Genomic DNA, 57,671 nt, shown 5'->3' with positions numbered 1-57,671 from the left:
CCTCCAGGACCACGATGGCCTGCTTCACCGAGGCGCGGCTGACGCCGAGGCGGGCCGCCAGGTCGCGCTCGGGCGGGAGGCGGTCGCCTGCGCCCAGGCCGCCCTCGGCCGCGTAACTGCGCAACCGGTCGAGGACCTGCTCGTACAGGCGCGGCTTGGCAGTCATCGGGCGCAGTGCGTCGGTCATGCCCGTCCCCCTTGTCCCCTGTTGCGGGTGGTTCGTCCCCCTGTGGGCGCAGCGTAACACCGGGGGTGACCGGCTCAGCGACCCTGTGGGCAAGTGGCCCAGTGGATGAGTGGCTGAGCCAATTTACGTCACTTCTCTTGACGCTCTCCACGAGCACCACCCAATGTGGTTCAGCCACTTGGCCAATCAGCCGCCCCGCTCACCATCCGCTCACCATCCGCTCGCCACCCGCTCGTCATCCGCTCGACAAGGGACCCAAAGACGGGAGCCCGTATGTCCGCCGAACTGATCTCGATCCTTGTGCTCGTCGTGGTGTTCGTGATCGCCACGACCCGCTCCATCAACATGGGCGCCCTCGCCTTCGCCGCCGCCTTCGGAGTCGGCGAACTGGTCGCGGACCTCGACACCGACAAGATCTTCGCCGGTTTCCCCGGCGACCTCTTCGTCGTACTCGTCGGCGTGACCTATCTGTTCGCGATCGCCCGTGCCAACGGCACCACCGACTGGCTGGTGCACGCCTCGATCCGGCTCGTGCGCGGACGGGTCGTACTGATCCCGTGGGTGATGTTCGTGCTGACGGGCGCGCTCACCGCGATCGGCGCGGTCAGCCCGGCCGCCGTCGCCATCGTGGCGCCGATCGCGCTGAGCTTCGCCGCGCGTTACCACATCAGCCCGCTGCTGATGGGCGCGATGGTGGTGCACGGCGCGCAGGGCGGCGGATTCTCCCCGATCAGCATCTACGGGACGATCGTCAACGGCATCGTCGAGCGCGAGAAGCTGCCCGGCAACGAGATCGCCCTGTTCCTCGCCTCGCTCGTCGTCAACCTCGTGATCGCGGGCGTGGTGTTCGTCCTGTTCGGCGGGCTGAAGCTGCGCAACGACGGCGCGGTCGCGGAGACTGCCCCGGTCTCGGCGTCGGCCTCGTCGTCGGTCTCGGCATCGGCGGTCCCGGCCGGCGCGGGCGCAGACGCGAAGGGCACGCCCGAGGCTCGCGAGGTCGACCTTGAAAAGGACCGTGAAGAGGACCGTTCGGAGGAGCGCGAGGACGACACCACGCGGCTCAACCCCGCCCGTATGGCCACCCTCGCCGCTCTCGTCGCCCTGGTCGTCGCCGTGCTCGCCTTCGACCTGGACGCCGGCCTGACCTCCATCACCCTCGCCGTCCTGCTCAGCACCTGCTGGCCGGAGGACAGCCGCAACGCCGTCGGCCAGATCGCCTGGCCGACGGTCCTGCTGATCTGCGGTGTGCTGACGTACGTCGGCGTCCTGGACGAGATGGGCACGATCGACTGGGCCGGCGAGGGCGTCAGCGACATCGGCGTCCCGCTGCTGTCCGCCGTGCTCCTCTGCTACATCGGCGCGCTGGTCTCCGCGTTCGCCTCGTCCGTCGGCATCATGGGGGCGCTGATCCCGCTGGCGGTGCCGTTCCTGGCGCAGGGCGAGATCGGGGCGGTCGGCATGGTGGCGGCGCTCGCGGTGTCGGCGACGGTGGTGGACGTGAGCCCGTTCTCGACGAACGGCGCGCTGGTGCTCGCGGCGGCACCCGGCGTCGACCGGGAGCGTTTCTTCCGGCAGTTGATGATGTACGGAGGGATCGTGGTGGCCGTGGTCCCCGCCGTGGTGTGGCTCGCGCTGGTGGTCCCCGACTGGGGATGACACCGGCCGGGCCGTGCGTTCCGACGGGCGGCTTCCGACGGGCCGCTGCCGACGGGCGGCCTTCGACGAACGACTTAAGGAGTACGACGCGTGTCCCCTCTCTCCCCGGCTCATTCCCCGGATCTCTTCCCGGCCCTGACCGAGGCCCAGGCGGACCCGGACGGCCCCGGCGCGCACCGGCCCGCCCTGCGCTTCGGCGACCGCACCCTGACCTACGGCGAGCTCGCGGCCACCGCCTCCCCCCTGGCGGCCCGTGTCACGGAGGCGGGCCGGATCGCCGTCTGGGCCACCCCCACCCTGGAGACCGCGGTCGCCGTGGTCGCCGCGCTGCTGGCCGGCGTCCCCGCCGTACCGCTCAACCCGAGGTCGGGCGAGAGCGAGCTGGGGCACATCGTGTCGGACAGCGCCCCGACACTGGTGCTCGCGGCACCGGGCACGCAACTCCCGGCCACACTCGACGCGTTGGAGCGCGTCGACGTGGACGTCGACACCGACGTACGCGGCACGGGGACGGCGTCTTCCGCCACCGGCGCCCCCGGCACCGGTGCCCCCGCCGCCATCGGACACCCCGGCCTCACCCCCGGAGCCCCCGCCCTCATCGTCTACACCTCCGGCACCACCGGCCCCCCGAAGGGTGCCGTCATCCCCCGCCGGGCCGTCGCCACCACCCTCGACGCCCTCGCGGACGCCTGGCAGTGGACCGGTGACGACGTCCTCGTGCACGGTCTCCCCCTCTTCCACGTGCACGGCCTGATCCTGGGCATCCTCGGCCCGCTGCGCCGCGGCGGATCCGTACGGCATCTGGGTCGCTTCGAAACGGCGGGCGTGACAAGGGAGTTGAGCGAGGGCGCCACCATGCTGTTCGGCGTGCCGACGATGTACCACCGGATCGCGGAAACCCTCCCCGACGACCCCGCGCTCGCGAAGGCCCTGGCCCGGGCGCGGCTGCTCGTGTCGGGGTCGGCGGCCCTGCCCGTGCACGACCACGAGCGGATCGCGCTGGCGACCGGGCGCCGGGTCATCGAGCGGTACGGCATGACGGAGACCCTCATGAACACCAGCGTCCGGGCCGACGGGGAGCCGCGCGCGGGAACGGTCGGCGTCCCGCTGCCTGGCGTCGAACTGCGGCTGACGGAGGAGGACGGGACGACGGCCGTGGAGGCGTACGACGGGGAGACCGTCGGCGAGATCCAGGTCCGCGGGCCGAACCTCTTCACCGAGTATCTGAACCGGCCCGAGGCGACCGCGGCGGCCTTCACCGAGGACGGCTGGTTCCGCACCGGCGACATGGCGGTGCGCGACACCGACGGCTACGTACGCATCGTCGGCCGGAAGGCCACCGACCTGATCAAGAGCGGCGGTTACAAGATCGGGGCGGGCGAGATCGAGAACGCGCTGCTGGAGCACCCGGGCGTGCGGGAGGCCGCGGTCACCGGCGAACCGGACGCCGACCTGGGTGAGCGGATCGTGGCGTGGATCGTGCCCGCGGATCCCCAGTCACCGCCTTCCGTCGACGAGTTGGCGGACCATGTGGCCCGCCGCCTCGCGCCCCACAAACGGCCCCGCGTCGTCCACCACCTCGACGCCCTGCCCCGCAACGACATGGGCAAGATCATGAAGCGTGCGCTGACCCATGGCTGAGGCCGTGCCGCGGTACACGGCCCGCGAGGCGATCGACCTGATCACCTCCGGGTTCACCGAACTGACCGAGCCCGCGGACCCCACAAGCCCTGCAAGCTCCGCAGACCCCGCAAGCCCCGCAGGCCCCGCAACGAAATACGGTCCGGACGGGCCCCTGTCTTGGCAGGGTTACGACGCTTCGCGCGCCCGCGCCGCCGCCAGCACCGGTGAGGAGGAGTCGGTCGTCTGTGGTACGGCGACCGTCGGCGGGACGGCGACCGTGCTCATCTCCTTCGAGTTCGGCTTCCTCGGCGGATCGCTGGGCGAGCGTACGGGTGACCGGCTTGAGGCGGCCCACGCGTACGCGCGCGAGCACCGGCTCCCGGTCGTCTCCCTCGTCGCCACGGGCGGCAGCCGTATGCAGGAGGGCATGCGCGCACTGGTCCAACTCCAGCGCGTGGCACGGCAGTCGACGCTCACCCGCGAGGCCGGCCTGCCGCAGATCGCGGTCCTGCGCGACCCCACGACCGGCGGCGGCTGGGCCACCCTGGGTGCGGGCGCCGATGTCGTCCTCGCGCTCCCGGGCGCCCAGGTGGGCTTCGCGGGCTCACGCGTACGTCCGCCCGAGGCCGACCCGGCGGCGTACACGGCGGAGGCGCAGCTGGCGGCGGGAGCGGTCGACGCGGTGGTGCCACCGGCGGAGTTGCCCGAGCTGCTGGGGCTGTGGCTGCACCTGCTGAGCCACCCGTCGGCGGAGCCGGTGCCACCCCCGCCCGCCCTGGCCGACACCGATCCGCCGGCCACGGGCTGGGAGGCGGTGGACAAGGCCCGTTCCTCGGAACGCCCCCGCGCCACCGCCTACTTGGACGCGTACCTCGCCCGTCGTGCGGCGATCAGCGGTGACCGCTGCGGCGGCACGGACGACGGGATGCTCTGCGGGTTCGGCGTACTGAAGGACGGCGGCCGTGCCGTGGCCTACGCGGCCCAGACCGGCACCGCCACCCGCCCCGCCGGCTACCGCACCGCCGCCCGGCTGATCCGGCTCGCGGACCGACTCCGCATCCCCGTACTGACGTTGGTGGACACCCCGGGTGCCGCCAACGACGCGGAGGCGGAACGGCAGGGCGCGGGCGCGGCGATCGCGGACGTGTTCGGAGCCGTGGCCGCCGCCGGAACACCCCTCACCACCCTGCTGATCGGCGAGGGCGGCTCGGGCGGCGCGCTGGCCCTCGCCGCACCGGACAACACCTGGGCCACGCCGGACAGTTACTTCTCCGTCATCGCCCCCGAGCTGGCGGCCGCCATCCTCAAGCGACCACCGGAGGAGGTACGCGCCACGGCCGGCCAACTCCACATCCGACCGCAGGACTTGGTGGACCTCGGTGTCGTACGCGGCATCGTGCGGCCACTGAAGTCGCCCTCCTAGCAGGCCCGTTCCAAGAACGAGGGCTGGCCGCCTCCCGGCCCCAGGGGGAGGCGGCGCCGTCCGCGCCCGTACGGTTCCGTGCCGGTGCCTACCGCACGCCCACCGCCCGGATGATCTCCTGCGTCACCGAACCACCCCGGTCGTCGCTCGCCGAGGCCCGCAGCGACACGTACTCCGCGCCACGCGGCACGGTGACCGTCCCCTTCCAGGCGGCCTCACCCGAGCCCGAACCGGAGTCGGAGCCGGGGTCGGAGCCGGAAAGCCGTACCGTCCGCCACGTCTTCCCGTCGTCGTAGGAGACTTCGAGCTTCCCGCCGCCGATGGTCCCTGTGGCGCCGGTGTCCGTCGCGCCCGCCACGTACGAGGAGTGGATCCCCACCGGCAGCCGGCTACCGCCCCGCACGTTCCCCGCGAGGTCGGTGTCGACGTCGAAGCCGAGGTTGAGCAGCGGCAGTACGGTCCAGCGGTCCTCGGGGGTGGCAGCCGACCGGAACGTCCACTCGGAGTGGCCCCTCGTGGAGAGCTTCCAGCGGTCCGCGTCCAGCGTCGTGTCCGTGACGACCTTGTACGTGTGCTCGTCCGCGGGGGCGTCCGAGACATAGGCGCCGGAGCTCATCCGCCGGTCGACCAGTTCCCCGTCGAGGTACACCTCGGTGAACTGGGTCATGCCGGTCTCGTCGCTCCACACGTTGCCGAAGCCGGTGTGGTCGGGCCCGGAGTCGCCCCAGCCCGGGGTGTTGAACTGCAGCTGGCCGCCCGCCCGTTGTTGCCCCCAGCCGAGCCCGGTGCCGAGCCACGGATGCCAGACGGGCCGGAACCAGTCGAGGTCCGGATGCGTGCCCCCGCGGTAGCGGACGAGCCCGCTGCGCTCCTCCAGGTCCCCGGCCCCGACGTTGACGGACTCGTGCCACAGCTGGCCGGGTCCGGTGGAGACGTACTCCGTGCGCTCGGCCGGGAAGTCGATCCGCTCCTGGAAGCCGATGCCGATGGGGAAGGAGTCGTCGGTGAGCGAGTACCGGAACTCGCTGCCGGACACGGGCTTCACGGCGTGGAACCTGGTGTCCAGCACGGCGAGTTGGCCGCGCGAGGGCTCGTACGTCAGGTCGCGTGACGGGATGCTCCCGCGATGCCCTTCCGAAAGGTCGTATGTGTAGGGCGTGTTGCGCGTCCCGTTCGTCTCGACCTTCCGGGCCGCGCGCAGACGTACCGCGTCCGCCGCGTCGACCGTGGCGATCTGGATCGGCCGGTCGGCGTTGTCGTCGGTGCCGAACCAGGCGTTGAGCCGTCCGGGCACGTCGTCCGTGACGAACAGGGCCTCGGCGCCCGCGTCCTGGGCGGCCTGCGCGATCTCGGCGGGCTCCGCACCCTCCCGCATCCGGACGAGAACTGCCTTGCCACGTACGTCCTTTCCGTCGTACTCCCCGGTGCCGACATCGACGAGCGGCAGCTTGCGGCGCCCCTCGACGAGCGTGCTCCCGGGCTGGACGACGGCCTCCCCGACCCCCTTGACCTCCAGCATCGGCTTCCCGAGCCGCCACACGGTCCGGTACTCGAAACTGCCCTTCGTCACCTTCGCCGTGGGTGCCGCGAAGACGCTGTCGTACTTGACCGGCACCTGGACGGCCCCGAACAGGTCCGAGCCGTTGGCCGCGCGGTCGTACTCCATCAGCAGCTGCCGGGTCTCGGTGCGCCGGTCGACACGGGCCGCGACCTCCCTCAACTTCCGCCCGTCCAGGGTGATTTCGCGGTCCCGGTCGAGGTCGATCTCGGGTGCGGCGAGGAAGCCGAGCCCGAGCGAGTCGGCGCCACGGCTGCCGCGTACGTCGAGGAAGGTGTTCAGGCTGTACGTGCCGGGCTTCAGCCTCAGTTCCACCGTGCCGGAGTCACCGACCGGGGCCGGGAACGGGTCGACGCCCTCGGCGAGTCGCTGCACGACGAGGTCGGCTGCGGTCGCCTCCCCGGCGCGGTCCTTCACGTGGACGGTGAGCGTGTACCGCTCCTCCTCCTTGACCAGGCCGAAGGCCGTGTGCGCGACGGTTGTGCCGTCCGCCGTCGAGGCCACGATCTGCCCGCTGGTGTTGCCCACCGGGGCCTTGTCCCCGTCCCCGGTCACGGTCGTGGAGGCCGTCCCGTGCGCGGGCACGGTCAGCGTGGAGTCGGCGAGCGTCGCGACCCCGTCGGGCGCTCCTCGCACGGCGAGGCTCAACTCGACTGCCGTGTCGGAGGAGTTGGTGTAGGTGACGGTCCTGGTGACCGGCTCGTTCGACTCGTAGGGCCAGCGGTGGAAGCCCAGATCGGCGCTTCCCGTGGCGGTGACGTCGGCCTTCACGGCCTCCGGCACGCTCACTCGCCCGGCGCCCAACACATACGCAGAGGCGTCGAGTTGCTTCGACGTCGACATCAGCGCGTTCTTGAGCTGCGCGCCGGTCCAGTCGGGGTGCCGCTCGGCGAGGAGTGCGGCGACGCCCGCGACATGGGGTGTCGCCATCGACGTACCGCTCATGGCGGTGTAGTCGCCGCTGCCGGGCGCGAGACGGGAGCGGGCGGCGAGGATGTCGACGCCCGGGGCGGACAGGTCGGGCTTCAGGGCGTTGTCGCCGTACCGCGGGCCCGCGCTGGTGAAGTACGCGGCCTGGTCGGCGGAGTCGACCGCGCCGACGGTCAGCGCGGAGTCGGCGGCGCCGGGCGAGCCGATGGAGGACGGGGCACCGGTGTTGCCCGCGGCGACGACGAAGAGGGCGCCGGTCTCCTTCGAGAGGGTCTCGACGGCCTGGGCCATGGGGTCGGTGCCGTCGCTGGGCTCGGTCGAGCCGAGGCTCATCGAGACGACCTCGGCGCCGACGTCCCGCGCGGCCCACTCCATGCCCGCGATGATCTGCGACTCGCTGCCCGAGCCCTGGTCGCTGAGGACCTTTCCGACGGCGAGCGTGGCGCCGGGCGCGACGCCCTTCTCCTTGCCGTCGGAGGCGGAGCCGCTGCCGCCGACGGTCGAAGTGACGTGCGTGCCATGGCCGTTGCGGTCGGCGACCTCTTCGCCCTCGATGAAACTCCTGGTGGCGGAGACCCGTCCGTCGAGATCGGGATGGCCGACGTCCACCCCCGTGTCCAGCACGGCGACCGTGACGCCCTTGCCGGTCAGCCCCGCCTCCCACGCCTCCGGCGTACCGATCTGGGCATTGCTTTCGGCCATGTCGGCGCGGACCCGCCCGTCGAGCCAGACCTTGTCGATCCCGTCCTGCCGGGTCAGCGCCCGCCAGAACGTCCGCCCCTTGTCGGCGTCGACAGCCGCTCCATGGACGCTGGGCAGCCCGCGCGTCCTCTCGGCGCCGCGCGGCGTCGCGACACGCGCGCCCTTCTCGTACGTGACGATCAGCGGCAGCTCGCCGGTCTTCCGGTCCGTGAGGCCCTGCCGTATCAACTCGCTGACGTCGAACAGCCGTTGGTCGAGGGTGCCGGCCCGCAGATAGGGCAGCGCCTCGTCCGGTACGACGGTGACGGAGCCGTTCGCCGTCTGCGTATGGACGGCTCCGGGGGCGCCCCGCGGCCGTTCGACGGTGACCGTCCTCCTGCCGCCGCCGAGGTCGGTGACGGTCACCTTGTCGCCGGTGACGAGGGTGACGGTGCGGGCGGCGGAGGCGTCGCGGGTACGGGCCCGGGTTCCGGTGTCCTGTGCCTCGGCGTCCTGTGCCTCCGCCCCGCCCGTGGGCAGCAGCGCGAGCACGAGCCCGGCCGAGGCGAGCGCCGCCCCACGTCTCGCGGATCCTCTGGTCATCCGTACCTCTTCTTCTCGGATCTCTTCTCGGATTCTTCGCGGGTTCTTCTCGGACCGTGGTGGTGCCCGGGTGCTGCGAAGAGTCTCGGGGGGCCGGTGTTGCGGCGGTGCCGACCGGACTTGGCGGAAAGCTGCCCTGGCGGTTTTCCGCCAGAGAGCCGGTGAACGACCTGTGGAAACCGCGACAGCGCCAAGTACCGTCCGTGACAATGGGTAGGTCAGCAGTCACGGACGACGGGGGTTCTGCCACACCATGGACGGTTTAGTGGAGTTCAAGACCGACGACGGTGCCGTGATCGTCGTCGAAGGCGTCGAGGACGAGTCCGGCTCCCGGCTGGTCGCACGCGCGGACGGCACGGTCCAGGCGGCCCGTACGTTCGAGGGCTCACTCGAAGGGGTGCGGGCGGCCGCCGAGTCGGCGCTCCGCGTCTTCCGGGACGGCTCGCTGAAGCCCGACAACGTGGAGATCGAGTTCGGCGTCAAACTGACCGCGGAGGCGGGCGCGTTGATCGCCAAGAGCGCGGTCGAGGGCCATCTCGTCGTCAAGCTCTCCTGGTCGCCCGCTTGGTCCGGTGGGTCCGGCGGGTCCGGCGGGTCGGACGGCTCGCCCGCGGTCACCCCTGGCTCCCCGGGCTCCCCGGAGGCCACCCCGGTCTCATGAGCAGCGCTTCCTGGCACGCGAGAATCAACTGCGGACGCGCCACCGGTGCCGGCTTCCTGGTCACCGAGCGGCACGTCCTGACCTGCGCCCATGTCGTCGCACACAGCGACACGGATCCGGTCGCCGTGTCCTTCGCACACGGCGGCGAGGGTGAGGTGCCCGCCCGGGTGATCGCGCACGGCGGCTGGGACGGCCGTGACACAGACCCGGGCGACCTTGCCGTACTCGAACTGGACCGCCCGGTGTCGTTGAAGCCGGCGGAGTTCGCGACACCCTCCGACGCGTACGGGGACCCCCCGCGCAGGCTCCTCGCCTACGGCTTCCCGAAGCGGTACGACGAGGGCACGCTCGCCGAATACCGGGCCACCGCCGACCAGTTGATCGCCGGCGAGTGGGTCCAGCTGGAGGCGTGGGCCGCGCACGGCCAGCCGCTGGCCCCCGGCTTCAGCGGCGCCGCGGTGACCCTCGCCGACACCGGCCGCGTCGTGGGCATGGTCTCCGCCGCCGCCCGCAGCCCCGAGATCCGCAACGGCCGCATGCTCCCCGCCCAGATCATGGCCCGCTACTGGCCCCGGCTCGGCGACCTGATCCCGACACCGGAGTACGACCAGCCCCAGAAGGAGCGCCTGCGCCACCTGGTGGAGGCAGCGGAGAAACATCAGGAGGCAACCGCGCCGAGACCCAGCGCCCCTTCAGCGGCGCGGGGAACTGCGCGACCGGCCGCCATCCACCCGCAGCCGAGCCACAACAAGACCCCCCGCACTCCGGAATGCAGCCCCGAACGGCTGTACCTGGACGCGGTCGGCCCGCTCGGCCCCCCGCTCCCCCCACACGGCTTCGGCTCCCTCTGGTCCGCGGCCTGGTACCTCCTCTCCGAGGTACCTGACCCGGCCGCCACCCCCCGCTTCGCAGCCCGCCTGGCCGACTTCGTGGACGACGCCCGGCTCCGGTCCGCACTGCGAAGCTGGCCGCTCCCACACGCCAACCGCGGCCCGGCCCCCGCACACGCACCCGCAACCCGTGCGAGCTCCACGGCACACACCTGGTCGCCGATCCTCGTGGAGATCGCCCCCAGCGGCACCGGCAACCGGGACTTCCTGGTCGAGGTGTCCGCGTACAACGACCGGCACCGCCGAGTGGTCGGCTCCCGGCGCCTCCCGGTGGACCGTGTGCGCCCGTACGCGCTGCAACGCATCGACGAGGCGTACCACGAACTGGAGCCGGGAGCCCGGGAGTTGATCGCCTTCGTGCTGCCGCGTCGCTGGCTCAACGCGGACGTGGCGCGCTGGAAGCGCAGCGCCGACGACGACAGTCCGCTCGGCTCCTTCGCACCGCTCGTCGTGATGGACCTGGAGCGGCGGCGCAGCGGCGGTCTGCAGCACAAGCTGAGACAGAAGTGGCGGTCCCTGGACTCGGGGTCGGCGGCCCGGCTGCACCGCATCGACTGCTGGTCCGTCGGACAGGACCAGGTGAAACTGACCATCGACCTGCGCCGGGACGCCGACGTGGTGGGCTTCGGTACGCCGCCCCGCGCCGACGGGGTCAGAAGGCTGTTCCAGGCGAGCCTGAACGCCGCCGTACCGGTGATGCTGTGGCCGCGCTCCGGCTGCCGCGGCGAGCACCGGTGCGGGCGGCCCGCGGACTGCGCGGGCTCGGAGTTCCTGGACCGCCTCGCCGAACATCTCGCGGACCTGCCGCCCCACGAACTCCCGCAGTACGTCCATGAGCTGCGCGAGACGGCGTACGCGTCCGGAACCGCGGAACCGCACTGGGCACACGACCTGGCACTCCTCTGGGAGGACCCCGAATGCCTCCCCGACCCCGTCGGCTACGCGCACAACCCGGTTGGCTGAGCAGGCCGTTGAAGGGATCGTTGAGGAGGCCGCAGGAAATCGGTTGATGAACGGCGGCCCGAAGCCGTCGACTGAAGCACGGAACGCACAACGGAACACGGAACACGTTCGGAGAGACCATGTCCCTGTGGCCCGTCTACACGGGTACGAGCGAACCGCACGACGGCATCGCCGAGCTGCCCGCGCCACCACCCTGGCGCGCCTTCGACGGCGGCCCGGAGCTGGAAACCCCCGCCGAGAACGACGACGCCTCGGCGACCTCCCCGGACCGTCGGCACCGCGCCCGTACCTACCGCGCCACGGACCGGGCGGTCCAACTCGTCAACGCCGCCCTGTACTTGCGCCGCCCGCTCCTCGTGACGGGCCCACCGGGCAGCGGCAAGTCGAGCCTCGCGTACGCGGTGGCGAGGGAGCTGCGCCTCGGCCCTGTACTGCGCTGGAACATCACCAGCCGCGCCACGCTCCACGACGGCCTCTACCAGTACGATCCGCTCTCCCGCCTGTACGCGGCAGGACGCGCCGCCGCACGCGAGGTACCGCCGGACGATGAACTCCCCACCGACGGCGGGCTCCAGGACCATCTGCGCCTGGGCCCGCTCGGCACGGCGCTCCTCCCGTACGGCCGTCCGCGCGCCCTGCTGATCGACGAGATCGACAAGTGCGACCTGGACCTGCCGAACGACCTCCTCAACATCCTGGAGGAGGGCCAGTACGAGATCCCGGAGCTGGTCCGCGCCGCCCGGCACACCCCCTCCGCCGAGGTCATGGTCGACGGCACGGACGAACGGGTGAAGGTCTCGCGCGGCCGTGTCCGCTGCCGCGCCTTCCCCTTCGTGGTCCTCACCAGCAACGGCGAACGCGAGTTCCCGCCCGCGTTCCTCCGCCGCTGTGTCCGCCTCGAACTGCACCAGCCCCGCGCCGCCCACCTGGAGAGCATCGTCCGCGCCCACCTCGGCGAACCCGACGCGCACGCACGGGAATTGATCGACCGCTTCCTGTCCCGGGGGACGGACGGCGAACTCGCCACGGACCAACTCCTCAACGCCATCTACCTCACGGGCACGGCGGGCATCGACGCGGCGTCGCGCGACGACCTGGCGGAGCAGCTGATGCCGTATCTGAGCCACACGGGGGACGAATCGGATGTCTTCTGAGGCCGACGCCGGTACCGGTGCCAACGCCACTGCCGGTACGGACACCGGTCCAGGCGCCGACACCGGCGCCGCCCGCCTCGCCGACGTCCTCACGGAGGCCGGCCACGGCCAGGCCCCCACCTCCGTCGAACTGGCCGAACTGCTGTGGCTGGCCGGCCACATGCGGGCTCCCGAGACCAACGCTCCGGCCACACCCTCGGCCGACACGACCACCCCGCCCCCGGACTCCCCCGACTCGGGCGCGGGCGCGGATTCGGGCGCGGCGCCCCCTGATCCTGGGGGCGCGGGGAACTGCGCACCCAGCCCCCACCCGCCCGCACCGAGGACACAACCGCACCCCAGCCACCCCCAGATCCCCGAGCACCCCGACAACAGGGTCCCCCTGCGCCTACCCGGCACATCCACACAGGCAGACGCATCTCAGGCAGACAACCCGAACCCCACCACCCCGTACACCTCGCTCCTGGCCCCCGCCCCACCGATGCTCCCCCACCCCCTGAAACTCCAACGCGCCCTCCGCCCCCTCAAGCGGAGCGTCCCCGCCCCTTTCGGACAGGAACTGGACGAGGCGGCCACCGCGCACCGGATCGCCCGGCTCGGAGCCGCCCCCCAGTGGTGGCTGCCCGTCCTGCGCCCCGCGACCGAGCGCTGGCTGACGCTCCACCTCGTGCACGACACCGGCCCGACGATGCCCATCTGGCGCCCGCTCGTCCGTGAACTGCACTCGGCGCTCGCCCAGTCGGGCATCTTCCGCACGGTGGAGCTGCACCGGCTGGAGACCGACGGCACGGTACGCCGCCCGGGCTCGCAGGAGGCGTACGCGGACGGGCGTACGGTCACCCTGCTGATCAGCGACTGCATGGGCCCGCAGTGGCGGGAAGGACCGGCGGGCAGCCGCTGGTACGCGACGCTGCGCCGCTGGTCCGCCAGGATGCCGGTCGCCGTGGTCCAGCCGCTCCCGGAACGCCTGTGGCGCACCACCGCACTGCCCGCCACGACGGCCCGGATCGCCGCGCCGGGTCCGGCCGCGCCCAACTCCGCGTACGACGTGGACTCGTACGCCATGGAGCACGTCCCGCGGGACGTGCTCCCCCTCCCCGTCCTGGAGGCATCGGCGCCCTGGCTGGCGAACTGGGCGGCGCTGGTGGCGGGCGGAGGCCGGCTGCCGGGTGCGGTCGGCCTGTTGGGCGGGGCCCCGCCACCCGCTCCGGTCGACGAGTGGGGCCGCAGCGACGTCGAACGGCTCTCCCCCGAGGAGCTGTTGCTCCGCTTCCGTTCTCTCGCCTCCCCCGAGGCCTTCCGGCTCGCCGGTCATCTCGCCGTCGGGCGCCCCGAGTTGCCCGTCATGCGCCTGGTCCAGGCGGCGATCGAGAGGAACCCCCAGCCGCAGCACCTCGCCGAGGTGATCCTCAGCGGCGCCCTGATCGCGGTCCCGGGCAGGGCGGGTTCGTACGCCTTCCGGCCCGGCGTGGGCGAACTGCTGAGGCGGACACTGCCCCGCACGGCACTCGGCCGCACCTCCGAACTCGTCAAGCGGGTGGGCGCGTTGATCGACGCGCGGGCCGGAGTGGCGGCCGGCGACTTCCCCGTCGCCGTGCCGGGCCCCGGGGACATCACGGCCGACGGCGAGCCGTTCACGTCGGTTCAGGAGGAGAGCGTACGGAGGATGGGCGGGGCCCCGCCCAAGTCGCCCGCCGGGTTGGTACTCGGCAGGTACCGGCTTCTGCGGCGGTTGGGGCGGGGCAAGCACGTGATGGAGGCCGAGGACATCGAGTCCGGCAGGACGGTCGCCGTGTACCCGCGCCCGATCGGGCCGGAGCGGCACGAGCGCTTCCTGAACACCGCGCGCGTTCTCGCCGGTGTCCGGCATGCCAACGTGATGGACGTCCACGACTTCGGTGTCGAGGACGACACGGCGTACCTGGTCACGGAGTTCGTGGAGGGAGCCACGCTCGCCGAGAGCTCACGACTGCCCTTCACCGCCTTCGTGTCCGTGGTGCGGCAGATCGCGCTGGGGCTCACGGCCCTGCATGAACAGGGTGTCGCTCACGGCCGCCTCACACCCCAGAGCCTGTTGATGTCTCCGGACGGCACCGTCAGGATCACGCACTTCGAGCTGGTGCAGGACCGGGAGAACGGCGAGTCGAGGGACCTGGAGGACTTCGGACATCTGCTGGAGAGCCTGGTCACGGAGGAGGCGCCTGAGGAACTCCGGGAGTTCGAGGGGGCGTTCAGGTCACGGCTCGCAGCGGCTGTCCGTCTTCTGCTCTCTCCGGACACCGACAGACAGCGTCGCGCCGTCAAGTTCCTCATGACCCCTTCCTTCGGCAGGACCACGACCGCCTTCGCCGCGGACCGATACCGCTACCACCTGCTCGGCCCGGTGCGGATCGAGCGGGACGACGACGTCCTCCACAACCATTCCCCCGAGGAGCAGGCCGTGCTGTGCATGCTGCTCCTGCGACACGGCAGTCCGGTGTCACACATCGAGCTGACCGAGGGGCTGTGGGGGCGGCACTCCCCGGGACGCGCCGGAGGACTGTCCACGTACTCCTCGGGGCTGCGGAAGATCCTGGGTCCCGGCATTCTCACCACCACCACGGACGGCTACGCCCTGTCCGCACCGCACCACAGCGTCGACGTGAACCGCTGCGAGGAGCTCGTCGCCGAAGCGAAGTCCCTTCGCGAGGACGGTGACCCGACGACGGCCCGCGACGCCGTCCAACGCGCCCTCGACCTCTGGTACGGCGAACCCCTCGACGGCGTCCCCGGCCCCGCCGCCGAGGCGACCCGCTCCCGCCTGCGCGCCCTGCGCCTCTCGCTCCACGTCACCCGCGCCGAACTCGACCTGGAACTGGGCCACTTCGAACAGGCGGCCACCGACCTGGGCGAACTGCTCCGCACACACCCCGAGCACGAGGACCTCCGCCGGCTGCACCTCCTCGCCCTCGGCAACCTGGGCCGCGTCGCGGACGCCGCTCGGCCGACCATCACGATGGAGTGCGCGGACGCGGACGACCGCCGGAGGGCTCACAACCGGCTCGCCCACTCCCTGGTCTGGCTGCTCTCGCTCAGCGGCCTGGCTCCCGACGACTACGACCTGCGCTCCGACGACAACGGCCACGTCGTGTCCACCGCAGCCGAGTCGCCCGTACAGTCCGTACGATCCGTGCTGTCCGTGCTGAACGCGGCGCTGCGCGACCTGCCGGGCATACTCCTGGAGGCGGACGAGCCGCCCAGGGTCCGGTTGACGTTCTGGCACGCCGCGCAGCCCCCCACGCCGGATTCTCTGCCGACGCCGGAGCAGTCGGACATCGCGGTCTTCCTCTCGCCGGTCCTGTACGAGGAACTCACGAACAGCGACCTCCCCGTCGACCTCACCCTTTTCCGACCGTTGCGCCCGGAGCCGCGCGACGGTCCGCCCGGTCCGATCCTCGCCTGGTTCTGCCCCCTGGACCTTCCGGAGCTCGCCCCGGATCCCGAGATCGAGCAGGGCGACCTCGTGCGCGGCCCGTTCACCACCCGACCCCCCAGGTGGATCCCCCTTCCGGAGCCCGGCCGCACCGCCATCGTCATCAAGCCCTCCGGCGGCGCACTGACGCTCCTCGACCCCGGCCGGCTCCACGAGGCACCCGCTTCGGGGCGCCCGATCACGTACTACGAGGTCGATCTCACCCCCCGGCAGTCCGGCCACCGGCTGTCCCTCCCCAGTTCCCGCGGCGGAACCTTCGCCGCGTCCGTGGAACTGGCCTGGCACGTGAACGACCCGGTGGCGTTCGTGGGCGGTGACACCGGCAACGTGACCGAACGCCTCCTGGGCCACGTCATCAAGGAGGCCGGACGCGTCACCCGTCGTCACCCGGTCCACCGTGTGCCCACGCGGGGCGCGCTCCACAACGAGCTGCACAGCTGGCCGGTTCCCGGGCTCTCGGTGACGTGCTCGGTGCGGCTGAAGCCGAAGGAAGAGCCGCCGTTCCTCCCGCCGGCGACCGAGTCGTTCGTCCCGCCCCCGGACGCCGCCGCCCCCTTCCTGGTCGACGTCCCCCACGTACTCATCGGCTTCGACGGCCCCCTCGTACGCCTCTACACCCGGGCCAAGGAGGACCAGGCCACCCAGGAACTCACCGCGCTCCTCGCCGAACCGCGCCACCCCGACGCCGTACCGAGCGACGAGCCGGGCGGCGGGTCTCTGTCGCCGGGGGGCACGCCCACGTCACCCCTGGAGGGGCGTTGGAACCCGCTCGACCTGTTGCGGGAGTTCGCCGAGCACCCCCTGGGAGCCGATCTGCGCCGTCGGCTCAACCGCATCGAGGAGCGGGCCGTCTCCACCGCCACGGCCACCCCGTTCTCCGACTCCCTGATCACCACGCTCAACGCCCTCGGCCGACGCGTCGCCGTCGTCGCGGACAACGCGCCGAGCGCCGTCTGGATGTATCTGCAGGCCCACGGGCGGCTGACCGGCCTGGTGGGCGGCGGAGTGCACGGCCGCTCGGAGGACCTGACCCGGCTGATGCCGAACCCCGACTGCCTCCTGCGGGCCCTGGACCAGCTCGGCGCGTCGCCGTCGGACGCCGTGCTGGTCGGCTCGTCGGTCGCCGAGCTGACCGCCGCGAACGCCATCGGCCTCCGCTTCCTCGGCTACACCCGCTCCGAGCCGCACAAACAGCGCCTGCTCCGCGCGGGCTGCGAGCTGACCACGGCCTCATGGGCGCCCCTGATCCAGGCGCTCCCCAACACCTGAGCCTCCGCCCACCACCGGGACCCACGCCCTCGCCCAAGACCACCCATCCAGCGGCACCCCACCCGGCCCACCTCAAAAGGCGACACCCCGTCAGGTCCCCCACGATGCGAAGGAGGACCGCCGCCCGGCCGAGTCCCACCGTCCGTGCTCTCGGGAGGACCCGCCATGACCGCCAGCCTGGAGCAGTTGCGCCGCTGCCATTTCGCCGTCGACATGGGCGCGGCGAGGACACGCGTCTTTGTGAAGGGCGCCGGGCTCGTCGTGGACCAGCCGAGTGTCGCCGCCGTGAACACGAAGACCGGCGCCCTGATCGCCGTCGGCGAGTTCGCGGAGAAGATGACGGGCCGTACGCCCGACTACATCCGCGTCGTACGGCCCGTCTCCGGCGGCACGGTCGTCGACATCGAGATGGCCCAGCGCATGCTCCGCCAGCTGCTCGGCGACAAGGTCCGCCGCGCCCTGCGCCGCAAGCCCCGGCTGCGGGCCGCGATCTGCACCCCGCACGACGCCGACCCGCTCGCGGAGCGCGCCGCCGTAGAGACGCTCGTCGGACTCGGGGCGCGGCGCGTCGAGCTCGTCGACACGCTCATCGCCGCCGGAGTCGGCTGCGGACTGCCCGTCGAGCGGCCCGAGGCCACCATGATCATGGTGTGCGGGGCCGCCGCCACCCAGGTCGCGGTGCTGTCACTCGGATCGATCGTGACCGCCGCACGCATCCCCGTCGGCGGCGAGGCCATCGACCACGCGATCGTCCAACACCTGCGCCACCAGCACGAGTTGATGCTCCCGTCCCAGTCCGTACGGCCGCTGCAGCTCGCCCTCTCCGGGAACGGGCTCACCCCGCACGGCCCCGCCTCCACCGAGATCCACGGCAGGGACGTGGCCACCGGCCTCGCCCGTTCCGTACAGGTCGACACGGCCGCCGTGCGCGACGCGATCCAGACCCCGCTGACCGCCGTCCTCGACGGCATCGGCAAGGTGCTCCGCGTCTGCCCGCCGGACCTGGTGGCCGACCTCGCCGACCGCGGGATCATGATGGTCGGCGGCAGCGCCCTGCTGCCTGGCCTCGACCAGATGCTGCGGCACGCGACGGGCATGCCGGTGCACATCGCCGAACGCCCCGACGTGTGCGCGGTCCTCGGCCTGGGCGCGATGCTGGAGGGCCGGATCGAGCCCCTGGCCCTCGACCCGCTGGCCACCTGAGCGGCCGCCCCCGAACGCAGACCGTACGCAGACCACACGCAGCTCGTACGCAGAGAGCCGGACCCTCCGCCGCCCGCATGAGCGAAGCCTCCGAACCCCCCGAGCCCGTCGAGCCCCCCGAGCCCGTCGAACCCCCTGAGCCCGTCGAACCCAGCGAGCCGTCCGCTCCCCGTGGCCCGCTCCCCCGCCTGCTCGAAGCCGTCCTGGGAGTCGGCGTCGACCCGGAGCTGCATGCCACGCTCCAGCACATCGTGGACACCGCGGCCGAGCTGACCGACGCCTGGCACGCGACCCTGGAGGCCACCGGCCCCGGGCGCGGTGGCGATTGCCGTGACAGTGGCGGTGGCCCGACGGAGTTCCACACGGCCGAACCACCGGCTGCCGGGCAGCCCGCGGACAGCCGCCTCGACGTGCCGGTGCGCGTACTGGACGAGGCGTACGGGAATCTCCGCCTCACCGGGAAGCGCGACGGCGGCGATTTCACGGACGAGGACGAGCAGCTGGTCCGGGTGCTGGCCACCCAGGCGGGCATCGCGATCGGCAACGCCCGCCTGTACGAGACGGTCCGTCAGCGGGAGCGCTGGATCGAGGGCGCGGCAGCCGTGACCACGGCACTGCTCACCGGCGAGACGGCGGCCGACGCGCTGATGACGGTCGCCGAGCGGGCCCGGATGCTCGCCGACGCCTCGGCCGGGGTGATCCTCCAGCCCACCGACGAGGGCGGCATGGAGATCGTGACGGCGTCGACGCCCGACGACCCGGGCGGTCTCGTCGGTACGACCATCGCGCCGGGCAGTGCGGTCCTTGAGCAACTCCTGGGCGGGGAGCCGGTGTTCGTCGACGACTCGGCGACGGACCCGCGTATGACGACGGAGGTACGGCACCGGTTCGGCCCGAGCATGCTGCTGCCGCTCCAGGCCGGCGGCCGGCTCATCGGCACCCTCGCCCTCCCGCGTCGGCGCGGCGACCGTCCGTACACGTCCGTGGAGCAGCTACTGGCCACGCAGTTCGCCTCGCAGGCCGCGCTCGCGCTCGTCCTCGCGGACGCCCAGCAGCGCAGGGAGCGGCTCGCGGTCTTCGAGGACCGTGACCGGATCGCCCGTGACCTGCACGATCTGGTCGTACAGCGGCTCTTCGCGACCGGCATGATGCTGGAGTCCACCCAGCGCCGCACCGCCGACGAGGAGCAGGACGCCGAGGTCCACGCGATGCTGGGCCGGGCCGTCGAGGAACTCCGGTCGACCGTCCAGGAGGTCCGTACGGCGATCTTCGCGCTGCAGCAGCCGCCCGCCGACGCCCCCACCACGTTCCGGGGCAAGGTCCTCCGCGAGACGGCAGGCGCCGCGGCGGCCCTCGGCTTCCAGCCCTCCGTACAGTTCACGGGGCCCGTCGACGCCCGGATCCCGAACCCGGTGGCCACCCGCCTCCTCACGGCCCTCCGCAGCGCCCTCGCGGCCGCGTCCCGCCGCACCGGCACCACCCGCGTCACCGTCTCGGTCGACGCGACGACGACCCTCCCGGACGGCCGCCCCGGCGTACGGCTGACGGTGTTCGACGACGGCGACGCGGAGGCGGAGAGGGACGCGGAGGTGGAGGTGGAGAGGGAGAGGGAGAGGGACGCGAAGGCGGAGGCAGGGGCGGAGAGGGGCGACGAACCCGGAACCGGGACGACGGTGACATGGCAGTCCCCCCTGCGAACACGCCCGTGAGCCGAACAGCACCGACGCAACCCAACCCGCCCCACAACCCAACGGCTGTTACACGTAGGAAACCTTGACGATCGCTACGCCGGGTGCCACGATTCCGGCGCCACGATGTTTACGTAAACATCACCCCAGGTCGAGCCCCGGGCCGCGAGGTCGGGCTCAACGCTTCGTTCCGATGTTTACGTAAACACCGTCCGTCCGACCCGGCACACCACCGACGGCCGCTCAGCCGCGCGCACGCCGGGCCATGCGCCGAGCCGCCATCTCCTGAAAGGGCAAGCTGATGCGCAGAACCCCCGCCGGCACCCGATTCACCCCCCGGCTGCGGGCCGCCTTCGTGGCGCTCCTGATCGCCGGGACCAGCGGCACGACCATCGCCGCCAGCCCGGCCGGCGCCACGTCGAGTGGAGACACGAGCGGACACACGAGCGGGCTCAGCAAGGACACGACCCAGTTCAAGGGCGTGAACTGGGCCGACCCGCGTGACAACTTCGCCGACGACCCGGTCGTGCTGTCCGGCCTGTCGACGTCCGACACCTACGCCCAGACGTACACCAAGGCCGGCCGGGTGATCTCGGCCTTCCGCGCGAACCTCGGCGCCAACACGGTCCGGCTGCCCATCAACCCGTACACGGTCAACGGCCGCTACTGGCAGTCGTATCGCGGAGTCATCGACGCCGCCTCGGACAAGGGCTTCAAGGTCATCCTCTCGTACTGGGAGGGAACAGGCCCGCGCAAGGACGGCTTCATCGACGACACGGCCACGTACTGGCCCATGTGGAACACCGTGGTCAAGGCCTACAAGAGCGACAAGCGGGTCTACTTCGAGCCGATGAACGAGCCGCACGGCTACACCGACACGGAGTGGGCGGACATAGCCGCGAAGTGGCTGGACACGTACCGGCAGGTCCCCCGCAACCGGGTCTTCGTCAGTGGCGCCGGCTACAACGACCACGTCACGACCGTCTGCGCCGACCCGCGCCTGAAGGGCACCTATCTGTCGCTGCACCACTACGGGTTCTGGAAGGACTACGCCACCTACGACCAGTGGGTGGCCGACCTCAAGGTGCGCATCGGTGACTGCGCGAACCGGACCGTCGCGGACGAGTTCGGCTCCCCGATGACCACCGGCCTCGACTACAACAAGCCGACACCCGACAACAACTTCGTCAACTACCTCCAGGCCGTCACCGACACGTTCCGCGAGCTCAGGATGGGCTCGGTGTACTGGCCCGGTCTGCGTACGGACGACACCTACTCGCTGCAGACCCTGACCGGCGATCCGGCCCGCCCCTGGTTGACCACCACCAACCAGTCCGGCGCCGACCGCCTCGCCTGGTCCTGGGGCCGCGGCAAGCCCGTGCAGCCCTAGTCCGACTCCGGCCGCGGGCGCCACGTACCGTCGAGTGGAACGCCCGCGGCCGCCGCGATGCGGTTTCGGGATTCGAGGAGTCGGGTCCTCAGTGCGGGCAGGTCCACGCCGACCAGTACGCCGTCGCGCTTGACCACGCGGCCGGCGACGAGGACGGTGTCCGTGCGCAGGAGGATGATGTCGGCGTCCCTGTCGGGCCTACGGGTGTTCGCGGGGGTCCGGCTGGTGCGGCACACCCGCGCGGACGTGGTCGCGTTCGAGCGGGGCGTCACGCGGCTGCCCGAGGTGGTCGCCTGCCACCACATCACCGGAAACTTCGACTATCTGCTCCAGGTCGAGGTGGCCGACCTGCCCGCCTACGAGGACTTCCACGCCAACCAGTTGGCCACCCTGCCCGCCGTGGCCACGGTGACCAGCTACGTCACCATGAAGACGCTGACGGCCGATCCCGACTCAGGCACCACATGACGGTCAGAGGGTGATGGTGCCTCGGACGCAGACGACGGTGGCGCCGCTGACCCAGGCCGTGCCGTCCGTGTCGGCGGTGACCTCGATGCTCGCGGCCCTTCCCAGCCTCGCGCCCTGGGAGACCCGGTAGGAGGAGGGTGCGGTTCCGGTGGCGCTGAGCCACTGCCCGACGCCGGCGTTCATGCTGCCGCACGCGGGGTCCTCGGGTACGCCGACGTCGCGGTCGGCCTGCCGCTCGGTGTGGATCCCGGGCCGTACGCGAGAGCCGGGGCGAGGTGGTGGCTGCCGGAGTTCGAACCAGGTGCACCGCTCGACACCGTGCGCGGCGTACTCCGCGACGGCCCGGCGGGGTAGGAACGCGGTCGCGGGGGGCCTCAGGGCCGAACCGAAGTGGGCAGTGACCGGTCGTCCGCTCCCGGCCCAACAGCCTCAGGGGACCTGACCACCCCTCAAGGGCGCTACCCCACCAGCTAAACACCTGGTCGGATCGATTCTTCACGCGTAGCGCCTGGTGGGGCGGGTGGGACTCGAACCCACGGCCGACGGATTATGAGTCCGCTGCTCTAACCGGCTGAGCTACCGCCCCATTACGGCGCGTCGCGCACATTTGTGCGCGCCGTCTGCCGCAGCATAGCCGCTCATACGATCTCCTGCTTCGGATGGTCGACTTCGCCTGCCCTGGAGGACCCCACCTGGGGCGGAGCGGTTCCCGAGGACATGAAAAAGGACCCCAACGGGGTCCTCGTTCCCTTGCTCTCCCGACTGGACTCGAACCAGTAACCTGCCGGTTAACAGCCGGCTGCTCTGCCAATTGAGCTACGGAAGACCGAAGCTCCCCCGACTGGACTCGAACCAGTAACCTGCCGGTTAACAGCCGGCTGCTCTGCCAATTGAGCTACAGGGGATTGCCTCGTTGCATCGAACGTACCTCCCTGGGTATTCGCCAGGGGGCGTGCGCTCGCTGCGACACATACATTAGCGCAAGCAGGGGGGTGCTCCGCCAATCGGTAATCCCCGCCTGCGACCGACGCCGCCGCAAGGTACCGACTCACAAGAGAAGGGTGGCCGCCATGCGCTACCGGCTCACGTTCGTCGCCGGACTGGCCCTGGGATACGTGCTCGGCACGCGTGCCGGGCGCGAGCGCTACGAGCAGCTGAGGAAGACCGCACAGCAGGTCGCTCAGAACCCGGCAGTGCGCAACACCGCCGAGTCCGCGGCCCAGCAGGGACGCGAGTTCGCCGGGAAGGCGTATCACGTGGTGAGCGAGAAGGTCGGTGACCGGGTCCCCGACTCGGTGGCCGACAGGGTCCGCCACCTGCGCGAGCGCAACACGAACGGCACGCGAACCGATGACGACTGGGGCACCAGCAACACGTAACCGGTACGGCCGCCTCCGCCGGACCGGTACGGCCTGCTCCGGTCGTACGGCAGAATTTCCGCCATGGGGATAGTCGCCGGGCTGGACAGTTCGCCCGATTTCACTCGCATCGTCGTCTGCGACGCGGACAGCGGAGCCGTGCTCAGGCAGGGGTATGCCCCGCATCCGATGGACGGCATGTCCGAGGGCGGCCGGCCTTCGGACGTCGACCCGCAGGCCTGGCTGCTGTCCCTGGGCGAGGCCGCGGGCGGCGGGCTCCTCGAAGGCGTCCAGGCCATCGGAGTGTCCGCGCAGCAGAACGGGCTCGTGCCGGTGGACACCCAGGGCAACACGGTGCGTCCGGCGATGGTCGGCGGTGACAAGCGGGCGCAGGTCGCGGCCGCCGACCTGGTCGACGCCCTCGGCGGACGCGAGGCCTGGGCACAGGCCGTGGGCTGCGTGCCACAGGCGGCTCAGCCGGTGACCAAGCTGCGCTGGCTCGCGAAGAACGAACCCGAGGCGGCGCTGCGCACCAGCGTGCTGCTCCAGGCGCACGACTGGCTGGTGTGGCAGCTGCTCGGCCGCCCGGCCCGCCGGACCACCGACCGGGGCGGGGCCTCCGGGACCGGGTACTGGTCGGCGGCGACCGGTGCGTACCGGCCCGATCTCGTGGAGCTGGCGCTCGGGCACCAGGCGCTGCTGCCCGATGTGCTCGGGCCGTGGGAGGCCGCGGGGACGACGCCCGAGGGGCTGCTGATCTCGGCGGGGACGGGCGAGACGATGGCCGCGGCGTTCGGTCTGGGCATCGGGCTCGGGGACGCGGTGGTGTCGCTCGGCGCCTCCGGTTCCGTGATGGCCGTGCACCACGAGGCGCTCGTCGACTCCTCCGGAATGATCACCTCGCTGGCGGACGCGACCGGCATGCACCTGCCGGTCGTCACCACGCTCAATGCCGTACGGGCCCTGCGCGGGGCCGCCGAACTGCTCGGCGTGCCGGACCTGGAGGCCCTTTCGGACCTGGCGATGAAGTCCACCCCGGGCTCCCACGGGCTCGTCATGCTGCCCTATCTGGAGGGCGAGCGGACGCCCAACCTGCCCCACACGGCGGGGACGCTGGCCGGGCTGCGGCGGGAGTCGATGAAGCCCGAGCACCTGGCGCGGGCCGCCTTCGAGGGCATGCTGTGCGGGCTCGCGGACGCGCTGGACGTGCTGCGCAAGCGGGGCGTGGAGGTGCGGCGGATCTTCCTGCTTGGCCAGGCCGCCGAGCTGAGCGCGGTGCAGGCCTGCGCGCCCGCGCTGCTCGGTACGCAGATCGTGGTGCCGCAGCCCGCGGACTACGCGGCGATCGGCGCGGCCCGGCAGGCGGCCTGGGCGCTCGGTACCTCGCAGGGCACGATCCAGCCGGGCCTGCCGCCCGTCTGGCAGGGCGCGGCCGCGCAGATCCTGGAGCCCGGCGAGGAGCTGGCGGTGGGCCAGGCAGTGCGGCAGCAGTACGTGTCGGTACGGGACCAGACCCACCCGGGCGCCTTCCGGTCGTGAGGCCTTCCGGAGCCCGGATCACTCGAACGGCGTACGGCTTCGGACCGAGGCCCGGTCGGCTCTTGGACCTCTCTTGGCTTAATCAGTTGAGGTAACACGGGTGGAGTGTTCGACGATAGGGGCCAAGGGCAACCAACCGCCCCGCCGCCGACCCCGAGAGACCCAGCGTGCTCATACGACTCCTGCGTACTTATCTCACGCCCTACAAGAAACCCATCGCCCTGCTCGTACTGCTGCAGTTCCTGCAGACCTGCGCCACGCTCTACCTGCCCACGCTGAACGCGGACATCATCGACAACGGTGTCGTCGAGGGCGACACGGGCTACATCCTGGCCTTCGGCGCCCTGATGATCGGCATCTCGCTGGCCCAGGTCGTCTGCAACATCGGGGCCGTCTACTACGGCGCCCGTACGGCCTCCGCGGTAGGGCGGGACATCCGGGCCGGCATCTTCGACCGGGTGCAGTCGTTCTCCGCGCGTGAGGTCGGTCACTTCGGGGCGCCGTCGCTGATCACCCGCACGACGAACGACGTGCAGCAGGTGCAGATGCTCACCCTGATGACGTTCACCCTGCTGGTGTCGGCGCCGATCATGTGCGTGGGCGGCATCGTCCTCGCGCTCGGTCTCGACGTACCGCTGTCCGGCGTGCTGCTCGCCGTGGTGCCGGTGCTCGGAATCTCGGTGAGCCTCATCGTGCGCCGGCTGCGGCCGCTGTTCCGCACGATGCAGGTGCGGCTCGACACGGTGAACCGGGTCCTGCGCGAGCAGATCACCGGCAACCGCGTCATCCGGGCCTTCGTGCGTGACGCGTACGAGGAGGAGCGCTTCCGGAAGGCGAACGCCGACCTCACCGAGGTGTCGCTGGGCACCGGGCGGATGCTGGCGCTGATGTTCCCCATCGTCATGACGGTGGTGAACGTGTCGTCGATCGCGGTGGTGTGGTTCGGCGCCCACCGGATCGACAGCGGCGGGATGCAGATCGGCGCGCTGACCGCGTTCCTCGCCTACCTGATGCAGATCGTCATGTCCGTGATGATGGCCACCTTCATGTTCATGATGGTGCCGCGCGCGGAGGTGTGCGCCGAGCGCATCCAGGAGGTCCTGGACACCTCCAGCAGTGTGGTCCCGCCGAAGGCGCCGGTCCTGGAGCTGCGGCGGCACGGCCATCTGGAGCTCCGGGGTGCCGGGTTCCGCTACCCGGGTGCCGAGGAGCCGGTGCTGAGGACCATCGACCTGGTGGCCCTGCCGGGTGAGACCACCGCCGTGATCGGCTCGACCGGCAGCGGCAAGTCCACGCTCCTCGGCCTGGTCCCCCGGCTGTTCGACGCCACGGACGGCGAGGTGCTGGTGGACGGCGTCGACGTACGGACGGTCGAGCCGCGGCTGCTCGCGCGCACGGTGGGCCTCGTACCGCAGAAGCCGTACCTCTTCGCGGGCACGGTGGCGACCAATCTCCGGTACGGGAATCCGGACGCGACCGACGAGGAGCTGTGGCACGCGCTGGACGTGGCGCAGGCCAAGGGGTTCGTGGAGGGCCTTGAGAACGGTCTCGACGCGACGATCGCGCAGGGCGGGACGAACGTGTCGGGCGGTCAACGGCAGCGGCTCGCCATCGCCCGGACCCTTGTGCAGCGCCCCGAGATCTACCTCTTCGACGACTCCTTCTCGGCGCTCGACTACGCGACGGACGCGGCGTTGCGGAGGGCGCTCGCGCAGGAGACGGCCGAGGCGACCGTCGTGATCGTCGCCCAGCGGGTGTCGACCATCCGGGACGCCGACCGGATCGTGGTCCTCGACGAGGGCCGGGTCGTCGGTGCGGGCCGCCACCACGAGCTGATGGCGGAGAACGAGACATACCGGGAGATCGTGCTCTCCCAGCTGACCGAAGCGGAGGCAGCCTGATGGCCGGGCCCATGGGGCGGATGATGGCCGGGACGGGCCCCGACCATCACTCGATGGACTTCAAGAAGTCCGGAAAGCGGCTTCTGGCGCATTTCAAGCCGGAACGCGCCACCCTGTACGTGATGCTCGTCGCCGTGGTGCTCAGCGTCGGCCTCTCGGTCCTCGGGCCGAAGATCCTGGGCCGGGCCACCGACCTCGTCTTCGCCGGGGTCGTCGGGCGGGAGATGCCCGCAGGCCAGACGAAGACCGAGGCCCTCGCGGCGATGCGGGAGCGCGGCGACGGCGGCATGGCCGACATGCTCTCCGGGACGGACTTCACCCCGGGCAAGGGGATCGACTTCGGCGCGGTCGGCGAGGTGCTGTTGCTCGCGCTCGTGGCGTTCCTGGTGGCCGGTCTGCTGATGACCGTGGCGACGCGGCTGGTGAACCGGGCCGTCAACAAGACGATGTACAACATGCGCGAGGACGTGCAGACGAAGCTGTCGCGGCTGCCGCTGTCGTACTTCGACAAGCGACAGCGCGGTGAGGTGCTCAGCCGCGCCACGAACGACATCGACAACATCGGGCAGACCCTTCAGCAGTCGATGGGCCAGCTGGTCAACTCGCTGCTGACGATCGTCGGTGTGCTGGCGATGATGTTCTGGGTGTCGTGGCTGCTCGCGCTCGTCGCGCTGGTCACCGTGCCGCTGTCGTTCTTCGTCGCCACCCGGGTGGGCAAGCGGTCGCAGCCGCACTTCGTGCAGCAGTGGCGGACCACCGGCAAGCTCAACGCGCACATCGAGGAGATGTACACCGGCCACAACCTCGTCAAGGTCTTCGGTCGGCAGGACGAGTCGGCGGCGCAGTTCGCCGAGGAGAACGAGAAGCTGTACGAGGCCGGGTTCCGGGCGCAGTTCAACAGCGGGGTCATGCAGCCGCTGATGATGTTCGTGTCGAACCTGAACTATGTGCTGGTGGCCGTGGTCGGCGGTCTGCGCGTCGCGTCGGGCGCCCTCTCGATCGGTGACGTGCAGGCCTTCATCCAGTACTCCCGGCAGTTCTCCATGCCGCTCACCCAGGTCGCGTCCATGGCGAACCTCGTGCAGTCCGGCGTCGCCTCGGCGGAGCGGATCTTCGAACTGCTGGACGCGGAGGAGCAGGAGGCGGACCCGGTGACGGGGGCGCGTCCCGAGGAACTGCGGGGGCGGGTGGCGCTGGAGGGGGTCTCCTTCCGGTACGACCCGGAGAAGCCGCTCATCGAGGATCTGTCGCTGAAGGTGGAGCCGGGGCACACGGTCGCGATCGTGGGGCCGACGGGCGCCGGCAAGACCACACTCGTGAACCTGCTCATGCGGTTCTACGAGGTCACGGGCGGGCGGATCACCCTCGACGGGGTCGACATCGCGAAGATGTCCCGGGACGAACTGCGGGCCGGGATCGGCATGGTGCTGCAGGACACCTGGCTGTTCGGCGGGACGATCGCGGAGAACATCGCGTACGGGGCGTCGCGTGAGGTCACGCGCGGGGAGATCGAGGAGGCGGCTCGGGCCGCCCATGCCGACCGGTTCGTCCGGACGTTGCCCGACGGGTACGACACCGTCATCGACGACGAGGGGTCGGGGGTGAGTGCGGGTGAGAAGCAGCTGATCACGATCGCTCGGGCGTTCCTGTCCGATCCGGTGATCCTTGTGCTGGACGAGGCGACGAGTTCGGTGGACACCCGTACCGAGGTGTTGATCCAGAAGGCGATGGCGAAGCTCGCGCACGGGCGGACGTCGTTCGTCATCGCGCATCGTCTGTCGACGATCCGGGATGCCGACACCATCCTCGTGATGGAGAACGGTTCGATCGTGGAACAGGGCGCGCACGCGGACCTACTGGCGTCGAACGGCGCGTACGCCCGCCTGTACAAGGCCCAGTTCGCGGAGGCCGTGGTGGAGGTGGACTGAGGCCCTCGGGGGCCGGCGGACTTTTTTCGCCCCCGCCGCCCCTACCCGTCCCGTCCCCTGGGGGCTGCCGCCCCCAGACCCCCGCCATCGGCCTGAACGGCCTCGTCCTCAAACGCCGGACGGGCTGAAAATCAGCCCCTCCGGCGTTTGAGGAGCGGGGGTTCGGGGGCGGAGCCCCCGAAAGGGACGGGAATGGGTAGGGGCGGCGGGGGCGAGGAAACCCCAGGTCAGTCCAAGTAGCCCCGCAGTTGGTCTGCGAAGGCGTGGTCTCGGAGTTTGTTCAAGGTCTTGGACTCGATCTGGCGGATGCGCTCGCGGGTGACGCCGAAGATGCGGCCTATCTCCTCCAGCGTGCGGGGACGGCCGTCGGCCAGCCCGTACCGGAGTTGGACGACCTTGCGCTCACGCTCGCCGAGCGTGGAGAGGACCGCCTCCAGGTGCTCACGGAGGAGCAGGAACGCCGCCGACTCCACAGGACTCGTCGCGTCCCCGTCCTCGATGAGGTCCCCGAGAGCCACATCGTCCTCCTCGCCCACAGGAGCGTGGAGGGACACCGGCTCCTGGGCCAGCCGCAGGACCTCGCTGACCCGTTCGCTGGGCAGGTCCAGGTGCGCCGCGACCTCCTCCGGCGTCGGCTCGTACCCCCGTTCCTGCAGCATCCGCCGCTGCACCCGCACCACCCGGTTGATCAACTCGACCACGTGGACGGGCACCCGGATCGTCCGGGCCTGGTCGGCGAGGGCCCGGGACATGGCCTGGCGGATCCACCAGGTCGCGTATGTCGAGAACTTGTACCCACGGGCGTAGTCGAACTTCTCGACCGCCCTGATCAGCCCCAGGTTTCCCTCCTGGACCAGATCGAGCATGGTCAGCCCGCGCCCCACGTACCGCTTGGCGACGGAGACGACCAGCCGGAGGTTCGCCTCGATGAGCCGGCGCTTGGCCATCCGGCCCATGACGACCAACTTGTCGAGGTCCAGGGCGAGTTGGCTGTCCAGGTCGGGAGCCAGCCGCAGCCGCTCCTCCGCGAAGAGGCCGGCCTCGACCCGGCGCGCCAGCTCCACCTCCTCCGCCGCGGTGAGCAGCGGGATCCTGCCGATCTCCCGCAGGTACTGGCGGAACAGGTCGGACGAGGGCCCACCGGTGTCCGTACGCCCGCGGGGCACTTCCACCGGCTCCGGCGTCTCGGTCTCCACGAGGGTGACGGGCGGCTCGTCGGGCTCGGCCTGCGAGCCCTCCGGTTCCGCCGCCGTCTCGGGGTGGTGCGCGGCACGGCTCTGCGCGGGTACGGCCCCGATGACGTCGGAATCCGTGTCCGTGTCGCCGGTGTTGTCGGTCTGGGTGAGGGTCTGGGTCTGCACGGGGGCGACCTCCAGGAATGTCGCTGCTGAGGCGTGCGGCAGCGGTACGTCAGGGATGGGGCCGACGGCCTTGCCGCTGTCCCTCCCGAAGTCATTGAGCGGAACCGCGGGGACAATGGACCCGTCGCGTTCGGGTCGGCCGCGCTCCGAGGACTCAGGCACCGGAACCCAGTGTGGAGTACGACACATCGTCGCCACGAGGGGCGTGCGGTGACTTTTTGAGTCCGGTCCGTGACCGGGTGGTTACCCTCGCGGAAAACCCGCGTGCCCGTTCGTACCCTGATCTGGCACGATCCCCGAGTGTGCGGTTCCCATTACGAAACTCACGTGACGGTCCGCTGCGACAGCGCCGCCGAATCGGAACGGCTGCGGTGCTGGGCGGCCAGGGCCGGTCTCAAGCTGACGCACATCGTGCTGGCACGCGGCCGGATGCCTTCGCAGCCGATGGTCACCTTGGCGGGTTCCCCGTCGTACGCCGCCGAATCGGCCCGGGCCCGGGAAGTCGCCGCACGTCTGCGGGCCGACGGATTCGTGCCCGTACGCGTCAAGATCGAGTCGTCCCCGTGGGCCCCCGAGGTACCGCGCGAGCCCTGTCGAACCGGCGGCGACGAGCGGTACTTCGAGCATCACGTGAAGCTGCTGCTCGACGCGGACACCGACCTCGACGCCCTGGCCACGAGGGTCGTCCCGCACGGCGCCCATCTCTCGTGGAACGCCCGGCGGGTGCGCGGCGGCGAGAGCGGCAGCGAGATCGACGGCACCGGTGGGCGGCACGAGCGGTTCGTGACGCAGCGGTGCCGGGGCGTGGACGCGGAGGGGGCCGGGCGGCTGCTGGAGCTGCTGCTGGCGGAGCTGTACGGGTTCGAAGTGGCCGATGTGGAGCGGGAGTTCGTCCTCCACGACAGTGATCTCTCGGTCGACGACGGATGGATCGAGGAAGCCGGGGCGCGCAGGTCGCACGCGGCGCCCGTGGAGCAGATGCCGAGATCGACCGAGGAGGTGCTGGGATGAGCGGGACATGGCAGGAATTCGGCTGGCGGAGCGTCGAGATACCCCGGGAGCCGCTGGACGAGGCCACCCGCCGGGCGCAGGACCTGCCGCGGACCCTGCACTGGGTGGAGGCGGACGACGCGGTGCAGCGGCCGGTCTTCGACCCGGCCATGAAGCACCACCAGAACGCCTACCGAGCCACCGACCCCGGCTTCTCCGACCCGGCCAGGGGCGAGGCCTGGCGGTCGGCGCGGCGCCGGGCGCTGGATCTCGTGCTCGCCGCGATCGCCGGCTCGGAGTGGGTCGAGTCGCTGGTGCTGCGCGGCAGTGTGCTGATGTCGGCGTGGTTCGGGGACGCCGCCCGCGAGCCCGGTGACCTGGACTTCGTCGTCGTACCGAGCACCTGGCGGGTCGACGAGGGGCGTACCGCCCGGATGCTCGACGGGATCGCGGAGGCCGCCGAGGCGCTGGCCGACGAGCGCGGGCGGGAGGTCGGCATCTCGGCGCGGGGCGCTGTGGTCGAGGACATCTGGACGTACGACCGGGTGCCGGGGCGCCGCATGGTGCTGCCCTGGGGTGCGCCCGGTCTGCCCGGCGGGCATGTCCAGCTCGACTTCGTCTTCAACGAGCGGCTGCCCGAGGAGCCGGAGCCGGTGGAGCTGCCGGGCGGCACGGTCGTGTGGGGCGCGACTCCCGGGCTGTCGCTGGCCTGGAAGCTGATGTGGCTGGTCAACGACATGCACGCGCAGGGCAAGGACCTGTACGACGCCGTGCTGCTCGCCGAACGGCACCCGCTGCGCCACGAGCTGCTGCACGAGGTGTTCCGGCTGTCGGGCGAGTGGCCGCGCCAGTACCGCGAAGGGGTCTTCCTGGAGGACCTGGTGGAGGCGCTCGGATATGTGGAGTGGGAGCACTTCGTCACGGAGTATCCGCGGTTCGCGGACGCCGAGCGGGAGTTCACCGACCGGCTGGTGCGGGCCGTGACGCCGACGTTCGACGGGCAGCCGCCGGGTCCGCCGTACTCCCCGGCCGGGGACTGACCCACCTCGGAGCGCGGGCCTCACTCGTCCCGGAGCGCGGGCCCGACCCGTCCCGGAGCGCGGGCCCGACGCTCTCAGAGCGCGCCCGCGCCCTTCTCCCGCAAAGCCTGGTCGTACTGCTGGAGCACCCACAACTCGTTCTGTACGGCGGCCAGCTGGGCCGGGTCGCCCTGGGCGCTGGCGCGGGCGAGGGCGCCCTGGACGTCCCGGACGCGGCGCTCGACGGCGCGGCGGCGGACGGTGACCAGCTGCTCGCCCGCGTAGTGCTCGTCGACGGTCTTGCGCATGATGGCCTCGACGGCCAGCTCGGTGACCATGGCGCGAACGGCGTCGTCGGAGGCGGCCTCGCGGACACGGACCAGGTACTCCTGCGGGTCCTGGACGCCGTACTCCGCGCCGCCCGCCTCGATGATCGTCTCGCGGACGGCCGCGTACGGCGGGGCGGTGAACTCGTCCACGCCGTACGCGTCGAAGGCCGGGGAGACCAGGTCGGGGCGCTGGAGGGCGAGCTTGAGGAGCTCGCGCTCGGTGGCGAACACGGGGTTGCGGAGGGTCAGGGCCGGGCCCGAGGACTGCCTGGGTCCGCTGTTCTCGTACTGCTGCCGGGGGCGGCCGGTGCTCGTCGGCGCGGGGCCCATGCCGCCGCGGTCGCGGGCCCAGCGGGCCAGCTGGGCGACACGCTTGACGACGAACTGTGTGTCGAGGATGCCGAGCATGCCCGCGAGCTGGACGGCGACCTCGTGCTGGGCGCCGCTGTTCTTGATGCGGGCGACGATCGGGGCCGCCTCGTCGAGCGCTGCGGCGCGGCCCGCGGGGGTCTCCAGGTCGTAGCGCAGGATGATCTGGCGGAGCGCGAACTCGAAGAGCGGGGTGCGCGGTTCGACCAGGTCGGCGACCGCCGCGTCGCCCTTGGCGAGGCGCAGTTCGCAGGGGTCCATGCCGTCCGGGGCGATCGCGATGTACGTCTCGGCGGCGAACTTCTGGTCGTCCTCGAAGGCGCGCAGGGCGGCCTTCTGGCCGGCCGAGTCGCCGTCGAAGGTGAAGATCACGCGCGCCGAGCCGTTGTCCATCAACAGCCGTCGGAGGATCTTGATGTGGTCGCCGCCGAAGGCCGTGCCGCAGGTCGCGATGGCCGTGGTGATGCCGGCGAGGTGGCAGGCCATCACGTCCGTGTAGCCCTCGACCACGACCGCCCGGCTGCTCTTGGCGATGTCCTTCTTGGCGAGGTCGATGCCGTAGAGGACCTGGGACTTGCGGTAGATCGGTGTGTCGGGCGTGTTCAGGTACTTCGGGCCGTTGTCCGACTCGTACAGCTTTCGGGCGCCGAAACCGACGACCTCGCCGCCGATGTCGCGGATCGGCCACATCAGGCGGCCGCGGAAGCGGTCGATGGGGCCGCGACGGCCCTCCTGGGAGAGGCCGGAGAGGAGGATCTCCTTGTCGCTGAAGCCCTTGCCGCGGAGGTAGCGCGTGAGGTGGTCCCAGCCCTGGGGGCTGTAGCCGACACCGAAGTGGGCGGCGGCCGACTGGTCGAAGCCGCGTTCCGCGAGGAATTTGCGGCCCGTGTCGGCCTCGGAACTGGTGTCGAGCTGCTCGATGTAGAACTGGGCGGCGATCTTGTGGGCCTCCACCAGGCGGATGCGCTCGCCGCGCTGGTGGGAGGGGTTGTAGCCGCCCTCCTCGTAGCGCAGGGTGATGCCCGCCTGGGCGGCGAGGCGCTCGACCGACTCCGAGAAGGTGAGGTGGTCGACCTTCATCACGAACGTGATGGTGTCGCCGCCCTCCTGGCAGCCGAAGCAGTGGAAGAGCCCCTTGCTCGGGCTGACCTGGAAGGAGGGCGACTTCTCGTCGTGGAAGGGGCAGAGACCCTTGAGGTTTCCGCCGCCCGCGTTGCGCAGCTGGAGGTACTCCGAGACCACGGCGTCGATCGGGACCGCGTCCCGAACAGCCTTCACGTCCTCGTCGTTGATCCTTCCAGCCACGCATGGATTCTACGGGGACGGTGTGACAGTCGAGCGCCGCCGTCGGTCATGAGACCAGACTGTCCAGCGGAACGTGCGGGTCCGCGAGTGCCTCGGAGTCCACCTGGGTCCGGGTCCGGATCAGTTGTTGGATCGGGTCCGTGACGTCCCACACATTCACGTTCATCCCGGCCAGCACCCGTCCCTCCTTCACCCAGAAGGCGATGAACTCGCGCTTGCCCGCGTCTCCCCGGATCACCACTTGGTCGTACGTGCCCGGGGGCGCCCAGCCCGAGTACTCGAGCCCTACGTCGTACTGGTCGGAGAAGAAATAGGGCACCCTGTCGTACGTCAGCTCGCGGCCCAGCATCGCGCGGGCCGCCGCCGGGCCGCCGTTCAGGGCGTTCGCCCAGTGCTCGACGCGCAGGCGGGTGTCGAACAGCGCGTGGTGGAAGGCGGCCACGTCACCGGCCGCGTAGATGTCGGGGTCGGAGGTGCGCAGCTGCTCGTCGACCGCGATGCCGCCACCCTGCGCGCGGTCGACCATCGTGAGGCCCGCGGCCTCGGCGAGGCCGGTGCGCGGGGCGGCTCCGATGGCGGCCAGGACGTCGTGCGCGGGGTGCTCCTCGCCGTCGTCCGTGCGGGCCGCCAGGACCATGCCGTCCTGGCCGGTGATCTCGGTGAGCCGGGCGCCGAAGTGGAAGCGGACGCCGTGCTCGCGGTGCAGCTCGGCGAAGAGCTGGCCGAGCTCCGGACCGAGGACCGAGTGCAGCGGGGTCGGCCCGGGCTCGACGACGGTGACCTCGGCGCCGTACTCGCGGGCGGCCGCGGCGACTTCCAGGCCGATCCAGCCCGCGCCCGCGATGACGAGGTGGCCGTTGTCCCGGCCGAGGGCGGTCAGTACGTGCTTGAGGCGCTCCGCGTGGGCGAGGCGCCGCAGGTGGTGGACGCCCGCGAGGTCGGTGCCCGGGATGTCCAGGCGGCGCGGTTCGGAGCCGGTCACGAGCAGCAGCTTGTCGTAGTGGACGAGCGTGCCGTCGTCACCGAAGCGGACGGTCTTCGCGGTCCGGTCGATGGCGTCGACGGTCTGGCCGAGGTGCAGCTCGACGTCGTTGCGCGCGTACCAGGCGGGCTCGTGGACGAAGACGCTGTCGCGCTCCTCCTTGCCGAGCAGATAGCCCTTGGACAGCGGCGGGCGTTCGTACGGGTGGTCGCGCTCGTCGCAGATCAGTATCACGCGGCCCGTGAAGCCCTCCGCCCGGAGCGTCTCGGCCGCCTTCGCGCCGGCCAGCCCGCCTCCGACGATGACGAATGTCTGATCTGCGTCGACCACTTGATGCCTCCTCGTAAGGATGTCGCCACATGCGAGCGTCCCGCACGGAGCGTGATGGGGGAAGAGGGAGTGGCCCGATCAGGCCACGCAGGGTCACGCCCTCCCCGTCCGGACGCCACAGCTACCCCGTGAGCCTCGCATGCAGTGATCGCGCGGAGGCGTCCGTCAGGGACGCGATCTGGTCGACGATCACCCGCTTGCGGGCACGGTCGTCCGACGCCTGGTCGAACAGGGCTCGAAACTGCGGGTCCAGACCGTCCGGCGCGCGGGCGGTGAGCGCCTCCGCCAGCTCGGCGACGACGATCCGCTGGTCGGCGCGGAGCCGCTCCTGCTCGGCGCGCTGCATGACGTACCGGTCGGCGACCGCCTTGAGGACCGCGCACTCCAGTCGGACCGCGCGCGGGACCACCAGCTCGGCCGCGTACCGAGTGAGCCGGCCCGTCCCGTACGCCGCGCGCGTGGCGCCCTCCGCGGCGAGGCAGAACCGGCCGATGAGCTGGCTGGTGGCGTCCTTCAGCCGGGCCTGCGCGACCGCGGAACCGTCGTAGCCGTGCGGCCACCACTCCTGGTCCAGGAGGCGGTCGAGGGCTTCGCCGAGCTCGGCGGGGTCGGTGTCCACCGGGACGTACCGCCCGACGGCGACCGCGAAGATCTCCTGCCGCTCGGGCTCCGCGTGCAGGCAGTTGGGGTCGATGTGGCCCGCGTGGAGGCCGTCCTCGACGTCGTGCACGGAGTACGCCACGTCGTCGGCCCAGTCCATGACCTGGGCCTCGAAGGTGGTGCGGGTGCCGGGGGCGCCCTCGCGGACCCAGTCGAAGACGGGGCGGTCGTCGTCGTAGACCCCGAACTTCGGGGACTTCGGGTCGGTCGGGTGGGCGCCGCGCGGCCAGGGGTACTTGGTGGCGGCGTCCAGGGCGGCCCGGGTGAGGTTGAGCCCGACGCTGACGAGGTCGCCGCCGCCCGCCGTGCTGGGGGTGCCCCCTCGCGAGCCGCGTTCGAGCGCGGGGGAGGCCGATGTCACGGTCTCGCTTCTCACGAAGCGCTTCGGCTCGATGCGGGTGAGCAGTCGTAGCGACTGCGCGTTGCCCTCGAAGCCGCCGCAGTCCTCCGCGAACTCGTTCAGTGCCTGTTCTCCGTTGTGCCCGAAGGGCGGGTGGCCCAGGTCGTGGGAGAGACAGGCCGCCTCGACGAGGTCGGGGTCGCAGCCGAGGGCGGCGCCCAGCTCGCGGCCGACCTGGGCGCACTCCAGGGAGTGGGTCAGGCGGGTGCGGGGGCTCGCGTCCCAGACCTGGCTCCTGGTGCCGGGCGTGACGACCTGCGTCTTGCCGGCGAGGCGGCGCAGGGCCGAGGAGTGCAGTACGCGGGCGCGGTCGCGCTGGAAGGCGGTGCGGCCGGGGCGTTTGTCCGGCTCAGTGGCCCAGCGGGCCACCGACGTGGGGTCGTAGCCGGGGGGTGCGATGTGGTGCTCGTACGGGGGTTGGGTGGTGTCGGTGCTGGTGCCTTCCATGTCTTGAACAGTAAGCGGAGCTGCCGACAATCGGGGCGTGAGCCTTTTGTGCCTGCGCGTCTGCCGGGTTCTGTTCGTTTGCGGGTGCGGGTTCGTCGTGGCTTGTCGCGCAGTTCCCCGCGCCCCTTGGAAGAAGCCCCTCCGCCCTTGGCCGGAGTTCTAGGCCGAGGCCAGTGCTCGTTCCGGTGTGGCCGGGGTTGCCAGGGTCTGGTCGTAGCGGTGCAGGATCAGGCGGGCCATTGACGGGTGGGCTCCCAGGGGGGCCGACGCGATCCAGGGGGCGGCCGCCGCGCACTCGGTGGAGAAGCGGCCGGGGGCCGTGAAGTAGGAGGCGACGGCGACGCGGTGGCGGCCTCGGGCGGCGAGGGCGCGTACGGCCGCGGGGACGGTGGGGGCCGCGGCGGAGGCGTACGCGGGGACGACGGGGACGCCGAGCCGCTCGGCCAGGAGGCCCGCGGTGCGGCGGGTGTCGACGGCCGCGTCGGGGTCGCGGGAACCGGCGGCGGCGAGCACGACCCCGCTCGCCCTGCGCTCGGCCTCGTCCCGGGGCGCCCGCCATCCGGCCTCGGTCAGGCGCTCGTACAGCGTCTCCACGAGGAGCGGGTGCGGGCCGAGCGGCCCGGCGATGCGGGTGTTCGCCCGTGCGGCGGCCGCGGCCTCGGGGATGTCCTGCTTGACGTGGTAGCCGCGGCTGAGCAGCAGCGGTACGAGGACGGCGTCACCGGTGCCGAGGCCCGCGAGGGTGTCGGGCAGCAGGGGCTCGTTCAGCTCGATGTGTCCCAGGTGCACGGGCAGGCCGGGGCGCAGGGCGCGGATCCGGTCCAGGAGGATCCGGACGGTGCTCAGGGCGCGCGGGTCGCGGCTGCCGTGGCCCACGAGGACGAGCGCGGGCGGGGCGGGACGCCGGGTGCCGTCGAGGGACACGAGGCCGAGCTGACTGCCGAGCTGACTGCTGATCCGGTTCATGAGTTGCGCCGTACTGTCGAGGTGGACGCCACGCTGCGGCTGGCCGCCGGGGCGGGGCTTGGACTCGTCACGAGGAGGGTTCGACGCCGTCATGCACCGATGGTGCGGGTCGGAGGTTGCCTCCCCGTTGCGTGGGAATGACGGGTGTTTTCCGGGGGTTCACGGTGGGGTGTACGGGGCCTGTGAGGCGCGGTGACCTGCGGTTTCGGCTCCCCGGGTGAAGCTGGTCACTGCGTGCCGGGCGAACCGGATCACCGTATTGGGCGTCCTCAGGGTCGAGGCCACCTGGGGAGGGACCGTCCGATGCGTCGTCCGAAGCTGCCGAAGCTGCCGAGACCGCGCCTGCCACGACCGCGCCTGCCGCGCACCCGGGCAGGGCAGCGCCGGGCCGTGCAGGCCGTGATGGCCGGGTGCGTCCTCGCGCTGCTTCCGTCGACGTGGATGTACGTGGTCACGGGCGACCGGCTGCGGACGACGGCGGACGTGCCGCGTACCGAGGTGGCGGTCGTCTTCGGGGCGGGGCTGTGGCGCGGCGAGCCGTCGCCGTATCTCGCGCACCGGCTGGACGCGGCGGCCGAGCTGTACCGGGACGGACGCGTGGAGGTGCTTCTGGTCACCGGCGACAACAGCCGCGAGGACTACGACGAGCCGGACGCCATGCGCACGTACCTCACGGAGCGCGGCGTGCCCGACGCGCGGATCGTCAGCGACTACGCGGGCTTCGACACCTGGGACTCCTGCGTTCGCGCCAAGAAGATCTTCGGCGTCGACAGGGCCGTGCTGATCAGCCAGGGCTTTCACATCCGGCGGGCGGTCGCGCTCTGCCAGGAGGCGGGCGTCACGTCGTACGGGGTCGGGGTGGACGCCGTGCACGACGTGACCTGGTACTACGGGGGCGCCCGGGAGGTCCTCGCGGCGGGGAAGGCGCTCCTGGACGCGGCCTTCGAGCCGGATCCCCACTTCCTCGGGCCCCAAGAGCCGGGCGTGGAACGGGCGTTGGCGGCGGGTGGCCGATAGTCGACGAGACGCAGATCACGCGTGCCGCCGGGTTTGACGCGCACCGCTCACCCTGCCGCGTGAAACCGATTACGCAGCGCTCTGTAGTCAACTGATTACGGATAGTGTCTTTTTCGGGAGCCCGGATCCGAACCGGGCTCAGGAGAAAGGACACATGATGACTGGTCTGCGTACCGCCTTCGTCGCCGCCATGGCGGCCGCGCTGTTCTCGGCTCCGGCTGCCATGACGACCGCCGTGGCGGACGACGACGACCCCACGAAGGAGCCGGGATGCGCCAAGCTCGGTGCCTACGGCGACGGTTGGGCCGACATCCACAACGTGTGCAACTACACGATCTCCGCCAGTGTCGAAGTCGACGGCTTCGACCCGAGCTGTATCCAGATCGGCCCCGGCGGGGTCGGACGCATCGGTCTGGACCCGGGCGACGTCCCGTACTACGCGTACGTGTGCTGAACCGGCGGCCGAGTGGGCGCTGCTCCTGAGCGGGCGCTGCTCCTGAGCGGGCCGGCGGGACGTCCTCACGTCCCGCCGGTCCCGGCGGGGAGGTCCCCGTGCCTGCCGTGTAACGGGGAGCGTCCCGCCGCGTAACACGTCCGACGCACGCTGACCGGTATGCAGACCACCGCCACGCCCACCCACTGCCCGTACTGCGCATTGCAGTGCGGCATGAATCTGACGCCCACGCCGGACGGCGCCGGCAGTCCGGTCGAGGTGACGGAGCGCCCGGACTTCCCGGTGAACCGGGGCGCCTTGTGCGGCAAGGGCCGTACGGCACCCGCGCTGCTCTCCCCCGGGGTACGGCTGACCTCGCCCCTGATCCGCAGGGCGGGAGTGCTGGAGCCGGCCGGCTGGGACGAGGCGCTCGACCGGATCGCCGAGGAGCTGTCCCGCACACGTACGGAGCACGGCCCGGACGCGTGCGGGGTGTTCGGCGGAGGCGGGCTGACCAACGAGAAGGCGTACACGCTCGGGAAGTTCGCCCGGGTCGTGCTCGGCACCTCGCAGATCGACTACAACGGCCGCTTCTGCATGTCGTCGGCGGCGGCCGGCGGTATCAAGGCCTTCGGCCTGGACCGGGGACTGCCCTTCCCCCTGGAGGACATCCCGAAGACGGGGTGCGTCATCCTGGTCGGTTCCAACCTCGCCGAGACCATGCCGCCGGCGCTCCGCTATCTCACCGAACTCAAGGAGAACGGCGGCACGTTGGTCGTCATCGACCCGCGCCGCACCCGGACCGCCGAGCAGGCCGACCTGCACCTGGCGCCCCGCCCCGGCACGGATCTCGCCCTGGCCCTCGGGCTGTTGCACCTGGTGGTGGCGGAAGGGCGTACGGACGAGGCGTACATCCAGGAGCGCACCAGCGGCTGGGAGGAGGCGCGGGCCGCCGCGATGGCGCACTGGCCGGAGTACGTGGAGCGGATCACGGGCGTCTCCGTCCCCGAACTCCGGGAGACAGTACGGATGTTCTGCGAGCCGGAGTCCGCGATGGTGCTCACCGCGCGCGGGCCCGAGCAGCACTCCAAGGGCACGGACACCGTCGGCGCGTGGATCAACCTCTGTCTGGCGACCGGGCGTCCGGGGCGGCCCTTCTCCGGATACGGCTGTCTCACCGGGCAGGGCAACGGCCAGGGCGGGCGTGAACACGGCCAGAAGGCAGACCAGTTGCCCGGTTACCGCAAGCTCGACGATCCCGCGGCCCGCCGTCATGTGGCCGGGGTCTGGGGCGTCGACCCCGACTCGCTGCCGGGGCCCGGCCGCAGCGCGTACGAGCTGCTGGACGCCATGGGTACGGACATCCGCGCGCTGCTGCTGATGGCGTCGAACCCGGTGGTGTCCGCGCCTCGGGCCGCCCACATCGAGGAGCGGCTGAAGTCCCTCGACTTCCTCGCGGTCGCCGACGTGGTGCTGTCCGAGACGGCCGAGCTCGCGGACGTCGTCCTGCCCGTCACCCAGTGGGCCGAGGAGAGCGGCACGACGACCAACCTGGAGGGGCGGGTCCTGCTGCGCAGGCAGGCGATCACCCCTCCGGAGGGCGTCCACAGCGATCTGTACGTGATGCACGAACTGGCCGACCGGCTGGGCGTGGAGAAGGGCTTCCCCACGGACCCGGAGGAGGTATTCGAGGAACTGCGCCGGGCCAGCGCGGGCGGGCCCGCCGACTACTCGGGCATCACGTATCGGCGTCTGGCGGAGGAGAACGGGGTGTTCTGGCCGTGTCCGGCGGACGGCTCGGCGGGTGGTTCCGGGAGCGGCTCCGCGGGTCGCTCCGCTGGTGGCTCCGCGGAGGATCGGGAGGGTGGGGTCCAGGAACCGGGTGCTCATCCTGGTACCCCGCGACTCTTTCTCGATCGGTTCGCCACCCCCGACGGGCGTGCGCGGTTCGTCGCCGTGAACCATCGACCGTTGGCGGAGGAACCGGACGAGGAGTATCCGGTGCTGCTGACCACCGGGCGGGTGGTCTCGCAGTACCAGTCCGGTGCGCAGACCCGTCGGGTGGATGAGCTGAACGCTGCCGCGCCCGGGTCGTTCGTGGAGTTGCATCCTCGGCTGGCCGAGCGGGTCGGGGCCGTGGAGGGGGAGCCGCTGGCCGTGGTGTCCCGGCGTGGACGCGCCGTCGCGCCCGCGCGGATCACCACTTCCATTCGGCCCGACACCGTGTTCATGCCCTTCCACTGGCCGGGCGAGGGGCGGGCCAACACGCTGACCAATCCGGCCCTCGACCCGACCTCGCGCATGCCGGAGTTCAAAGCCTGTGCGGTGCGGGTGGAGCGGGTGGGCTGAGCCGCAGGAGGGTATGCCGCCCCGGGGTATCTCCGACATGCGCGGGTCCGTGGCTCGGTCCAGGATGGGATCATGGACCGCCTGGGTGACGGACTGTTGCTGGGGGTGCTGGACGCGACCCCCGCCTGTGTCGGCATCCTCGATCCCGAACTCCGTTATCTGTACGTCAACCCGGCGCTGGCCCGGCTCAGCGGGAAGCCTGCCGACGAGCATCTGGGCCGGGCCGTCGAGGAGGTACTGCCGTTCACCGGTCGCGGCAAGGGCGTACTGCGTGAGGTGCTGGCCGACGGACGTTCCCGCGAGGGCATCAACGACGGCGTGACGCTCTCCGGGGCGGGCCTGGAACACCACAGCTGGCGCGGCGCGTACCACCGGCTTGAGGCCGACGGGGACGTCGTGGGCGTGGCCGTGGTCATCATGGTGATCAACGGCGTACGGCATCAGCACCGGGAGCTGGAGCGGGTGCGGAAACGGCTTGCCCTGCTGGACCGCGCCGCCACCCGCATCGGCACCACGCTCCGCGTCGACGACACCTGCGCCGAGCTGGCCGACTTCCTGTCCTCGGAGCTCGCCGACATGGCCGCGGTGATGATGTACCCGGCCCCGCACGGCTCGGAGCACCTCCCCGAACACCGTCCGCCGCCCGAGCGGCACGGTCCGGTCCTGCTGCGTATGGCGGGGGTCGCGGCCGTGCCCCATCTCCAGGACTATCTGGTGGAGATCAGCGCGACCGTGGACGAGCAGTTGCGCTACCGGCACGGGTCGAGCGTCCAGCGCTGTCTGGAGAGCGGCCGTCCCGTGGTGGAGAACCAGCTCAGCGCCGAGGAACTGAGCCGTTCCATACCGGACATGGAGCATTTCCCCGCCCATCGTGCGGTGGGTGTCCACTCCGATCTGGTCGTGCCGCTGACCGCCCGCGGCAATCTGATGGGAGTGGTCGTGCTCGTCAGGGTCGGGGACTCACCGCCCTTCGAGGACCAGGACGTCGTGATGGCCCAGGACCTGGTGGGGCGCGCCGCGATCGGCCTCGACAACGCCCGCCGCTACGCCCGTGAGCACGGCATCGCGGTGGAGCTCCAGCGCGCGCTGCTCGCCGAAGGGCCCTGTCCCCACCCCGGGATCGAGGTGGCCTCGCGCTATCTGCCCGCCGGGGACAGCGCGTTGGTGGGTGGTGACTGGTACGACATCATGCCGCTGTCCCGCGGACGCACGCTGCTGGTCATGGGCGATGTGATGGGCCACGGCATCGAGGCCGCGGTGGCCATGAGCCACTACCGGGCGATGCTCCGGGTCGTGGCCGCCGAGGACCTGCCGCCGCACGCCGTGCTGGAACGCCTGGACGCGCTGATCACCTGCTCCGGCACCGACCGTCCCGCCACCTGTCTGCTGGCTCTGGCCGATCCGCGGAACGGCGAGTGCCTCTACACCAGCGCCGGCCATCTGCCGCCCGCGATCCTGGACGCCGACGGCAGGGTCGGCCTGTTCCCCGTGCCGGTGGGCCCGCCCCTGGGCACCGGGTTCGGCGGCTACGAGATGGTCACCGGCTGCTGCGCTCCCGACCGGACCCTGCTCCTCTACACCGACGGCCTGGTGGAGCGCCGGGAACAGGACGTCGACGAGTGGCTGGGCCGCCTCACCCGCCAGCGCCTCCCCAGCAGCGGCTCGCTCGAAGACCAGCTGGCCGTCCTCCTGGCCGGTCTCGTCCCGGGCGGCACGGCGGAGGACGATGTGGCGGTACTGGCGGCGCGGCTTCGTCCCTAGAGTCGGGCGCCCGGATCCGCCCCTAGAGTCCGGCGCCTGGATCCGCCCCTAGAGTCCGGCGCCTGGATCCGCCCCTGGAGTCCGGCGCCCAGTTCCGCCCCTAGAGTCCGGCGCCCGGATCCGTCGCTGGAGTCCGGCGCCCGGCCGGCAGGGCCTCGGAGCTGGGGGCTGAGGGCTCGGGGCTGGGGGCTGGGGGCTCAGGCTGAGGGCACAGGGCCGGGCCTCTCCGCGTCGCGTGATCCCGCGTCTCAGCGCGTCCGCCAGTCGCCCCCGTCGATGCGCCTGCCCCGCACCCGCAGCGCCGCCGCGACCGTGGGGGCTGCCACGTACACCCAGGCCCGTACGTCCGTGCCGTCGTCGCGGGTCACCTCTCTGGCCACGCGCTCGTAGAGGTTGCCGGGGTCGCCCGGGGCGTACTCCTCCAACCGGTCGAGGGTGCCGAGGAGTTGGCCGTACTGGTCGGGGTCGGCCGTGACCAGTTCCCCGCACACCACGCCGCCGGGTTCCTCGACGGCGTACGGATAGCCCGGCCCCTCGTAGAGCACCGCGCCGGTGAGCCGCCCCGGCACCTCCGAGCGCGTACGGCCGCGCAGGAAGAGGTCGTGGTTGTGCTCGCCGGGGCGCAGGGTCCCGTAGACGAAGAAGGGCAGTCGGCCGCTCACCCGGTGGTCTCCTCTCGCCGGCTTTCCGGGCTTGCTCCCACCGGCCGCTCCCGGCGTGCCCGGACCTTTGCAGAAACGATTCTCACCCCTCACACATCCCCCGGCAGTCCGCTATGGACATGCCAGGTCCGGGCCACCTAGAACTGTGCGGACACCCCCCACCAGCCACTCCCCACTCCCCCCACCACCACGCGTTTCGCGTGCCTTCCCGAGGAGTTCGATGAGTCGGACACGGCACATCCGAGGCTCGCGCCTCGCCACCGTCGGTATATCGGCGGCGGCCACCACTCTGCTGGCGGGGGCTCTGGCTCCGAGCGCCGTGACGGCCGACGGACCGACCCGGGACACCGTCCTCGGCAACGCGGCGGCGGTGCTCACCGACCAGGCCGCCCGGCTGGGCCTCACCTCCGCACAGGGCACCGAGGCCCGTGACGTGGTCGTCGACGCGGACGGCACACAGCATGTGCGCTACGACCGGACGTACCGCCAACTCCCCGTGCTGGGCGGCGACTTCGTGGTCCACCTGACGGCGGCCGGCGACTACCGGGGTGCCGACCGGGCCACCACGCGTCCGCTCTCCCTCGCGAGCATCACACCGTCGGTGTCCGCCCCGAAGGCCGCCGACCTGGCCGTCACGGCACTGCGCCTCGCGAACGTCGGTGAGACGCTCCGCAAGACAACCGCCAAGCCGCAATTGGTCGTTGACGCCCTGCACGGCGCTCCGAAGCTGGCCTGGCGCACCGAGGCCGGGGGCAAGGACTCTCTCGGCAACCCGGTCGCCCGCGTGGTCCTCACCGACGCGGTGACCGGCAAGCAGATCGACGCCTGGGACAGCATCGAGACGGCGACCGGCGACGGCCGTTCCCTCTACAGCGGCAAGGTCCCGCTGGAGACGACGCGGTCCGGTTCGACGTACCAACTCTCCGACCCCACACGGGGAAACACGTACACGGGCGACACGAAGAACAAGACGGACTCCTGCATCCTCATCATCTGCTACCAGCGTGCGCCCGCACCCGTCCTCACCGACGCCGACAACCACTGGGGAACCGGCACGACTTCGAGCCGGGCCTCGGCGGCGGTGGACGCGCAGTACGGCACCGACACCACCTGGGACTACTACGAGAACGTCCACGGGCGTACCGGCATCGCGGGCGACGGCAAGGGCTCGTACAACCGGGTGCACTACGGCAGCGCGTACAACAACGCGTTCTGGGACGACAGTTGCTTCTGCATGACGTACGGGGACGGTGACGGGAAGATCTTCGGACCGCTGGTGTCCCTGGACGTGGCCGGGCACGAGATGTCGCACGGCGTGACGTCGAAGACGGCGGCGCTGACGTACTCGGGCGAGCCCGGCGGTCTCAACGAGGCGACGTCGGACATCTTCGGCACGCTGGTGGAGTTCTACGCCAAGAACCCCGCCGACCCCGGGGACTGGCGGATCGGCGAGAAGATCGTGAAGTCCGGCTTCGGCCGCTCCGCCCTGCGCTACATGGACCAGCCCTCCAAGGACGGCAACTCCGCGGACTGCTGGACCTCCACGGTCGGTGACCTGGACGTCCACTACTCCTCGGGCGTGGCCAACCACTTCGCGTACCTGCTCGCGGAGGGCAGCGGCCCGAAGACCATCGGCGGCGTCGCCCACAACGGCACGACCTGCAACGGCGCGAAGGTGACCGGCATCGGCAAGGCCAAGCTCGGCGCGATCTGGTACCGGGCGCTGACGGTCTACATGACGTCGTCGACGAAGTACGCGGGCGCGCGGGTCGCCACGCTGAGCGCGGCGAAGGATCTGTACGGGGCGGGAAGTGCGGAGTACCGGGCGGTGGGGGCGGCCTGGTCGGCGGTGTCCGTGAACTGACACCGGGTTCGTGGAGCGGGGCGGGCGGGGCAGCGCGGGAATGAGGTGGGAGCCCACTGGGGCCCGGCCGAGAACCGCGTTGCCCCGCCCCCGGCCCGACACTAAGGTCGGTCGGGTGACTGCCGGGTCGGCCTTGGGCCATGCACGAGTGGGGTTCCCGGCCTCGGCGTGAGCGCGAGGCGGGCCAGAGCCCCGCCCTTTCTCCGTGTCTTTGCAGCAGGCGCGCCGCCCAGGCGTGCGCCATGTCCCTGAGCGTCCATGGGCCCGTTCACACGCGCCCTTTGTCGCGCACTCGAAGACCCGGAGACACCTCACCGATGTCACATGCCCAGCAGCACCCGAACACCTCCGAACTGCCCACGGCCACGGCCCAGTTGAACCACACCGTCGTCTACGCGACGGACCGGCACCTGTCGGCCGAGTTCCTCGCCGCGGTCCTGGAGCTGAAGGTCAGTGCCCCCTTCGGGCCCTTCCTGCCCGTCGACCTCGGCAACGGCGTGACCCTCGACTACTACGAGTTCAGGGACGGGCCGATCCAGCCCCAGCACTACGCGTTCCTCGTGCCCGACACCCGCTTCGACGCCATGATCGCCCGCCTGGAGGTCCTCGGGGTCACGTACTACGCGGACCCGAGCCACACCGAACCCGGCCGGACCAACGACCTGTTCGGCGGCCGCGGCGCCTACTTCGCCGACCCGGACGGCCACAACATGGAGATCCTGACCCGGCCGTACGCCCGTCCCTGACGGCTCCGGCCAGGACGGTCAGATCACGCGGAAGAGGTCGGCGGCGGCGTGGACGTCGGTGAGGTCCTCGATGGCACGGAGGTTGTCGCACAGGGCGTCCAGGACCGAGTCGGCCTCCGCGACGCGCGGGGCGCCGATGGCCACGCCGAAGACCCGGAAGCCCAACCGGTGCTTGGCGTCGTTCCAGCCGCGCATCCACTGCTGGGTGACGCCGCAGTCGTCGTCGGTGAGCATCACGATGTCGCCGCGCATACGGGCGGCGTCGTTGAACTCCTCCTCCAGCAGGGCACCGGCCGCCGACAGCGGCCTCTGGTAGCTGGTGCCTCCGCCGAGGAAGGTCTCCGCGAAGTCGAGGACCTGGGCGACGTCGGCCGGCCCGTCCGCCGGGAAGCGGAAGACCTTGAGCTTGTCGACGGCGGAGAACAGGATGCCGACGAAGTCACGCCCCGCGTGGCGGGCCTGGTCGAGGAGCGCCAGGGCGCACGCCTTGGCCCAGGCCTCGCGGGTGATTCCGCCGGGCCCTGCCTCGTACATGGAGTGCGAGGTGTCCACGCACGCGATGATCGCGCCCCGGCCGGTGGCCTGCTCGCCCTGACTGTCGTAGAGCATCAGCTCCCCGGCGGCATAGCGCGCGGCGAACACCGCACGCAGCGCGGGCAGTCCGAGGTTGGCCAGCTCGGAGGGGATGACGCGGGAGAGGTCGTTGCCGAGCGTGACGCCGACCAGTTCGCCGGTGGCGTTCTCGACCTTGCGGGCGCGCTCGCCGTCGGCCATCTGCCGGAAACGGCCGATCAGTTCGGCCCACTCGGCGAGCCGGCTGGTGCGCAACCGCTCGGCGAGGCGGGCCCGTTGGTCGAACGGCATCCGCTCAAGTTCGCCGGGGGCGACGCCCCACGCCCGCATCAGCACGGCCTCGGCGCGAGCGCCCTCGGCGGCCTTCGCGGCCGCGTTCCGCGCGGCGACCCGGATGCCGGGGGCGGCCGCCGCGAGGGCCTGGGCGGCACCCTGGGCTGCTTGCTGCGCGGCGACTTCGGAGGCCTCGGCGGCCTCGATCGTCTGCTGTACGGCGCCGGCGGCGGCCGGGGTTGGCGGGGCGCCGTCCTCGTCAGCCCCCTCGGCCCCGCTGGTCTCGTCGGCTGCCTGCTGGAGTGCCTCGGCGACGGCGGTCGCCGCGCGTTCGGCGTCCTGCTGGGCCCTTCTCGCCTGCTCGGCCTTGTCCTGGGCGCCCCGGGTGGCCTCCAGCATCCGGCGCAGCGCGGTGGCCTGGGCGAGTACGGCCATGGCGGCGGCGTAGGGGTCGCCGGCCGTTTCCCGGCGCAGCTCGGCGAACTCCGGTGACTCCGCCAGTGATGTGACGACCTGGTGGTTGACCAGCCGGGAGGGGTCCATCTCGGCGCGCTCACGCAACCGCGGGTTGACCTTGTAGGCGGCCAGGAACACGTCGGTGAGGAGGTCCGTGGTGTGGTCGTAGGGGCGGGCGGAGGGGCGGGCGGAGGTGTGGTCGTGGGTGCGGCCGTCGGCGTCGTCGTGGGTACGGCTGTGGGTGTGAGTGCGGTCGTAGGTGTCGTCGTGGGCGCGGCCGTGGGTGTGGGCGTCGCGCTCGTTCAGCTCCTCGGCGAGCTCGCGCAGTGCGGCCGACTGCTCGTAGGTGTCGCGCCAGGTGATCCGGTCGAACCGGTCCGCGACCACGGCCGCGGTGTGCCGCTCGGGAGCGGCGGCGGACAGGCTCAGCCACTTCCCGGCCCGGCGGGCCAGCTCGTCGAGCATGCCCGGTGTCCCGCCCGTCATCTCACTCGCTGTCTCACTCGGTGTCTCACTCGCTGTCTCACCCATGGTCGTCCTGATCCCTCATCCCCCGGTTGCCCTGGCCGCTTCGGTGCCCCAAGTACCCCCAGCGCCCCCGGTGTTCAGAGCTGCGCCTGCACCATGCTCGCGTCCATGCCGAGGGCCTCGGTGAGGACGCGGGCGCGGACGGCGCGCTGGCGGCCGGTGACCCGGTCGATGGCGGCGGTGGAGCGGCCGGCGCCCGCGGCCTCCTCGCGCAGCTTCTCCAGCCGCTTGCCCGCCATGGCGAGCTTGTTGTGGGCCTTCTTGATGACCCATTCGCTCAGTGCCTCGCGGGACTGCCCTGCCATGGCGTCGAGTTGGGCCTCCAGTTCCTCGATGTCGTCGGCCAGGTCGAGCGCCTCCTTGGCATCGGGGTTGACCAGTTGCAGCACCTCGCGCTCGACGGTCGGGCGCTCGGCCGGGGAGTCCCACAGCACGTGGGTCAGCACCGACAGGTCGGTCTCGGCGACCGCCGGACGGCCGTCGAGGTACGCGGACGCCTGGAGCAGGCCCACCGCCTGCCGCCAGCGGCGGTCGGAGGCGACGAGTTCCTTGCGGCGCAGGGCGGCCCGCAGCGTGCACACCGCGTCCACGATCACGTCGGGGACGTCCACGGCCGGGACGGCCTCGGTCACGGCGTGCTGCAGCGCGGCCAGTTCGACGGTGGTCCGGGTCGGTGCCGCCGGGCGGCCGACAGCGGAACGGACCAGCGCGGCGAAGTTCGAGGGGTCTGCCAGGTAGCCGACTTCGATGCGTACCAGCAGCCGGTCGTAGATCGCGGCCGTGTCCTCCCCGCCGGGCAGTTCGTTGCTCGCCGTGATGGCCCCGATCAGGGGGCAGCGGATCGGCTCGCCGCCGCTCTCGGGGTGGTAGATCCGCTCGTTGAGGAAGCCCAGCGTCTCGTTCAGCGCCGCCGTGGAGCACTTGAAGATCTCGTCGATGAACGCGATGTGCGCGGTCGTGGCACGGCCGTCGTAGACCTGGCGGTACTCGCCCCGGGCCAGCGCGGCGACGTCGACGGGGCCGAACATCCTCGTCGGGGCGGTGAACTTCGACAGGAGGATCTCCCAGTAGGCCGCACCCTCGAACCTGCCCGTGAGTTCCCGGGCCAGCTCGGACTTCGCCGTCCCTGGCGGGCCGAGCACCAACGAGTGCTGTCCGGCCAGCAGGGTCACCACCAGCGTCCGTACCACGTCGGCCCGCTCGTAGAAACGGTCCGACAGCTCGTCGCCGATCGCCCGCAGCCTCTTGGCGGTGTCCTGCGCGTCGGGTGCATCCGATGCATCCGGCCCGTTCTGCGTGCCCGTGTCCAATATCCAACTCCTCGCCTGTGCGGTCTTGTTGAGGCCGGCGAATCCGGCTCCTCCGCCCTTTGTCCAAGCAAGATAGGGCCGTCCGGGCTCCGAGATCATGCTGTGGCGTTTTCCGGTGTCCCCGGCCATGCCCCTGTGGAACTCTGATCCAATGCCCGATTCCCGGTTCCGCGATGACACATCCAGCAGGTCGCACGGTGCGCGCCTGGCCACGTACAGCGCCGTTTCCGCCTCGTTGGCCGAGTACGGCGACGACGAACTGAACGCCCTCGTGAGCGGGGCGGCGCCGCTCGGTTCCGGCATCGGCGGACGGTCGGCGCTCCTGGATGTCGACGGCACTCAGGTCTTCGTCAAGCGCGTGCCCCTGACCGCGGCGGACACGCTGCCGGAGAACGTCCGGTCGACCGCGAACGTCTACGGGCTGCCCGCCATCTGCCACTACAGCATCGGCGGGCCCGGCTTCGGAGCCTGGCAGGAACTTGCCGTGCACGAGATGACCACGAACTGGGTGCTCGCGAACGACTTCCAGGGCTTTCCGCTGACGTACCACTGGCGCGTACTGCCGGACTACGCGAGCGACGCAGACGGCTCTGGTGACGCATCGGCTCTTCCCGAAGAGCTGGCCGACGTCGACCGGGTCGTCGCGTTCTGGAACGGCAGCCCGGAGGTGCGCCAGAGGCTTGAGGGGCTCCGAGCAGCCTCGGCGAGCCTCACCCTCTTCCTGGAGTACGTCCCGCAGACCCTCCACCAATGGCTCGACGAACGGATCCGGGAGGGCGGAGAGTCGGCGGACCTGGCGTGCTCCTGGGTGGACGAGGCCCTGCACACGGGCACGTCCTTCATGAACTCGCGCGGGCTCATCCACTTCGACGCCCACTTCGAGAACATCCTGACCGACGGCCGACGCCTGTACTTCGCCGACTTCGGCCTGGCCCTGTCCTCCGGTTTCGGCCTCTCCCCGGAGCACACCCGCTTCTTCGAGCGGCACCGGACGTACGACCGCTGCTACACGATCACGTACCTGGTGAAATGGCTGATCACCGCCGTCTACGAGTACGGGAGGGACGAGCGCGAGGAAATGATCCGCGCCTGCGCCCACGGTGCACACCCCGCCGAACTCCCCGATGCCGCCGCGGCGATCGTGACGCGATACGCGCCACTGGCCGCGGTGTTCGCGGACTTCAGCCGCACACTCCAGAACGAGAGCAGGCGAACCCCGTATCCGCTGGAGGAGATCCACCGGATCGGCGTCGGCCACGGCCTGTTCGTCCCCTGACCGCTCCGTCCCTAAGACTGCCGACGACTGCCCCACGGCTGCCCCACGGCTGCGCGACGACCGATCGCCGCCGACTACGACTGCCCACGCCCGACCTACGGAGACCCATGCCGCCGAAGACGAAGATGCACGCCGACGAACTCGACATCGACGCTGCGCTCGTCGGCCGACTGGTGGCGGAGCAGTTCCCCGAGTGGGCGGACCTGCCCGTACGGGAGGTCCGTTCCGCCGGAACCGACAACGCGATGTACCGGCTGGGCGACGACATGGTCGTACGGCTGCCGCGGCTGCCCGGTGGGGCCCGGCAGGTGGACAAGGAGCAGCGGTGGCTGCCGCGTCTGGCGCCGCACCTCCCGCTGGCCGTTCCGGTACCGCTCGCCAAGGGGGCACCCGGCGAGGGGTACGCGCTGCCGTGGGGTGTGTTCCGCTGGCTCGACGGCGACAACGTCTACGACGCGCCTCTCACCGATCGGGACGAACTCGCCGACGCGGCCGTCGAGTTGGGCCGGTTCGTCGCGGCGCTGCGGAAGGTCGACGCCACCGGCGGGCCGCCGTCCTGGCGTGGCGGGCCCCTCACCGACGACGGTGAGGACGACGTCCGCACCGCGATCCGGGACCTGGGCGCGGCCGGCACGCTGGACGCGGACCTCGCGACCGCCGCCTGGGAGGAGGCCCTGCGGCTCCCCCGGTGGGACGGCGACCCGGTCTGGCTCCACGGCGACCTCCTGCCGGGCAACCTGCTCGCCCACCAAGGCCGCCTCAGCGCGGTCATCGACTTCGGCGGCCTCGGCGTCGGCGACCCGGCGGCCGACGTACTCGCCGCCTGGGCCGTCTTCACCGCGGAGACCCGCGGCCTGTTCCGCGAGGCGGCCGACGTCGACGACACGACCTGGGCGCGGGGACGGGGCTGGGCCCTGTGCTTCGGCCTGGTGGCGCAGCACCACTACCGGGTCACCAATCCCGTACTCGCCACCGTGGCACACCGAGCGGTGGCGGAGGCGCTGGCCGAGTACGGGGCCGGGACCGGGACCGGAGGCTGAGACACGAGACCGGGACCGGGACCGGAGGCTGAGACCGGAGGCTGAGACCGGAGGCTGAGACACGAGACCGGGGCCGGGACCGGGGCTGAGGGCGGGCCGGGCGCTGAGGCACGGGTCCGGTCAACCCCCGTACGGCCGGACCGACTTCGCCTCCCGTAGCGCCAGTCCCCACCACGCCAGCTGGTCCAGCATCACCTTTGCCGCCGCGTCCGGCGCCGCGGGGTCCTTGTGACGGCCCTTGTCGTCGAAGGACGCGCCCGCGTTGTGGAAGGACACCGTGTCGCGGACGGTGACGGCGTGGAGTTCGGCGAAGACCTGGCGGAGCTGTTCGACGGCGCGCAGGCCGCCCGAGAGGCCGCCGTAGGAGACGAAGGCGACGGGCTTGGCGCGCCACTCGTGGAAGTGCCAGTCGATGAGGGCCTTGAGGGACGCGGGGAAGGAGTGGTTGTACTCGGGGGTGAGGACGACGAAGGCGTCGGCGGCGGCCAGGTGGGGGGTGACCTTGCCCAGCTCGGCGGTCACCTCGGCGGACGGGGAGTGGGAGAGGGCCGTCGGCAGGTGTACGTCGGCGGTGTCGACGACGTCCACCGCGAGGTCGGCCCGGTCCCGGATCCGGCTCAGCAGCCACTCCGCGACGACCGGACCGAACCGGCCCTCCCGGTTGCTCCCGACGATCACGGCGATCTTCAGGGGTTCAGGGAGGGAGACGGGCTCCGGGCGGGAGGCGAGCGCGGGGAGGGGGACTGGAACCTCTGTGGTGGAGTTCATGCGGCCCAGCCTCATACCTCAACCAAACTTCAGGTCAAGTCGGCCGGTCGGGTGGCCGCCGGGGAGAGCGGGTCACCCGTTCACACGCGCCGCCCGTTCCGTTCGGGTTCTTTTTGCGGATGTGGTGACGACACGCCGATGACCTGCCGAAACATCCCCGGACGGCCCGCCCGAAACCTCCATCTGACACCCGTTCACATCATTTCTGACGCCCCATCAGGAGGCGTACGTCCCCGACTGCCACTTTCCTCGGTAGGGCAGGGGCGTGACCGACGCAGCGGCACATGGGGGTGCCGCGGGTCGTGCCCTCTCGGAGGAGCAAGCAACGATGCGCACAGCCCGTCCGCTGACCGGTACCGCGCTCGCCGTCGCCGCGGTGGCCCTCGCCGCCGCCCCCGCGTACGGCGTCGGAACGGGGTCCATCGAGCTGTACCCGGCCACGGTCGCGCCCGGCGCCGAGGTCACGGTGAACACGGCGGCGTGCGGTGCGACGGACGCGGTGTCGGGTGACGCCGGTGCCGTCGGCGCGGGTGCCTTCACGCTGCTGCCCAGCGCGCACGAGGGTGCCGCGGTCGGGCTGTTCCGGGTGCCGCCGTCCGCCCAGCCCGGCACGTACGAGATCGTCGCGCGCTGTTCGAGCGGCAAGCGGATGACCGGCGACCTGGTGGTCACGCTCACCTCCACGAAGGAGAGCGGGCAGCAGGTCCACCCGAGAGGAAGCGTGAAGACGGGGGTCGGCGGCGCACTGGGCCCCGACCCCGTGCAGACCGCGGCGGGAGTGGCGGCCCTGGCCGTCGCCGCCGCGGGCGGTACCTGGCTCCTGCATCGCCGGGCGAGAGGCGACGGGATCTGACGGACACCCTCCGCTGTCCGTCCGCCGGTACCGCAGTCCCCCTCCCCCTCCGGGCCCGACGCCCCTCGCGTCCCGGAGGGGGACGCGGGACAGGGGATTCGATGATCCCGGGGAGCCCCTCAGCCCCCCTCAGCCCCGCAGCCCCGCAGCCCCGCAGCCCCGCAGCCCCGCAGCCCCGCAGCCCCAGGAGAGGAGACGTACGTGCACCGGTTCGCCACCATCTCCATAGTCGCCGTCACCCTCGTCGCCCTCCTCTCCGGTGCCTGGCTGCTGCGCAGTGGGGCACAGACGCATGCCCCGCCGCAGCCCTCGGCCGCGCAGGGGCGCGCCGGCGCTCATGTGGACCGGCCCGCGGCCGCCGCGCTGCCGCCCGCCGCGCCCGACCGTGTCCGTATCCCGTCGATCCGGGTGGACGCCCCGCTCCTGGGCCTCGGCCTCACCCCGCAGGGCAGCCTCGACGTGCCGCCGGCCGACCGGGCGAACCTCGCCGGCTGGTACGGGGCCGGTACCGCGCCGGGCGAGACGGGCACCGCGATCGTCGCCGGCCATGTCGACAACGCCGAGGGGCCCGCCGTCTTCTACCGTCTCGGCGCCCTGGAGAAGGACAGCACCATCGAGGTCGAGCGCCGCGACGGCAGGGTCGCCCTCTTCTCGGTCGACGCGGTCGAGGTGTACGACGCCCGGGACTTCCCGGACGAGAAGGTGTACGGGGCCGCGGGGCGCCCGGAGCTGCGTGTGATCACCTGCGGCGGCGGCTATTCGGAGGCGACGGGCTACCAGGGGAACGTGGTCGTCTTCGCCCATCTGACGGGCAGCCGCTGAATCACGTCATCACTGATTCACGTCATCGCTGATTCACGGCACCGGTCGATCACCCACCGGTGGACACGCCACCGGCCGCTCACGCCAGCCACTGCTGGTACGCCAGGTTCGCCACCAGCGCGAAGACCACCGTCAGCAGCACGACCCGGACGAAGCCGCTGCCCTTCTTGAGCGCGGTGTGCGCCCCGACCGTCCCGCCGACGAGGTTGAAGACGGCCATCAGGGCGGCCAGCTGCCAGTACACCGTGCCCTGCCAGGCGAACATCGCGAGAGCTCCCGCGTTTGTGCAGCAATTTACGATCTTCGCGGTTGCGGAGGCGGTCACCAGGTCGAGGTGCAGCAGCGCGGTCAGGGCGAGCACGAGGAACGTTCCCGTGCCGGGGCCGACGAGCCCGTCGTAGAAGCCGATGCCGAGGCCCGCGAGGCCGATCGCGGCGAGGACGCGGCGCGGGGAGACGGGCGCGGTCGAGGGCGCGGTGCCGAAGGCGGGCCGCAGAATCACGAAGGCGCCGACGCCGAGCAGGACGACCATGACCACCGGCTTCAGCACGTCGGTGCTCATCCCGGCGGCGACAAGCGCACCGGCCGAGGATCCGGCGAGCGCCGCGAGGCCGATCCGTACGGCCGTGCCGACGTCCACGGGCGCCTTGCGCGCGTACGTCACCGCCGCGCCCGTGGTGCCGACGATCGCCACGGCCTTGTTGGTGCCGAGCGCGTACTGGGCGGCCGAGCCCGAGTTCGGCAGCCCGAGGAGCAGTACGGGGAGCAGCAGGAGGCCGCCGCCGCCCACCACCGCGTCGATCCAGCCCGCCGCGAGAGCGGTCAGGCACAGGACAACGACCATGGTCAGCGATATGTCGGGCATGATCGCGACCCTATGGACGAGGTAGATGTGCCGTCCACGAATCCTGTGAACCTTGAGGATCTCCAGAGGTTCGGGACAACGGTGGCCCAGGGTGTTCAGCCCACCGTTTCCAGGTAGCGCAGGACCGCCAGCACCCGTCGGTTCCCCGTGTCGGAGGGCAGCAGGCCGAGCTTGGTGAAGATGTTGGCGATGTGCTTCTCGACGGCCCGTTCCGAGACGCCGAAGGAGGTGGCGACGGCGTGGTTCGTGCGGCCCTCGGCCATCAGCGCGAGCACCTCGCGTTCGCGGGGCGTGAGGGCGTCCAGGGCACTGGCGCGACGGCTCGCGCCGAAGAGCTGGGCGACGACCTCCGGGTCGAGGGCGGTGCCGCCGGCGGCGACCCGTTCCAGCGCGTCCACGAACTCCCCGATGTCGACGACCCGCTCCTTGAGCAGGTAGCCGACGCCGCCCGGGTTGGTGCCGAGGAGCTGAGCGGCGTACTTCGTCTCGACGTACTGGGAGAAGATCAGCACCCCGGTGCCGGGGTGGTCCGCGCGCAGGCGCACGGCGGCCCGCAGGCCCTCGTCGGTCTGGGTCGGCGGCAGGCGGATGTCGACGACGGCGGCGTCCGGGCGGTGCTCGGCCACGGCGGTGAGCAGCGCGTCTGCGTCCCCGACGGCCGCGGCGACCTCGACACCCCGCAGCTGGAGGAGCTGGGCAAGCCCGTCGCGCAGCAGGGCGGAGTCCTCGGCGATGACAACGCGCATATGGTCCCCGTGATCAGTAAGACAGTCAGTAAGGCAGCTCGACCGTGACCACCGTAGGGCCTCCCGGCGGGCTGTCGCAGGTGAGCGTGCCGTCGACGGTCCGTACGCGGGTCAGCAGGCCGGTGAGCCCGGAGCCCGCGCCGATCGCCGCGCCGCCGCGTCCGCCGTCGTGGACGGTGAGCCGCAGCAGCCCGGCGCGGGCGGTCACCGTCACCGTGGCGCCGGCCGCCCCGCTGTGTTTCGCCGCGTTGGCGAGGAGCTCCGCGGCGCAGAAGTAGGCGATGGACTCGACGGCGGGCGCGGGGCGGGCCTCGATGTCCGTGACGACCTCGACGGGCAGGGCGCTGTCGGCCGCGAGGGTGGCGAGGGCCGTGTCCAGGCCCTGGTCCAGTACGGGAGGGTGGATGCCCTTGACGAGGTGGCGCAGGTCGGCGATGGCCTGCTTGGCGTTGCCCTGCGCGGTGTCGACGACGGCGAGGAGCCGTTCGCGGTCGGCGTCCGCTCCGACCAGCTCACGGATCATCGTCAGATGCATGGCGAGCCCGACGAGCCGGGCCTGTGTGCCGTCGTGCAGGTCGCGCTCGATGCGGCGGAGGGTCGCCGCCGCGTCGTCCACGGCCTGGGCGCGCGTCTCCTCCAGTGTGCGGATGCGGCGCTCCGCGTCGCTCGGGCCGAGCGTGGCGGCGAGCAGCGCGCGGTGCGGGGCGAGGGCGTGCCGCAGCAGCCAGGGGGCGGCGGCCAGGAGGACGAGTCCGGCCACCATCGGGATCAACCACCGTGGCCAGGAGTCGAGCTGGACGCCGAGGACTTCGATCGACACGTGCCGTACGGAGTCGCCGTCGCGCACGGTGTGGTGGTTCCAGCGCTTGAGCAGCGGGTGCAGGGCGGTCTGGACCCCGTAGGCGTACGCGCCCAGGACCGCCGCGAACCCGAGGACGGCCGTGAAGGGTGTGGCCAGCGCGCAGCCGACGGCCCGCCAGCCGGCCCGGCCCAGGAGCAGGGCCCGCCGTCTGCCGAGTACGCCCCGCGCGGGAGGCGTCGGCGGCTCCTCGATCTCCAGGCCCAACAGCCGCCGCGCCAGGGCCCGTTGGACCGAACCGAGCGCCAGCGCGCCCCGCACGGTCAGCGCCAGCAGCCACAGGCCCAGCGTGGTCACGGACAGGGCCCCGCCGACCACCAGCCCCACGAGCGTGAGCACGAAGCCGACGAGGGCGAGCGGCAGCGCGATCAGGGCGTAGAGGAGTACGGCGAGGGCCTTCGGGGCGAAGGCGGCGATCGGACGCCTCAGGACGTCGAGCGCGAGCGCGGCGGTCAGTCTGCGCATGTCGTCAACCTACGGCCGGCCATCCAGGAAGCCGCCCCGTCCGGCGTCCCGGGGTGATCCGGACAGCTGCCAGGCCCGTACGGCTGCTGGGCGGTGTCCATGGTTCGCTCCCCTGTGTCCGCGTGCGTGCACATGTCGGCGTACAGCCGTGTCCGTGTGTGCGTGTCCGGGCGAGGGGGGGGGGGGGGGGGAGTGCCCCCCCCCCCCCCCCCCCCCCCCCCCCCCCCCCCCCCCCCCCAGCACCAGAGTGGGGGCGAACGCAAGAGAAAAAGAGGGGGGAAAGAAAACCCCCAAAACCCCCC

Annotated in this window: 43 protein-coding genes and 3 tRNA genes (1 of these 46 only partly in view); 27 read left to right on the top strand and 19 right to left on the bottom strand. The window is 71.6% G+C overall.

Features of this window, described 5'->3' with window-relative positions; genetic code table 11:
• Window positions 1-187 carry the 5' portion of a FadR/GntR family transcriptional regulator gene (locus ACZ5VQ_RS16590; RefSeq protein ID WP_362074634.1) on the bottom strand. 536 nt of this gene lie to the left of the window's left edge, so 187 of the gene's 723 nt are visible here — the first part of the coding sequence; it begins with the start codon at window positions 185-187; its stop codon lies beyond the left edge, outside the window.
• 273 nt (window positions 188-460) lie between these two features.
• On the opposite strand from ACZ5VQ_RS16590, the gene ACZ5VQ_RS16585 reads away from it, so the two are divergent.
• From ACZ5VQ_RS16585 to ACZ5VQ_RS16575, 3 genes are all read left to right on the top strand, one after another.
• A complete protein-coding gene (locus ACZ5VQ_RS16585; protein WP_469105478.1) occupies window positions 461-1,843 on the top strand; it encodes an SLC13 family permease in 1,383 nt (460 codons plus the stop codon).
• A gap of 90 nt (window positions 1,844-1,933) precedes the next feature.
• Complete coding sequence (locus ACZ5VQ_RS16580) at window positions 1,934-3,484, top strand: acyl-CoA synthetase (protein ID WP_469105477.1); 1,551 nt, start codon at window positions 1,934-1,936, stop codon at window positions 3,482-3,484.
• Window positions 3,477-4,889: a carboxyl transferase domain-containing protein gene (locus ACZ5VQ_RS16575; RefSeq protein WP_469105476.1), complete on the top strand. Its 1,413-nt coding sequence runs from the start codon at window positions 3,477-3,479 to the stop codon at window positions 4,887-4,889. Before ACZ5VQ_RS16580 ends, ACZ5VQ_RS16575 begins: the two co-directional genes overlap by 8 nt.
• Before the next feature lie 88 nt (window positions 4,890-4,977).
• On the opposite strand, the gene ACZ5VQ_RS16570 is transcribed toward ACZ5VQ_RS16575, so the two are convergent.
• Window positions 4,978-8,661, bottom strand: a complete 3,684-nt coding sequence (locus tag ACZ5VQ_RS16570) for a S8 family serine peptidase (RefSeq protein WP_469105475.1) — start codon at window positions 8,659-8,661, stop codon at window positions 4,978-4,980.
• 253 nt (window positions 8,662-8,914) lie between these two features.
• Here ACZ5VQ_RS16570 and ACZ5VQ_RS16565 point away from each other — a divergent pair, with 253 nt between their 5' ends.
• The 7 genes from ACZ5VQ_RS16565 (at window position 8,915) to ACZ5VQ_RS16535 (ending at window position 21,351) form a co-directional block, all read left to right on the top strand.
• Window positions 8,915-9,322, top strand: coding sequence for a CU044_2847 family protein (locus tag ACZ5VQ_RS16565; RefSeq protein ID WP_469105474.1), 408 nt, complete (start codon window positions 8,915-8,917; stop codon window positions 9,320-9,322).
• Window positions 9,319-11,175 (top strand): VMAP-C domain-containing protein, encoded by a 1,857-nt coding sequence (locus ACZ5VQ_RS16560; RefSeq protein WP_469105473.1) that lies wholly within the window; start codon window positions 9,319-9,321, stop codon window positions 11,173-11,175. Before ACZ5VQ_RS16565 ends, ACZ5VQ_RS16560 begins: the two co-directional genes overlap by 4 nt.
• Before the next feature lie 119 nt (window positions 11,176-11,294).
• On the top strand, window positions 11,295-12,329 hold the full coding sequence (locus ACZ5VQ_RS16555; protein ID WP_469105472.1) for an AAA family ATPase: 1,035 nt from the start codon (window positions 11,295-11,297) through the stop codon (window positions 12,327-12,329).
• Window positions 12,319-17,070, top strand: coding sequence for an SAV_2336 N-terminal domain-related protein (locus tag ACZ5VQ_RS16550; RefSeq protein WP_469105471.1), 4,752 nt, complete (start codon window positions 12,319-12,321; stop codon window positions 17,068-17,070). Before ACZ5VQ_RS16555 ends, ACZ5VQ_RS16550 begins: the two co-directional genes overlap by 11 nt.
• Window positions 17,071-17,235: 165 nt before the next feature.
• Complete coding sequence (locus ACZ5VQ_RS16545; protein WP_055618758.1) at window positions 17,236-18,273, top strand: rod shape-determining protein; 1,038 nt, start codon at window positions 17,236-17,238, stop codon at window positions 18,271-18,273.
• 77 nt (window positions 18,274-18,350) lie between these two features.
• Window positions 18,351-19,982, top strand: a complete 1,632-nt coding sequence (locus ACZ5VQ_RS16540) for a GAF domain-containing protein (protein WP_469105470.1) — start codon at window positions 18,351-18,353, stop codon at window positions 19,980-19,982.
• Window positions 19,983-20,262: 280 nt separating this feature from the next.
• The gene (locus ACZ5VQ_RS16535) at window positions 20,263-21,351 is read left to right on the top strand and encodes a glycoside hydrolase family 5 protein (protein WP_469105469.1); all 1,089 of its coding nucleotides are present in this window, start codon (window positions 20,263-20,265) and stop codon (window positions 21,349-21,351) included.
• On the opposite strand, the gene ACZ5VQ_RS16530 is transcribed toward ACZ5VQ_RS16535, so the two are convergent.
• On the bottom strand, window positions 21,348-21,587 hold the full coding sequence (locus ACZ5VQ_RS16530; RefSeq protein WP_469105468.1) for a hypothetical protein: 240 nt from the start codon (window positions 21,585-21,587) through the stop codon (window positions 21,348-21,350). The genes ACZ5VQ_RS16535 and ACZ5VQ_RS16530 overlap by 4 nt on opposite strands.
• On the opposite strand from ACZ5VQ_RS16530, the gene ACZ5VQ_RS16525 reads away from it, so the two are divergent.
• Window positions 21,577-21,819, top strand: a complete 243-nt coding sequence (locus ACZ5VQ_RS16525; RefSeq protein ID WP_469105467.1) for an Lrp/AsnC ligand binding domain-containing protein — start codon at window positions 21,577-21,579, stop codon at window positions 21,817-21,819. The two genes, ACZ5VQ_RS16530 and ACZ5VQ_RS16525, sit on opposite strands and share 11 nt — an antisense overlap.
• Before the next feature lie 3 nt (window positions 21,820-21,822).
• Here ACZ5VQ_RS16525 and ACZ5VQ_RS16520 read toward each other — a convergent pair whose 3' ends face one another.
• The 4 genes from ACZ5VQ_RS16520 to ACZ5VQ_RS16505 all read right to left on the bottom strand — a co-directional run bounded on the left by ACZ5VQ_RS16520 (window position 21,823) and on the right by ACZ5VQ_RS16505 (window position 22,724).
• Entirely contained in the window at window positions 21,823-22,002 is a 180-nt protein-coding gene (locus tag ACZ5VQ_RS16520) for a hypothetical protein (protein ID WP_469105466.1), read from the bottom strand.
• A gap of 326 nt (window positions 22,003-22,328) precedes the next feature.
• Window positions 22,329-22,405: transfer RNA gene (locus ACZ5VQ_RS16515), tRNA-Ile, on the bottom strand.
• Between the two features lie 167 nt (window positions 22,406-22,572).
• A tRNA-Asn gene (locus ACZ5VQ_RS16510) sits at window positions 22,573-22,645 on the bottom strand.
• A gap of 6 nt (window positions 22,646-22,651) precedes the next feature.
• A tRNA-Asn gene (locus tag ACZ5VQ_RS16505) sits at window positions 22,652-22,724 on the bottom strand.
• 165 nt (window positions 22,725-22,889) lie between these two features.
• Here ACZ5VQ_RS16505 and ACZ5VQ_RS16500 point away from each other — a divergent pair.
• The 4 genes from ACZ5VQ_RS16500 to ACZ5VQ_RS16485 all read left to right on the top strand — a co-directional run bounded on the left by ACZ5VQ_RS16500 (window position 22,890) and on the right by ACZ5VQ_RS16485 (window position 28,545).
• Window positions 22,890-23,198, top strand: a complete 309-nt coding sequence (locus tag ACZ5VQ_RS16500; RefSeq protein WP_200398320.1) for a YtxH domain-containing protein — start codon at window positions 22,890-22,892, stop codon at window positions 23,196-23,198.
• 63 nt (window positions 23,199-23,261) lie between these two features.
• Window positions 23,262-24,716: an FGGY family carbohydrate kinase gene (locus ACZ5VQ_RS16495; protein WP_362088278.1), complete on the top strand. Its 1,455-nt coding sequence runs from the start codon at window positions 23,262-23,264 to the stop codon at window positions 24,714-24,716.
• Between the two features lie 167 nt (window positions 24,717-24,883).
• Window positions 24,884-26,617 (top strand): ABC transporter ATP-binding protein, encoded by a 1,734-nt coding sequence (locus ACZ5VQ_RS16490; RefSeq protein ID WP_469105465.1) that lies wholly within the window; start codon window positions 24,884-24,886, stop codon window positions 26,615-26,617.
• Window positions 26,617-28,545 (top strand): ABC transporter ATP-binding protein, encoded by a 1,929-nt coding sequence (locus tag ACZ5VQ_RS16485; RefSeq protein WP_469105464.1) that lies wholly within the window; start codon window positions 26,617-26,619, stop codon window positions 28,543-28,545. Before ACZ5VQ_RS16490 ends, ACZ5VQ_RS16485 begins: the two co-directional genes overlap by 1 nt.
• A gap of 227 nt (window positions 28,546-28,772) precedes the next feature.
• Here ACZ5VQ_RS16485 and ACZ5VQ_RS16480 read toward each other — a convergent pair whose 3' ends face one another.
• Window positions 28,773-30,068: an RNA polymerase sigma factor gene (locus tag ACZ5VQ_RS16480; protein ID WP_469105463.1), complete on the bottom strand. Its 1,296-nt coding sequence runs from the start codon at window positions 30,066-30,068 to the stop codon at window positions 28,773-28,775.
• A gap of 102 nt (window positions 30,069-30,170) precedes the next feature.
• Here ACZ5VQ_RS16480 and ACZ5VQ_RS16475 point away from each other — a divergent pair, with 102 nt between their 5' ends.
• Together ACZ5VQ_RS16475 and ACZ5VQ_RS16470 are read left to right on the top strand one after the other, a co-directional pair.
• Window positions 30,171-30,917, top strand: coding sequence for a hypothetical protein (locus ACZ5VQ_RS16475; RefSeq protein ID WP_469105462.1), 747 nt, complete (start codon window positions 30,171-30,173; stop codon window positions 30,915-30,917).
• A complete protein-coding gene (locus ACZ5VQ_RS16470) occupies window positions 30,914-31,936 on the top strand; it encodes a nucleotidyl transferase AbiEii/AbiGii toxin family protein (RefSeq protein WP_469105461.1) in 1,023 nt (340 codons plus the stop codon). Before ACZ5VQ_RS16475 ends, ACZ5VQ_RS16470 begins: the two co-directional genes overlap by 4 nt.
• A 74-nt stretch (window positions 31,937-32,010) precedes the next feature.
• Here ACZ5VQ_RS16470 and dnaG read toward each other — a convergent pair whose 3' ends face one another.
• The 4 genes from dnaG to ACZ5VQ_RS16450 form a co-directional block, all read right to left on the bottom strand.
• On the bottom strand, window positions 32,011-33,918 hold the full coding sequence (gene dnaG / locus ACZ5VQ_RS16465; protein ID WP_469105460.1) for a DNA primase: 1,908 nt from the start codon (window positions 33,916-33,918) through the stop codon (window positions 32,011-32,013).
• Between the two features lie 46 nt (window positions 33,919-33,964).
• On the bottom strand, window positions 33,965-35,230 hold the full coding sequence (locus tag ACZ5VQ_RS16460; RefSeq protein WP_362085102.1) for an NAD(P)/FAD-dependent oxidoreductase: 1,266 nt from the start codon (window positions 35,228-35,230) through the stop codon (window positions 33,965-33,967).
• Window positions 35,231-35,351: 121 nt separating this feature from the next.
• The gene (locus tag ACZ5VQ_RS16455; protein ID WP_469105459.1) at window positions 35,352-36,737 is read right to left on the bottom strand and encodes a deoxyguanosinetriphosphate triphosphohydrolase; all 1,386 of its coding nucleotides are present in this window, start codon (window positions 36,735-36,737) and stop codon (window positions 35,352-35,354) included.
• Between the two features lie 159 nt (window positions 36,738-36,896).
• Window positions 36,897-37,796, bottom strand: a complete 900-nt coding sequence (locus ACZ5VQ_RS16450; protein ID WP_469105458.1) for a sirohydrochlorin chelatase — start codon at window positions 37,794-37,796, stop codon at window positions 36,897-36,899.
• A gap of 210 nt (window positions 37,797-38,006) precedes the next feature.
• On the opposite strand from ACZ5VQ_RS16450, the gene ACZ5VQ_RS16445 reads away from it, so the two are divergent.
• From ACZ5VQ_RS16445 to ACZ5VQ_RS16430, 4 genes are all read left to right on the top strand, one after another.
• Window positions 38,007-38,720, top strand: a complete 714-nt coding sequence (locus ACZ5VQ_RS16445) for a SanA/YdcF family protein (protein ID WP_469105457.1) — start codon at window positions 38,007-38,009, stop codon at window positions 38,718-38,720.
• 154 nt (window positions 38,721-38,874) lie between these two features.
• The gene (locus ACZ5VQ_RS16440) at window positions 38,875-39,174 is read left to right on the top strand and encodes a hypothetical protein (protein WP_469105456.1); all 300 of its coding nucleotides are present in this window, start codon (window positions 38,875-38,877) and stop codon (window positions 39,172-39,174) included.
• Window positions 39,175-39,333: 159 nt separating this feature from the next.
• Window positions 39,334-41,502, top strand: a complete 2,169-nt coding sequence (locus ACZ5VQ_RS16435; RefSeq protein ID WP_469105455.1) for a molybdopterin oxidoreductase family protein — start codon at window positions 39,334-39,336, stop codon at window positions 41,500-41,502.
• 72 nt (window positions 41,503-41,574) lie between these two features.
• A complete protein-coding gene (locus ACZ5VQ_RS16430; protein WP_469105454.1) occupies window positions 41,575-43,263 on the top strand; it encodes a SpoIIE family protein phosphatase in 1,689 nt (562 codons plus the stop codon).
• A 248-nt stretch (window positions 43,264-43,511) separates the two neighbouring features.
• On the opposite strand, the gene ACZ5VQ_RS16425 is transcribed toward ACZ5VQ_RS16430, so the two are convergent.
• Window positions 43,512-43,925: a gamma-glutamylcyclotransferase family protein gene (locus ACZ5VQ_RS16425; protein ID WP_469105453.1), complete on the bottom strand. Its 414-nt coding sequence runs from the start codon at window positions 43,923-43,925 to the stop codon at window positions 43,512-43,514.
• Between the two features lie 220 nt (window positions 43,926-44,145).
• On the opposite strand from ACZ5VQ_RS16425, the gene ACZ5VQ_RS16420 reads away from it, so the two are divergent.
• Window positions 44,146-45,789 carry a M4 family metallopeptidase gene (locus tag ACZ5VQ_RS16420; protein WP_469105452.1) on the top strand — a complete coding sequence of 548 codons (1,644 nt, stop codon included), beginning with the start codon at window positions 44,146-44,148 and terminating at the stop codon, window positions 45,787-45,789.
• Between the two features lie 317 nt (window positions 45,790-46,106).
• Window positions 46,107-46,535, top strand: a complete 429-nt coding sequence (locus ACZ5VQ_RS16415) for a VOC family protein (RefSeq protein ID WP_469105451.1) — start codon at window positions 46,107-46,109, stop codon at window positions 46,533-46,535.
• 18 nt (window positions 46,536-46,553) lie between these two features.
• Here the strand turns inward: ACZ5VQ_RS16415 and ACZ5VQ_RS16410 are convergent, their stop codons facing one another.
• Window positions 46,554-48,368 (bottom strand): VWA domain-containing protein, encoded by a 1,815-nt coding sequence (locus ACZ5VQ_RS16410; RefSeq protein ID WP_469105450.1) that lies wholly within the window; start codon window positions 48,366-48,368, stop codon window positions 46,554-46,556.
• A gap of 74 nt (window positions 48,369-48,442) precedes the next feature.
• Window positions 48,443-49,675: an AAA family ATPase gene (locus ACZ5VQ_RS16405; RefSeq protein ID WP_469105449.1), complete on the bottom strand. Its 1,233-nt coding sequence runs from the start codon at window positions 49,673-49,675 to the stop codon at window positions 48,443-48,445.
• Between the two features lie 151 nt (window positions 49,676-49,826).
• On the opposite strand from ACZ5VQ_RS16405, the gene ACZ5VQ_RS16400 reads away from it, so the two are divergent.
• Window positions 49,827-50,951: a protein kinase family protein gene (locus ACZ5VQ_RS16400; protein WP_469105448.1), complete on the top strand. Its 1,125-nt coding sequence runs from the start codon at window positions 49,827-49,829 to the stop codon at window positions 50,949-50,951.
• A gap of 107 nt (window positions 50,952-51,058) precedes the next feature.
• Window positions 51,059-51,991 (top strand): aminoglycoside phosphotransferase family protein, encoded by a 933-nt coding sequence (locus ACZ5VQ_RS16395; protein ID WP_469105447.1) that lies wholly within the window; start codon window positions 51,059-51,061, stop codon window positions 51,989-51,991.
• Window positions 51,992-52,111: 120 nt separating this feature from the next.
• On the opposite strand, the gene ACZ5VQ_RS16390 is transcribed toward ACZ5VQ_RS16395, so the two are convergent.
• Entirely contained in the window at window positions 52,112-52,759 is a 648-nt protein-coding gene (locus tag ACZ5VQ_RS16390; RefSeq protein WP_469105446.1) for an NADPH-dependent FMN reductase, read from the bottom strand.
• 328 nt (window positions 52,760-53,087) lie between these two features.
• Here ACZ5VQ_RS16390 and ACZ5VQ_RS16385 point away from each other — a divergent pair, with 328 nt between their 5' ends.
• The gene (locus ACZ5VQ_RS16385) at window positions 53,088-53,612 is read left to right on the top strand and encodes a hypothetical protein (protein ID WP_469105445.1); all 525 of its coding nucleotides are present in this window, start codon (window positions 53,088-53,090) and stop codon (window positions 53,610-53,612) included.
• Window positions 53,613-53,813: 201 nt separating this feature from the next.
• The gene (locus tag ACZ5VQ_RS16380) at window positions 53,814-54,434 is read left to right on the top strand and encodes a class F sortase (protein WP_469105444.1); all 621 of its coding nucleotides are present in this window, start codon (window positions 53,814-53,816) and stop codon (window positions 54,432-54,434) included.
• Between the two features lie 79 nt (window positions 54,435-54,513).
• On the opposite strand, the gene ACZ5VQ_RS16375 is transcribed toward ACZ5VQ_RS16380, so the two are convergent.
• The 3 genes from ACZ5VQ_RS16375 to ACZ5VQ_RS16365 form a co-directional block, all read right to left on the bottom strand.
• The gene (locus ACZ5VQ_RS16375; protein ID WP_469105443.1) at window positions 54,514-55,299 is read right to left on the bottom strand and encodes a sulfite exporter TauE/SafE family protein; all 786 of its coding nucleotides are present in this window, start codon (window positions 55,297-55,299) and stop codon (window positions 54,514-54,516) included.
• 95 nt (window positions 55,300-55,394) lie between these two features.
• A complete protein-coding gene (locus ACZ5VQ_RS16370) occupies window positions 55,395-56,045 on the bottom strand; it encodes a response regulator (protein WP_469105442.1) in 651 nt (216 codons plus the stop codon).
• Window positions 56,046-56,070: 25 nt separating this feature from the next.
• Window positions 56,071-57,369 carry a sensor histidine kinase gene (locus tag ACZ5VQ_RS16365; RefSeq protein WP_469105441.1) on the bottom strand — a complete coding sequence of 433 codons (1,299 nt, stop codon included), beginning with the start codon at window positions 57,367-57,369 and terminating at the stop codon, window positions 56,071-56,073.
• Window positions 57,370-57,671 lie beyond the last annotated feature (302 nt).

It is taken from the genome of Streptomyces sp. NPDC033178 (genome assembly GCF_055577685.1).
Note: the sequence above shows the minus strand (reverse complement) of the source record. Positions and strands in the feature narration are given on the sequence as shown.

What these genes read in the sequence shown, in the direction of transcription:
- ACZ5VQ_RS16585 (WP_469105478.1), top strand. Translation starts at nt 461, where the DNA reads ATGTCCGCCGAACTGATCTCGATCCTTGTGCTCGTCGTGGTGTTCGTG.
- ACZ5VQ_RS16575 (WP_469105476.1), top strand. Translation starts at nt 3,477, where the DNA reads ATGGCTGAGGCCGTGCCGCGGTACACGGCCCGCGAGGCGATCGACCTG.
- ACZ5VQ_RS16570 (WP_469105475.1), bottom strand. Translation starts at nt 8,661, where the DNA reads ATGACCAGAGGATCCGCGAGACGTGGGGCGGCGCTCGCCTCGGCCGGG.
- ACZ5VQ_RS16565 (WP_469105474.1), top strand. Translation starts at nt 8,915, where the DNA reads ATGGACGGTTTAGTGGAGTTCAAGACCGACGACGGTGCCGTGATCGTC.
- ACZ5VQ_RS16560 (WP_469105473.1), top strand. Translation starts at nt 9,319, where the DNA reads ATGAGCAGCGCTTCCTGGCACGCGAGAATCAACTGCGGACGCGCCACC.
- ACZ5VQ_RS16555 (WP_469105472.1), top strand. Translation starts at nt 11,295, where the DNA reads ATGTCCCTGTGGCCCGTCTACACGGGTACGAGCGAACCGCACGACGGC.
- ACZ5VQ_RS16550 (WP_469105471.1), top strand. Translation starts at nt 12,319, where the DNA reads ATGTCTTCTGAGGCCGACGCCGGTACCGGTGCCAACGCCACTGCCGGT.
- ACZ5VQ_RS16545 (WP_055618758.1), top strand. Translation starts at nt 17,236, where the DNA reads ATGACCGCCAGCCTGGAGCAGTTGCGCCGCTGCCATTTCGCCGTCGAC.
- ACZ5VQ_RS16540 (WP_469105470.1), top strand. Translation starts at nt 18,351, where the DNA reads ATGAGCGAAGCCTCCGAACCCCCCGAGCCCGTCGAGCCCCCCGAGCCC.
- ACZ5VQ_RS16535 (WP_469105469.1), top strand. Translation starts at nt 20,263, where the DNA reads ATGCGCAGAACCCCCGCCGGCACCCGATTCACCCCCCGGCTGCGGGCC.
- ACZ5VQ_RS16520 (WP_469105466.1), bottom strand. Translation starts at nt 22,002, where the DNA reads ATGAACGCCGGCGTCGGGCAGTGGCTCAGCGCCACCGGAACCGCACCC.
- ACZ5VQ_RS16500 (WP_200398320.1), top strand. Translation starts at nt 22,890, where the DNA reads ATGCGCTACCGGCTCACGTTCGTCGCCGGACTGGCCCTGGGATACGTG.
- ACZ5VQ_RS16495 (WP_362088278.1), top strand. Translation starts at nt 23,262, where the DNA reads ATGGGGATAGTCGCCGGGCTGGACAGTTCGCCCGATTTCACTCGCATC.
- ACZ5VQ_RS16485 (WP_469105464.1), top strand. Translation starts at nt 26,617, where the DNA reads ATGGCCGGGCCCATGGGGCGGATGATGGCCGGGACGGGCCCCGACCAT.
- ACZ5VQ_RS16470 (WP_469105461.1), top strand. Translation starts at nt 30,914, where the DNA reads ATGAGCGGGACATGGCAGGAATTCGGCTGGCGGAGCGTCGAGATACCC.
- ACZ5VQ_RS16455 (WP_469105459.1), bottom strand. Translation starts at nt 36,737, where the DNA reads ATGGAAGGCACCAGCACCGACACCACCCAACCCCCGTACGAGCACCAC.
- ACZ5VQ_RS16450 (WP_469105458.1), bottom strand. Translation starts at nt 37,796, where the DNA reads ATGACGGCGTCGAACCCTCCTCGTGACGAGTCCAAGCCCCGCCCCGGC.
- ACZ5VQ_RS16445 (WP_469105457.1), top strand. Translation starts at nt 38,007, where the DNA reads ATGCGTCGTCCGAAGCTGCCGAAGCTGCCGAGACCGCGCCTGCCACGA.
- ACZ5VQ_RS16440 (WP_469105456.1), top strand. Translation starts at nt 38,875, where the DNA reads ATGATGACTGGTCTGCGTACCGCCTTCGTCGCCGCCATGGCGGCCGCG.
- ACZ5VQ_RS16435 (WP_469105455.1), top strand. Translation starts at nt 39,334, where the DNA reads ATGCAGACCACCGCCACGCCCACCCACTGCCCGTACTGCGCATTGCAG.
- ACZ5VQ_RS16430 (WP_469105454.1), top strand. Translation starts at nt 41,575, where the DNA reads ATGGACCGCCTGGGTGACGGACTGTTGCTGGGGGTGCTGGACGCGACC.
- ACZ5VQ_RS16420 (WP_469105452.1), top strand. Translation starts at nt 44,146, where the DNA reads ATGAGTCGGACACGGCACATCCGAGGCTCGCGCCTCGCCACCGTCGGT.
- ACZ5VQ_RS16415 (WP_469105451.1), top strand. Translation starts at nt 46,107, where the DNA reads ATGTCACATGCCCAGCAGCACCCGAACACCTCCGAACTGCCCACGGCC.
- ACZ5VQ_RS16410 (WP_469105450.1), bottom strand. Translation starts at nt 48,368, where the DNA reads ATGGGTGAGACAGCGAGTGAGACACCGAGTGAGACAGCGAGTGAGATG.
- ACZ5VQ_RS16400 (WP_469105448.1), top strand. Translation starts at nt 49,827, where the DNA reads ATGCCCGATTCCCGGTTCCGCGATGACACATCCAGCAGGTCGCACGGT.
- ACZ5VQ_RS16395 (WP_469105447.1), top strand. Translation starts at nt 51,059, where the DNA reads ATGCCGCCGAAGACGAAGATGCACGCCGACGAACTCGACATCGACGCT.
- ACZ5VQ_RS16390 (WP_469105446.1), bottom strand. Translation starts at nt 52,759, where the DNA reads ATGAACTCCACCACAGAGGTTCCAGTCCCCCTCCCCGCGCTCGCCTCC.
- ACZ5VQ_RS16385 (WP_469105445.1), top strand. Translation starts at nt 53,088, where the DNA reads ATGCGCACAGCCCGTCCGCTGACCGGTACCGCGCTCGCCGTCGCCGCG.
- ACZ5VQ_RS16375 (WP_469105443.1), bottom strand. Translation starts at nt 55,299, where the DNA reads ATGCCCGACATATCGCTGACCATGGTCGTTGTCCTGTGCCTGACCGCT.
- ACZ5VQ_RS16370 (WP_469105442.1), bottom strand. Translation starts at nt 56,045, where the DNA reads ATGCGCGTTGTCATCGCCGAGGACTCCGCCCTGCTGCGCGACGGGCTT.
- ACZ5VQ_RS16365 (WP_469105441.1), bottom strand. Translation starts at nt 57,369, where the DNA reads ATGCGCAGACTGACCGCCGCGCTCGCGCTCGACGTCCTGAGGCGTCCG.